Origin of the sequence: Micromonospora sp. NPDC049171, assembly GCF_040648275.1 — a bacterium.
In the GTDB taxonomy this organism is placed as follows: domain Bacteria; phylum Actinomycetota; class Actinomycetes; order Mycobacteriales; family Micromonosporaceae; genus Micromonospora.
The window spans coordinates 1-57,671 of the sequence record NZ_JBEZDJ010000010.1 but is presented as its reverse complement, the minus strand read 5'-3'; the positions used below and the strand labels follow the sequence as shown (position 1 = coordinate 57,671).

Below are 57,671 nucleotides of genomic sequence, written 5' to 3'. Positions count from 1 at the left end.
TCGTAGAGCTGGGCCGGAATGGTCTGCAGGCCGGCCAGGAACAGCAGCATGTAGTAGCCCATGTACCGCCAGGTGCCGACGATGATGACCGCCGGCATCGACCAGGTCGCCGACGCGGTCCAGCCCGGTGGATTGTCCACCCCGAGGGCGCCGAGGAGAGCGTTGATCGGGCCGTACTCCGGGCTGAACAGCTGGTTCCAGACGACCGCGATCGCCACGATCGAGGTGATGTAGGGGAAGAAGGCGATGGTGCGGAAGAACCGTACGCCGCGCAGTTTGCGGTTGAGCAGCAGCGCCAGCCCGAGCGCTGCCACGAGGGTCAGCGGGATGTGGAAGACCGCGTAGTAGACGGTGTTGCGCAGTGCGGTCCAGAAGCTGGAGTCGTCCCACATCCGCCGGAAGTTGGCGGTGCCGGTCCACTCGGCCACCCCGAAGACGTTCCAGTTGGTGAACGCCACGTAGAACAGCACGACGACGGGCAGCAGGGTGAGCAGGGCGAAGCCGAGGAAGTTGGGAAGGATGAACGACCAGCCGGCGACCGTGTTGCGCGACACCAGCCGCCGGTTCCTGGGTCTCGTGCGCGGCAATGTTGCCATAGGGAGTCTCCGGGAGCGTTCGGCCTGGGGGCGGGACCGGCGTGCGGCTCAGGCGCGCCGGGCCCGCCATCAGCTCACTGGTTGAGGACTTCGTTCTTGGCGCGGGTCTGCGCCTTGCTCAGCTCCGCGTCGACGCCCTTGCTGTCGGAGAGGATCGCCGAGTGCGTCTCGTTGAGGAGGTTCTGCAGGCCGGCGGTGTGCTTCGACACCGGGTTCTCCGGCTTGATGGTGTGCTTGGAGTAGGCGAACTTCGACAGCTCGTCCTGCGGTACGCCGTCCAGCCCGAACAGCGACGCGGTGACCGCGTCGGTGACCTGGGCCGGGGTGATGCCGATCCCGGCCAGCGCCTTGCCGGCCTCCGGGCCGGCCGCGTACTTGAGGAAGTCCTTGGCCGCGGCCGTCTTGGACTTGCTGATCTTCGGGTTGATCCCCAGGCCGGTCGGGTCACCGAAGGTGACAGGCGTGGCGGAGGTGCCGGTGGTGGACTTGTCGAACTGCGGCGCCGGCGCGATGCCCCACTGGAACTTGTCGGCGTCACCGCTCTTGCGCTGGTTGAGCAGCGTGGCCACGTACCAGGTGCCCATCAGCAGCATCGCCGACTGCTGCTTGCCGAACTGCGCCTGGTAGGTGAGCTTGTTGGTCTTCGCGGTGCCGAAGGTCGGCTGCGCGCCGGACGCCTGCAGGTCCAGTGACTTCTCGTAGTACGGCTTCAGGAAGCCGAAGTTGCCGGAGAGCAGGTCCGCGTTGGGGGTCTGGGCGAGCGCGAACCCCTGCACCGTCGACTGGAAGGTGTGCTGGTACGCGCCCGTCGCGTTCGAGCCGGCCCCCTTCAGCCCGGTGTGCAGTCGCTTCGCCGCGTCGGTGTAGTCGTCCCAGGTCCAACTGCCGTCCGGGGGCGTCACCTTCGCCTTCGCGAACAGGTCCTTGTTGTAGAACAGCACCCACGAGTCCTGCCGGTAGGGCACCGCGTACGCCTTGCCGTCCACCTGGTACGACGCGAGCCCCGGGGCCGAGCCGAGACCGGAGGCGGCGTCGGAGACGTCGAGCAGCTGGCCGCCGCTCTGGTACGTGTAGAAGTTCTTGAGGTTCTTCATGACGTAGACGTCCGGCGCGGTGCCGGCGGCCAGGTCCGTGATCATCTGAGTGTCGTAGTCGTTGCCCGGGGCGTACTCCTTGAGCTCCACCGTCACGTTCGGGTGGGTCGCCTTGAAGCCGTCGGCGAGCGTCTTGAACTCCGGCGTGGACGACAGGCTCCAGCCGGCCAGGGTGATCGTCACGGGGGCGTTGGGGTCGACTGGCTCGTCTCCGCCCCCGCAGCCGGCGAGAACAAGTGTCAGGGCCGTCGCGGCGCTGATGACGGCCGGTATCGCACGCTTCATCCTCTCTCCTTCAGGTCAAGGGCCCGGACGGGCCCGCACTGCTACCAGGCCGCTTGGGTGGGCCTGGGATGCTCCGTGTCCAGACGGGTCGACGTGCTGATCCCGTCGGGCCAGTCGACCGCCAGGTGCAGGCCGCTGCCGTCCTCGTCGACCACGGCCCGGCACGCCTGCCCGGCCGTGGCCACCGGCACCCCGGACAACTCGGTGAGGGCGGCGACCCATGCGCCCGGCCGGACGGGGTGCTCCAGCCAGGGCACGACCAGCCCGCCGGCCAGGGGTCCGCCGTGCGCAACGGCGGTGGCGCCGGCCGTTCCGTCGCCGTGCACGCTCTCGATCCTGCTGGTCAGGCCGGCGCCGGTCACGGTCGCCACCCCGCCGCGGAGGTCGGCCGTCGCGCCTCCGGGAACGGCCCAGCCGCCGATCCGCAGCCGCAGCGCAGCCGCGTCGACGCCGTCAGCGAGGCCGTCGACGCGGGTCAGACGCAGCTCCCAGGGGCCCCGGACCAGCGAGTACACCGTGAGGTGCCCGGCCGCTCGGGACCGACCCAGGAGGCCGCCGCCGTGATCGCGCTGCCCCGGGTCCGGCTCGACCCAGTGGGCGAGGGCACGTGACCCGGCCACACCCACGCCGTCGGTGTCGACGCGCACGGTCAGCAGGCGCATGCCGGCGCGGTGGGTGACCCGACCCGCGTCGTCGACGAGCGTGACGGACTGGTCGAGCGGGGTGGCCCAGCCGCTGTCGTCGAGGACGGGGGTGGTGGCGGTGGAGTAGCCCAGTCGGGCGTACAGCGGGGAATCCGAGACGGTGGCACCCTCCACGGCGTGGTCGGTGCCGTGGTTGACGACGCGGACGATGCCGTCGGCACGGGTGCCGGAGACCAGCCAGCCGGGCGCGTGTATCGCCCGCAGCGTGTCCCGCTCCTGCACCGGCAGCGGCTCCTCGGGGGTCGTCCACACCGGATGGTCGGCGGGTAGCGCGATGCCGAGCAGACCCTTGCTGGCCCAGTACGGCGAGCCCGGCCCGGAGTACGACTGCGCCAGCCGCGGCCACGGCCCGTGCCAGCCGAGGGTGAGCAGGCCGCGGTCGTCCGGGGCGCCGTTGGCGACGAAGTGGCGCACGATGCCGGTGGCCGCGCCGCGCAACCGGCCGAGGCTGACCGAGGGCACGCCGGCGATGGCGCCGACCCAGAACGGCGCCGCCGCGGCGAAGCGGTAGGTCAGGCTTCGCCCCTGGATCAGCGGTGCTCCGTCGGAGCCCACGAGCGCGACCGCGTCGCCCAGGAAGCGGTCCAGGCCGGCCAGGTCCCGTTCGCGGCGCGGCTCGGCCAGGTCGACGGCGCCGGCCATCCGGGCCCACAGCGTCGGGTAGAGGTGCAGGGCCCAGCCCACATAGTGGTCGTAGGCACGGTCCGGCCCGTCGGACATCCAGCCGTCGCCGCGGACGAAGCCGTCGTGCGTGGTCAGGTCCTCGTTCATCTCGTCGAGCGAGTGCGGCCCGCCCACCGAGCGCAGGAACGTCTGGACGACCAGCCGGAACCAGACCCAGTTGATCCGTGGGTACGTGTCGTCGCCGACGGCCGGGCGCAGATAGTCCACCACCCGCTCGCGTACCGCCGACGGCAGCCGATCCCAGATCCACGGGCGGGTCAGGTCCAGGACCAGCGCGATGGAGGCGGCCTCCACCTTGGCCTGGGGGTGCTCGTCCAGGCGCACCCAGCGGTCCGGAGATCTCGGGTCGGTGCCGGCGGCGATGCCTGCGGCGTAGGTGTCGGCGAGCTCGTCCGTGCCCACTCCCCGGGCACCCGCGATGCGGAAACCAGCGAGCAGGAAGGTGCGGGCGAAACCCTCCAGGCCGTCGACGGCCCGTCCGTAGCCGCCCTCCGGCCCAGGAAACGTGACGAGGGCGTGCCCGGGCGACGCGAACGGCCGGGCGGCGGCGAGCATCCGGTCGGCGAGGGCCAACCAGTCGTCCCGGCTCCAGGGCGCGGCGAGAGCGGCAGCCGGGTGCGTCCCCGGTGCCGGTTGGCCGGTCGTCCCGGACGTCATCCGAGGTCCTGTCGCATCGATCCGTCTCCGTGGCAGGGGCGAGCGGGGCGTGCCCCGTAATGTGACGCGCAGGCATCCGCAGCGTTTCCGAAGTAAAACGCTCACAACAGAGCAAGTCAATGCCTCTCTTCCACCGATGTGAACACACCTGATCAAAAGGGCGCACGATGCGGCCTCCCTGCGGCGTCACTGCGGGACCTCGACTGCCATAACTGCTCTGATACGATCAGAATCGTTCAGACTCGCTCTACCAGTCCGAGGGGCCATGACCGTCGCAGAGCGCTTCGCGGGCCCTCTGGCTGCGGCCTGGCCGGGCAACCGCAGGGACCTGCTGGCCCGGGCACTCGCGCCACCGGACGGATCGTTGCCGGTGCCACCGGCCGGCGAGCGTGCCGTGTGGGCCCACCCGCACGCCCCCACGATGCGACAGCTGCGCGGCCGGGCCGAGGACGACATCGCCGCCCCCTGGCCACTCCCCCTGGCCCACCAGTACGCCAGGTACTTCCGCGACGGCGAACGCGACACGTACGAGCAGGTGGTCTTCGCCCGGCAGCGACGCCTGACCCGGGCCGCCGTGCTCGCCGCGGTCACCCTCGACCCGGCCTGGCTGAACGAGGTGGTCGACGGCGTGACCCTGCTGTGCGAGCAGAGCAGTTGGTGCTGGCCAGCGCACGACGACACGCACGCCGTGCACGGGGCGGTGCTGCCGACCGTGACCGATCCCTATCTCGACCTCGGCGCGGGTGAGGTCGCCGCTCAGCTGGCCTGGGTCGACCACCTGCTCGGCGAGCCGCTCGACGCACACGCCCCCGGCCTGCGGGCCCGGATCCGGCACGAGGTCGACAGGCGCGTGCTCACACCGTTCGCCGAGCGCCGCGACTGGCATTGGCTCGGCCTCGACGGCGACGTGCACAACTGGAGCCCGTGGATCCACGGCAACGTGCTCGTCGCCGCGCTGCGCCTGGTGCAGGACCCAGCCCGGCGGGCCGGGCTTGTCGACCTGGTGGTCGAAGGGCTCGACAGGTACGTGGCGGCGCTGCCCGCCGACGGCGCCATCGACGAGGGCTACGGCTACTGGTGGAACGGCGCGTGTCGGGCCCACGAGGCACTCGACCTGCTCGCCCACGCCACCGGTGGCGCGCTCGACGGCGTGCCGGGCGACGCCCTGCGGCACACCGTCGCCTTCCCCCACCGGATGCACCTGGGCGGCGACTGGTATCTCAACCACGCCGACGGGTCGGCCCGGCCCTCCGGGGGCCAGCCCTGGCACGCGCTGCACCGGGCCGCCCGTCGGGTCGGGGACCGGGACGCGGTGGCGCACGCCGCGGCGCACCGCCGTCCCGACGCGCCCGTCGCGGACGAGGAACACGGCCTGGGCCGGCTGCTACTGGCGTTGACCGACCCGGCGTGGGTCTCCGCCACCCCGGCGCCACCGCCGCTGCCCCGCGACGTGTGGCTGCCCTCCGTGCAGGTGCTGCTCGCCCGCGCGGCGGCCGGCAGCCCCGGCGGGCTGACCCTGGCGGCCAAGGGCGGGCACAACGGCGAACACCACAACCACAACGACGTCGGCAGCATCGTGGTGGCCCTCAACGGGGTCCCGGTGATCGTCGACGCCGGGCGTCCCACCTACACGGCGCACACCTTCGGCCCCGGTCGGTACGACATCTGGACCATGCGCAGCGACTGGCACAACGTCCCGCACATCCGCGGCACCGAGCAGGCGCCCGGCCACACCCACGCCGCCCGACACGCCACCGCCACGACCGACGGCGCGGACGCCGAGCTGCGTCTGGACCTCGCCGGGGCCTACCCGCGCACGGATGTCCGGCACTGGTGGCGCAGCACCCGACTGGACCGCCACGCTGGACGGGTCGTCGTCGTCGACTCCTGGGAGCTCGACCCCGGGGACCCCGACCCGGGCCAGACCGCCCCGCCGACCCACGTCCACCTGCTCGTCGCCGGCCAGGTACGCCTCGGCGACGGCCGCGCCGAGGTCACCGCGCTGGACGGCGCCGGCCGACTCGGGCTCAGCTGGCAGCCGGCCTCCGCGCCCTGCGCCGCGACGATCCGGCAGATCACTGATCCCCTGCTCCTCGACGTGTGGGGAGAACACCTGACCCGGCTCGCGATCGACGTCACCGCGGTCGGCCCGGCCGGCGAGCTCGTCGTCGTCATGCAAGAGCTCTCGCCGCACGAAGCGTTCCTCGGAGGTCCACCATGACCAAGGACAATCCCGTCGTCACCACGACGGATTCCTCCCGCGGGCCGCTTCAGGTCGTCCGCCGCCAGCAGCTGTTGGCCGCCCTGCAACGCGACGGCTCGATGCGCATCTCCGACCTGTCCCACGCGCTCGGCGCCGCGCCGGTCACCATCCGACGCGACATCGCCGAGCTCGCCGCCGAAGGGTTGGTCCGCCGGGTCCACGGTGGGGTCGCCCTGATCCTGCCGGACGACGCCCCGACAGCCGACGAGTCACCCGCCGCGGGCCAGGACCCGCTGGTCGGGCGCACCCTCGGCATGCTCGTCCCCTCGTTGGACTACTACTGGCCCGACGTGGCTCGCGGCGTCGAGGCGGCCGCCCGCGAACTCGACATGCGTGTGGTTCTGCGCGGCTCCTCCTACGACAGCGAGGACGACCAGCCGCAACTGGCCCGCCTGGTCGGGCGGATGGGCGTCGACGCCCTGATCATCGCGCCGAGCATGGACGCACCGAGCGCCGAGCGCACCATCGAGTGGCTCGACCAGGTCGACGTCCCGGTCGTCCTGCTGGAACGGACCGCCACGGTGGGCAGCCACCACGCCGTCATGGAGTCGGTGGTCACCGACCACGCGCTCGGTGCGGCCATGGCGGTACGCCACCTCACCTCCCTCGGGCACCGCAAGGTCGGCCTGGTGCTCGACGCCAACAGCCCCACCAGCCAGCACGTACGGCGCGGCTGGCTCGACGCCACGAGCGAGTGCGGCCTCGACTCGGACGCGACGGTGGTGGCCGTGGTGCCCGACGCACGGTCACCGGAACGGGACACCGTCCTGGACGGCGTCCTCGACAGGTGCCGGGCGACCGGGACGACGGCGCTGCTGGTGCACGCCGACGCCGAGGCGATCGCACTGGTGCAGCACTGCGAGAAGCGACACCTGTCCGTTCCCGGTGACCTGTCCATCGTGGCGTACGACGACGAGGTCGCCGGGCTCTTCAGCCCGCCGCTGACCGCGGTCCGACCGCCGCGACGCTCGATCGGACGGGCCGCCGTACGTCTCGTCGCCGACCGGCTCGCCGACCCCGACCGCCCCACCCACCGGGTCGTCATCAGCCCCGCACTGCGGATCCGGGGGTCGAGCGCGCCGCCACCCGCGTAACAGTCTCAACCCATTGTCGAACGTCCTCGGTCACCGGCGGCGGACATGGCACGATGGCCGTGTCCTGCGCCGCCGGTGGCCGGGCACGACACTGATGGAGTCCGGATGTCAGAGCTGGCCGGCGCGCCGGTGCCAGGATTGGCGAAGCTGTGGACGCACGATCCGGTCACCGCCGGCCCGTACCGGTTGGTCGGCCGGCTGGGCGCGGGCGGGCAGGGCGTCGTCTATCTCGGTGAGGACGACGCCGGTGACCGGGTCGCGGTCAAGATGGTCAACGTGGATCTGAGTGATCCGCGGGCGCGGTCGCAGTTCCTGAAGGAGATCGCCGCCGCGCGCCGGGTCGCTCCGTTCTGCACCGCCCAGGTGCTCTTCGCCGAGGTGGACGGCGAGCGGCCCTACGTGGTCAGTGAGTTCATCGAGGGCCCGACCCTGCACCGGCACGTCCGCGAACGTGGCCTGGTGACCGGTAACGCCCTGCACCGGCTCGCGGTCGGCACCGTCACGGCGCTCGCCGCGATCCACAGCGCCGGCGTGGTGCACTGCGACCTGAAGCCGGACAACGTGGTGCTGGGCGAGGACGGTCCTCGGGTGATCGACTTCGGCATCGCCCGCGCGTTGGGCGTCACCGAGACGGCGTCCAGCCGGGTCATGGGGACCACCGCGTACATGGCGCCCGAGCGGTTTCGCAACGACGCGATCGGTCCGCCCTGCGACGTCTTCGCCTGGGCGGCCACGATCGCCTTCGCCGCCGGTGGACGGCCGCCGTTCGGCAACGACTCGCTCTTCGCCGTGATGCACCGGGTGCTGAACGATCCGCCCGAGCTGCCCGCGTTGCCTCCCGTTCTGGACGAGCTGATCCGGGAGTGCCTGGCCAAGGATCCGGCGGACCGGCCGAGCGCCGAGCGCGTGCTGGTGCGGCTGCTCCGGCAGGACGGCCGGGTCGCCGATCCGCTCCGTCGCGACCATCTGCTCGAAGCCGGCAACCTGACCGCTGGCGCGCCGACGCCGAACCACCCGCTGCCCCCGGTCACCCCCACGGCACCGCAGCCACAACCGACACGGCCGCAGATACCGACCCAGTCGACGGCGCCGACCCAGTCGGCCTACACGCCGATGCCGACCCAGCCGGCCTACACGCTGGCGCCGACCCAGCCGGCCTACACACCGGTGACCCAGCCGGCTCACGTTCCGGCAATGACGCAGCCGGCTTACCCGCCGGTGACCCAGCCGGCACACCCGCCGGTGACGCAGCCCGGCGTCGGTGCTGGTGACGGCGGCGCGTTGCGGCGACTGCGTCGTGAGGCCCCGGACGCCTGGGGCATCTCGACCGCGCTCTTCCTCGGTTCGGTTGGCGCGGCCGCCGGTTACGTCGCGTCGAGCGCGGTCGGCCCGGCCGCCGCGGTCGGGGCGGTCGCCTTCGTCGTGGTCTACCTGGTCCGGCTGCTGGTCGCGACGGCGCTCGGGGGGCGGTCCGACCGAAGATGACAGGTGCGCCGGGGTCGGGGTCACCGGCTGGCACCGGATCGATAGGTTGACTGCCACCGCCCCGCCCGTCGAGGAGGACGTCCCGATGCCCCCAACCGCCACGCGTCCGCGGCAGTGGTTGCCGTACACCGCCGCCGTCACCGCCGGCCTGGTGGTCATCGCCGGGGCGTTCGTCATCGTCCGGCAGCGCGACGCCGACTGCACCACCACGCTTGAAGTCAACTCCTCCACGGAGAAGGCGGCTCTGCTCGTCGACCTGGCCGAACGCTACAACCGCGGCGACCGGTCGATCGATGGCGGCGGCTGCGCCCAGGTGCACGTCAGCGCGTTGAACTCGGGCAAGGCCACCGAGGCGCTGGCCAACGGCTGGGCCAACACCGGCCTGCCGCAACCACAGGTCTGGTTGCCGACGTCGAGTCTCTGGACCGGCCAGCTCCGGCTGCTCGACCAGGGCGCCGGGCGGGAGCCGCAGACCCCGGACCGCTACCCGTCGATAGCCAACAGCCCGCTGGTGATCGCGATGCCGCAGCCCAAGGCCGAGCTGGTACGCCAGCGCGGGTCGCTGGGCTGGGGAGAGATCCTGGGCCTCTCCGGGCGGGACGGGTGGGCGAGCTTCGGCAAGCCGGAGTGGGGGCGTTTCACCTTCGGCAAGGACAACCCGAACCTGTCCACCTCCGGGTTGGCGGCGACCATCGCCACGTACTACGCGGCGGTGCAACGGTCCAACGACCTGACCCGGTCCGACCTGGCCAACCCCGCGGTCACCCAGTTCGTCCGCCGGATCGAGGCCAACGTGTCGCACTACAGCGACGACTCGGTCGACCTGCTGCGCAACCTCGCCGAGGCGGACCTGGCCGGCGGGGCGGGCCGCACCGACGACATGAGTGCCATCGTCCTGCAGGAGGAGCTGGTCGACCTCTACAACACGGGTGCGCTGAGCGCCCGGCAGGACGGGCAGGAGCAGGGCCGCCGGCCGAACGTGCCGCTGGTCGCCGTCCATCCCAGGGAGGGCACGTTCAATCTGGACCATCCGTTCGTCGTGCTGCCCTCCGCCGATGGGCGGCAGCGCGCGGCGGCGGCCGACTTCCAGAAGTTCCTGACCGAGGACGACCAGCAGAAGAGCTTCGCCCGCCTCGGCTTCCGGGATCACGAGCGCCGTGCCTCGGCGGAGTTGCTCGCCAGCGTCGGCGCCGAGCCCACCGGCGGGCTGACCTACTTCGAGCCCCCGGACCCGCAGGTGGTCGGCGCGATGCTGGACGGCTGGCGCACGCTCCGCAAGAAGGCCAACATCCTGATCGCCCTGGACACCTCGGGGTCGATGCAGGCCCCGGTCGACACCACCCGTACCCGTTTCCAGGTCGCCACGGCGGCGGCGGGCAAGGGCCTCGCGCTGCTCAACAGTGAAGACCGGGTGGGGCTCTGGTCGTTCTCCTCGGAGATTCCGAGCCGGCCGAAGACCCCCTACCGGCGGGAGGTCCCGCTCGGCGAGTTCGACCAGAGGCAGATCAAAAGCAGGATCGCCGGCCTGCACGTCGAGGGCGCCACCGCGCTCTACGCGACGGTCCGGGCCGCGCACCGAGAACTGCGCGACAGGTACGACCCGCAGCGGATCAACGCGATCGTCGTGCTGACCGACGGCAAGAACGAGTACAGCAAGGACAACGAGCTGGACCGGTTGCTCGCCGAGGTGACCCTGGACCCGGAACGTCCGGTGAAGGTGTTCTGCATCGCCTTCGATCGGGACTCGGACTTCGCCACCCTGGACCGGATCGCCAAGGCCTCGTCGGGCAAGGCGTTCGACGCCACCGATCCCGCCAAGGTCGACGAGGCGTTCGTGAAGCTGGTCAGCAGCTTCTGACGCAGCGCACCCTCCTCATCGGACGGAGCCGAACATGCTGGAGAACCTCGCCGTGGTCGGCGGTCCGAAGTCGCCCGTCGACACACCGGTGATGATCGGCTTCTTCGCCCTCGTCGCGGTCGCCATCGTGGTGATCCTGTTCCTCCGCGCGCGCAACAGGTAGCACGGGGTCGTCGACCTGTGCCGTCAGTCCGGCACACCCGCGGCTACCGCGACGCGGCTGACCATCGGGCGGTCGTCGGCGCGGCGGCCGACGATGGAGCCGAGGATCTCGCCGGCGCGTACCGCCGCGTTGGACAGCAGGGAGGCGCTGATGCCGTGGGAGTGTTCGGTGCCGCCCTGGAGGTAGACGTTGGCCCGCACCGACGCGTCCGCCCGGATGCGGTAGTCGCGCTGCACCACGGCCCGGCCGAACTCGTCCCGGTGGTAGTACCGGGCCGCGTCGTCGAGCAGCGGGAACGGGTCGACCGGCTGGTAGCCGGTGGCGCAGATCAGGACGTCGGCGTCGAGGACCGACACCTCGCCGGTGGTCAGCGTCTCGACGGTGACGGCGACGCGGCCATCGTGCTCGCGGGCCCCGGTCAGACGGGACATGTTGAGCAGGCGCAGCCGCTGGACGCCGTTGACCTTCTCCTGGTAGGAGCGCCGGTAGAGTTCCTCGATGAGGTCGGCGTCGACGACCGCGTAGTTCGTGTTGCGGTGGTAGTTCATCAGCATCGTCTTGACCTCTGACGGCGCGGTGAAGTAATCGTCCACGGCGGCCGGGTCGAAGATGCGGTTGGCGAACGAGCTGTCGTCGGCCGGGCTGTAGCCGTACCGGGAGAACACGCCGCACACCTCGGCGGTCGGGAACCGTTCGTGCAGGAACGCGGTGACCTCGGCGGCGCTCTGGCCGGCGCCCACCACGACGAACCGGGACGGGTCGGTGCCGTCGAGCCGGTCGATGTTGGTCAGGAGGTCGCGGCTGTGCCAGATCTGGTCGGAGACCTCCACGCCGGCCGGCGTCTGCGGGAGCAGCCCGGTCGCGATGACGAGATTGCGAGCGCGGTACGTGGTGACGCGGCCACCGTGGCGCACCAGCACGTCGAACGCCTCGACGACGCCGTCGCGGAGCACCGGGACGACCTTGGTGACCTCCTGGCCGTAGTGCACCAGGTCGCCGACCTTGGCCGCGGCCCACTCGAGGTAGTCGTGGAACTCGACGCGCAGCGGGAAGAAGCTCTTGTGGTTGACGAAGTCGACGAGCCGCCCCCGGTCCTTCAGATAGCACAGGAAGCTGAACTCACTGGTGGGGTTACGCAGCGTGACCAGGTCCTTGAGGAAGGACACCTGCATTGTCGCGTCCGACAGCAGCATCCCGCGGTGCCAGCCGAAACGGGGCTGGCGCTCCAGGAACACGGCGGTGACCGGGTCGGCGGCGGCGTCGCCGTTGTGCTCGTGCACGGCGACCGCCAAGGCCAGATTGGAGGGACCGAAGCCGATTCCGAGCAGGTCGTAGACCGGAATAGCGCCGTACGGAGCGGCCTGTGACATCGGCAGTCCTCATCGTCAGGTCGAGCGGGTCGACACCCTGCACGTGAAAGAGCCGCCCCCGGGGACGGCGCGAAGCTAGGTTAGACTAACCTAACTTTCGCTGAGTTGGATGGGCCAGGAGGAACCGTGCGGGTAGTCATGTTCGGGTACCAGACGTGGGGGCATCGGACCCTGCAAGCACTGCTGGACTCGGAGCACGAGGTCGCTCTGGTGGTCACGCATCCGCCGAGCGAGCACGCGTACGAGCGGATCTGGAGCGACTCGGTCGCCGACCTCGCGGCGGCGCACGGCATTCCGGTCGAGGTCCGCGACCGGCCCGACGACGATCTGCTGATCCCGCTGGAGAAGGCCGATCCGGACGTCATCGTGGCGACCAACTGGCGCACCTGGATCCCGCCGCAGATCTTCGAGCTGCCCCGGCGGGGCACGCTCAACGTGCACGACTCGCTACTCCCCGCGTACGCGGGCTTCTCGCCGTTGATCTGGGCTCTGCTCAACGGTGAGAAGGAGGTCGGGGTGACCGCGCACATGATGGATGCGGAGTTGGACGCCGGCAACATCGTGTTGCAACGGTCGGTGCCGGTCGGTCCCCGGGACACAACGACGGACCTGTTCCACAAGACGCTGGAGCTGTTCGGGTCGATCACCGTCGACGGTCTCGCGCTGATCGCCTCCGGCAAGACCGACTGGACGCCGCAGGACCGCTCGAAGGCCAGCTTCTTCCACAAGCGGTCCGATGAGGACAACCGCATCGACTGGACCTGGTCGGCGGAGGAGTTGGACCGGCTGGTCCGGGCGCAATCCGACCCGTACCCGAACGCGTACGCGTTCCACCGCGGACAGCGGCTGCGCATCACCGCCGCGTCCGTCTCGCGGGGCAACTACGGCGGTACGCCCGGTCGGATCTTCATCCGCGAGGGTGACGCCGTCGTCATCGTGGCCGGCGCCGAGGCCCGCCGCGGCAAGAGCCCCGGCCTCGCGGTCGAACGGGTTCGCCTGGAGGACGGCACCGAGCTGGCCGCGACCGAGTATTTCCGCACCATGGGCGGCTATCTCACCAGCCACCCGTGACGCGCGGGCGCTGATTCGTTCGAGCCTCCGGGGCTCGCGCCGACGGGCCGAGCCCCGGCTCCGCCGCGCCTCGAATCCGGACATTTAGGCCAGCCTTACCTTACCGACTTCGACCGCCCCGGCCCATCAGGAGCGACTGTATGCAGATCATCGGTGGCAGCACCGGCGGCACCGTGGCGGCCCGGGCGGCACTCTCCAGTGGCGGCCCGCTGACCGTCGCCCCCACCACCCTCCCGGACGCGTTCGCGCGGACGGCTCGCCGTGACCCCGACGCGGTGGCGGTGGTCTTCGAGGACGTCGAGGTCACCTACGCCGAGTTGGACGCCAGGGCCAACAGGTTGGCGCACCTGCTCGTCGCCCGGGGTCTGGGCCCGGATCGGGTGGCCGGGCTCGCCGTGCCGCGCTCGGTCGACATGATCGTGGCGGAGCTGGCCGTGCTGAAGGCCGGCGGCGCCTACCTTCCGCTGGACCCGGCCGACCCGGCCGAGCGGCTCGCCTACCTGGTCGGCGACGCGCGACCGGTCTGCCTGGTCACCACCTCCGAGGCGGCGGACCGGCTGCCGCGCGACGACGGTGTGCCCCGGCTGCTGCTCGATGCCCCCGAGGTCGTCGCCGAGCTGGCGGACGCGTCGACCGACGACCCCGAACGGCCCGGCCTGCGGGTCGAGCACGCCGCCTACGTCATCTACACCTCGGGCTCGACCGGCCGCCCCAAGGGGGTGCTGCTCACCCACACCGGCGTGGCCAAGCTGCTCTCCACCCAGTTCGAACGGTTCGGGTTAACCCCCGACGTCCGGGTCCTGCACTTCGCCTCGCCGAGCTTCGACGTGGCGTTCTGGGATCTCTGCCTGGCCCTGCTCTCCGGTGGGCGACTGGTCATCGTCCCCGCCGAGCGCCGCGTCGCCGGGCCGGCCCTCACCGAGTACGCCATCCGGCACCGGGCCAACTTCATGATCCTGCCGCCGGCGCTGCTGGCCGCGCTGCCCCCGGAGTGTGACCTGCCACCGGGCATCCTGCTGGCCGGCACCGAACGGGTGTCGCCGGAGTTGGTCGCCCGCTGGGCACGGGATCGCCGGATGTTCAACGCGTACGGCCCGACGGAGGCCACCGTCAACTCCACGCTCGGTGAGTGTGACCCGGAGCGGATCGACAGCTCCTCGGTCCCGATCGGACGCCCCGACCCGGGCACCGACGCCTACCTGCTCGACGACACGTTGCGGCCGGTGGAGCCCGGTGTGCCAGGCGAGCTCTACCTCGCCGGTCCGGGCCTGGCCCGCTGCTACGTCAACCGGCCGGACCTGACCGCCGAGCGGTTCCTCGCCGACCCGTACGGCCCACCCGGCCGACGGATGTACCGCACCGGTGACGTGGCGAGCTGGCGGGCGGACGGACGGCTGGACTTCCTCGGGCGGGTCGACGACCAGGTGAAGGTGCGCGGATACCGCATCGAGTTGGGCGAGATCGAGTCGGTGCTGGCCCGCCACCCGAACGTCGGCCAGGTCACCGTGCTGGCCCGCGAGGACCGCCCGGGTGACGTGCGGTTGGCGGCCTACGTCGTACCGAGCGAGGACGAGGCACCGCAGGACCGGGCCGACAGCCAGGTCGCCGAGTGGAAGGAACTGCACGAACTGCTCTACCAGGCCGGCCGGGTCGAGCGCTTCGACGAGAACTTCACCGGCTGGAACAGCAGCTTCGACGGCTCGCCCATTCCGTTGAAGCAGATGCGCGAGTGGCGGGACACCACTGTCGACCGGATCCGGTCGCTGCGACCCCGGCGCGTCCTGGAGATCGGTGTCGGCAGCGGGTTGCTGCTGTCGCGACTCGCCCCGGAGTGCGAGAGCTACTGGGGACTCGACCTCTCCGAGCAGGCCATCGACACGCTACGGGCCGCGGTGTCGACGATTCCCGGGCTCGCCGAACGGGTCACGCTGCGCGCCCAACCGGCGCACGACCTGACGGGGGTGCCGACCGGCTGGTTCGACACGGTCGTCATCAACTCGGTGGTGCAGTACTTCCCGAGCGCCGACTACCTGAGCGGCGTGCTGCGCGAGGCGGCCGAGCGACTCGCCCCCGGCGGTGTGATCTTCGTCGGAGACGTCCGCAACCTGCGCCTGCACCGGGCGCTGCACGAGGCGATCCAGACCAGCCGTGGCGTGGCCCCCGCCGCGGTGGACGCCGCCGTCGAGGCGGCGGTCCGCGCCGAACGGGAGCTGCTGCTCGACCCGGACTACTTCGCCACGCTGCCGACCGGATCGATCCGGGGCGCCGAGGTGTGGGTCAAGCGGGGCGGCTACGACAACGAGCTGAGCGGCTACCGCTACGACGTGGTGCTGACCACCGAGGCGGCGCCCGCGCCCACACCCGAGACGACGTACGCCTGGGCCGGGCACCTGGACGACGTCCGGAAGCAGTTGACCGCCGGCCCGCGGCGGCTGCGGGTCACCGCGGTGCCGAACGCGCGCCTGGGCGGGCACGACGCCCCGTCCGTCGAGGACTTCCACGCGCTGGCCGACGCAGCCGGCTACCACGCCGTGGTGACCTGGGACGGCTCCTCGACAAGCGGGGACCTGGACGTCGTCTTCGAACGCGGCACCGAGCCCCGCCGCGCCTACCGTCGGGGCGCGGCGGTCGCGCACGCCAACACCCTGACCGCGGTCGCCGATCCGGCGGCCCTGGTGAAGGCGCTGCGTCTGCACGCCGAGTCCTGGCTGCCCAGCTACATGGTGCCGACCGGCTTCGTGCTGCTGGACCGCCTGCCGGTGCTGACCAGCGGCAAACTCGACCGGGCCGCGCTGCCCGCACCTGACTACGCCGCCCAGGCCACCGGCACCGCGCCCCGCACGCCCCGCGAGCGGGTGCTCTGCGAGCTGTACGCGGACGTCCTGGGCGTCCCCGGGGTCGGCATCGAGGACGACTTCTTCAGCCTGGGCGGGGACAGCATCGTCTCCATCCAGTTCGTGCTGCGCGCCCGCGCGGTCGGGCTGGTCTGCACCTCACGTCAGGTGTTCGAGCTTCGGACGGTGGCCGCGTTGGCCGAGGCCGTCACCGAGCTCGACACCGGCGCCCGGGACCAGCCCGACGACGGGGTGGGCGACATCCCGTTCACGCCGATCCTGCGCTGGCTCGACGAGACCGGCGGCGGAATCGACGCGTTCAGCCAGTCGATAGTGCTCGCCACGCCGGCCGGAGCCACCGAGGCCGACCTGGCCGCTGTGTTGACCGCGCTCACCGACCGGCACGACCTGCTGCGCTCGCGGTTGGTCCGCGCCACCCCGACGACGCCGGGCCGGCTGCACGTCGCGCCGCGCGGCGCCGCCCGGCCGTGGCTGCGGCGGGCCGAACCCGGCGCGGTGTTCGAGGCCGAGGAGCAGGCCGCCGCCGGCCGGCTCGACCCCGAGTGGGGGGTGATGGCCCAGGCCGTCTGGTTCGACCGCGGGCCCTCCGCGCCGGGCCGGCTGCTGCTGGTCCTCCACCACAGCATCGTGGACGGCGTCTCGTGGCGGATCCTGCCGGCCGACCTCGCCGCCGCCTGGGAACAGCGGACGGCGGGGCGTACCCCGGTCCTGGAACGCACCGGCACGTCCTTCCGGCGGTGGGCCACCGCCCTCACCGAGGCGGCCCGGCGGCCGGAACGCACCGCGGAACTGGCGCTGTGGCAGCGCATCCTGACCGGCGCGGACCCGGCGTTGACGCGGCGTCCGCTGCGGCCGGTGGACGACCTCGCCACTGTCACCCGGCACACCGTGCGGCTGCCCGCCGCGACCACCGAGCCCCTGATCACCACTGTCGCCGCCGCCTTCCACGCCGGCATCAACGACGTGCTGCTCACCGCGCTGGCCCTGGCGATGATCGACTGGCGGACCCGGCACGGGAAGGGCGCCGAGCGCTCGGTGCTGATCGCCCTGGAGGGGCACGGCCGGGAGGAGCAGGTCGTCGCGAACGCCGACCTCACTCCGGCGCTCGGCTGGTTCACCACAGTCTTCCCCGTCCGCCTCGACCCCGGTGACGTCGACATCGCCGAGGCGCTGGCCGGTGGTCCGAGCGCCGGCACCGCGCTCAAGCGACTCAAGGAGCAGCTGCGGGCCATCCCGGACCACGGCATCGGGTACGGGATGCTGCGCTACCTCAACCCGGACACCGAGCCTGAGCTGGCCGCCCGTCCCGCCCCGCAGGTCAGCTTCAACTACCTCGGCCGGTTCACCGCCTCGTCCGGCGACGGTGGGAGCTGGACGCCGGTGGCCGGGCACGGCATCCTGGCCGGCGGGTTCGACCTGGGCATGCCCGTCGCGCCGTACGCCTTGGAGATCAACGCCTACGTGCAGGACACCACTGCCGGCCCGGAGCTGGGGGTGACCTGGGCGTACCCGCGTGAGCTGCTGGACGACGCGGCGGTGGCCGACCTGGCCGCGACCTGGTTCGCCGCGCTGGAGGCGCTCGTCGTGCACGCCCGCGGCCCGGCCGCCGGCGGGCTCACCCCGTCCGACCTGACGCTGACGCTCAGCCAGGACGAGATCGACGAGTTCGAGGCCGAATGGGAGCTCTCGTGACCGCGACCGCCACCCCCGGGCAGGCCTCCGGGATCGCCGACATCCTGTCGCTGACCCCGCTCCAGGAAGGGCTGCTGTTCCACGCGCATCTCGCCGCGGACGGCCCGGACGTCTACACCGGACAGTTGACAGTCGCCCTGGACGGGCCACTGGACGCCGAGCGGCTGCGGGCAGCCGGGCAGGCCCTGCTCGATCGTCGGCCCAACCTGCGGGTGGCGTTCCGCCGCCGCAAGAACGGGCAGTCGGTGGCCGTGGTGCCCCGGCACGTGCCGCTGCCCTGGGCCACCCTGACCCTGACCGAGGACGACCTCCCCGGCTTCCTCGACACGGACCTCTCGACCCGGCTCGACCCGGCGACCGCGCCGCTGCTGCGGATGACCCTGGTCCGCCTCGGTCCGCACCGGCACCGGCTCGTGCTCACCCACCACCATCTGCTGCTCGACGGTTGGTCGGTGCCGCTGCTGCTGGACGAGTTGATCGCCCTCTACCGGGGCGACCCGCTGCCGGAGCCCGCCGACTTCCGCGACTACCTCGCCTGGACCGCCGCCCAGGACCGCCCGGCGGCCGAGGCCGCGTGGCGCGCGGCACTGGCCGGGCTGGACGGGCCGACCCTCCTCGCTGGCCGTCCGCCGGCCCACGCGGTCGTTCCGCAGCGCCTCGTGCGTGACCTCCCGGTCGAGGCGACCACTCGGCTCACCGCCCTCGGCCGTGCCCGTGGGCTCACCCTGAACACCATCGTCCAGGGCGCCTGGGGCATCGTGGCCGGCGCGCTGACCGGCCGCGACGATGTCGTGGTCGGCGCGACGGTCGCCGGGCGTCCGCCGGACCTCCCCGGCGCCGACACCATGATCGGCCTGTTCATCAACACCATTCCGGTACGCATCACCCTGGACCCGGCCGCGCCGGTGGCGACAGTGCTGCGCCGCCTGCAGGACGGGCAGGTGCGGCTCATGGAGCACCAGCACCTCGGGTTGGCCGAGATCCAGCGGCTGGCCGGGCACGGCGAGTTGTTCGACACCCTGACGGTCTTCGAGAACTACCCGCTGGGCGAGTCGCTGCCGGCGCCGGCAGACGGCGTACGCGTCACCGGCGCGGACGTCCGCGACTGCGCGCACTACCCGCTGACGCTGACCGCGCGTCCCGGCCACCGGCTGCACCTCGATCTGGAGTACCGCGCCGACCTGATCGACCCCGACGCCGCCGCGACGCTCCTGGACCGGCTGACCCTGGTGCTGACCCGGATCTGTGCCGCCCCGGACGCGCCCCTCGCCGCCGTCGACGTGCTGACCCCGGTGGAACGGGACCGCGTCCTGCGGGGCTGGAACGACACCGCCAGGCCGGTGCCCGACACCACGGTCAGCGCCCTGTTCCACGAGCAGGCGGCCCGGACGCCCACCGCTGTCGCTCTCGTCGCGGACGAACGCGAGTGGACCTTCGCCGAGGTGGAGCGCTGGGCTGCCGGCCTGGCCGGGGCGTTGCACGAGCGCGGCGTCACGCGTACCGACCGGGTGGCGCTCGCGTTGCCACGGGCGCTCACCGTGCCGGCGGTGTTCGGCGTGCTCGACAGCGGCGCGGCGTACCTGCCGCTCGACCTGAACCAACCGACCGACCGGCTCACCGCGATGCTCGACGACGCGCAGCCGGCGATCCTGGTCATCACCGGGGACACCGACGTGCCCTGGTCGGGCCCTCGGCTGGTGGTGGGCTCGGCGGTGCCGCAGGCAGAGCCGTTCGTGGCGGGGCCGTCGGCGGACGACCCCGCGTACGTGATCTTCACGTCGGGGTCGACGGGCCGGCCGAAGGGTGTGGTGGTGCCGCACCGGGGCATCGTGAACCTGTTCGCGTCGCATCGGGAGCGGCTGATGGCCGGCCCCCGGCGTCGGGTGGCGCACGTGGCGTCGTTCACCTTCGACGGGTCGTGGGAACCGCTGCTCTGGCTGCTCGACGGGCACACCCTGCACGTCGTCGACTCGGACGTCTACCTCGATGCCGCCGCGCTTGTCGGCCACCTGCGTACGCAGCGGATCGACGTGTTGGACGTGACGCCCACCTACCTGCGGGAGCTGGTGCCGGCGGGGGTTTTGGACGCGGGCCTGAGCGTGCTGCTGGTCGGTGGCGAGGCGATCGACGAACGGTTGTGGCAGCAGGTCTGCGCGACGCCGGGGTTGAGCTGTCACGACCTGTACGGGCCGACCGAGGCGTCCGTGGACGCGTACGGGTGGCACGGCCCGGAGCGGTCGGCGTACCGACTGGCGAACGTCCGCACCTACGTCCTCGACGCCGCCCTGCGGCCGGTGCCGCCGGGGGTGCTCGGTGAGCTGTACGTGGCCGGGGCGGGGCTGGCCCACGGATACCTGAATCAGGCCGGGTTGACGGCACAGCGGTTCGTGGCCGACCCCTTCGGTGCGGCCGGCAGTCGGATGTACCGCACCGGGGATCTGGCCCGGTACAACCGCGACGGGGTGCTGGAGTTCGCCGGCCGCGCCGACGGACAGGTCAAGGTTCGCGGCTTCCGCATCGAGCTGGGCGAGATCGAGGCCGCCCTCGGCCAGGCCGCCGTGGTGCTCCGCGACGGCAGACTGGTCGCCTACGTCGTGGGTGGACCCGTCGACCTGGACCGGCTGCGCGCCACGGTACCGGACTACATGATCCCCTCGGCGTTCGTCGAGGTGGACGCGCTGCCCCGCACCATCGCAGGCAAGCTCGACGTGGCCGCGCTGCCCGCCCCGGACTTCGCCGCGTCGAGTGTGGGTCGGACCGCCCGCAACAGCCGCGAACAACACCTGTGTGACCTGTTCGCCGAGGTGCTGGGCCTGCCGTCGGTGGGCATCGACGACGACTTCTTCGCCCTCGGTGGCCACTCGCTGCTGGTCATGCGCCTCGCCGGCCGGGTGCGGGCCGTCCTCGGTGTCGAGCTGCCGGTCCGCGCGGTCTTCGACACACCGACCGTGGCAGGACTACTACCGAGACTTGTCGGATCGAGCCGAGCACCGCTGGTGGCCGGAGCACGCCCGGACCGGGTGCCACTGTCGTACGCCCAACAACGGCTGTGGTTCCTCTACCGGCTCGAAGGGCCGAACCCGACGTACAACATCCCGATCGCCTGGCGGCTGCGCGGCCGACTGGACCCGGACGCGTTGGTCGCGGCCATCGGCGACGTGGTCACCCGCCACGAAACCCTCCGCACCATCTTCGGCGAGCAGGACGGCGGCGAGCCGTACCAGCGGGTCCTGCCCGCCGCACCGGTCGCGGTGCCGGTGACGGACATCGCCGAGGCGGACCTCCCCGGGCGGCTGGCCGAGATCGGCGGGTACGGATTCCGCCTCGACCACGAGCCGCCGCTGCGCGCCCAGCTCTTCCGGATCGCACCGGACGAGCACGTGTTGCTGCTGCTGTTGCACCACATCGCCGGCGACGAGTGGTCGGATGTGCCACTGCGCCGCGACATCGTGGCCGCCTACACCGCCCGCTGCGCCGGGCTGGTGCCGGCGTTCCCGCCGCTGCCCGTGCACTACGCCGACTTCGCGCTGTGGCAGCGCGCCGAGTCGGGCGCGCTCACCGCGCAGGTCGACGGCTGGCGGGAGGCCCTGGCCGGGCTGCCCGACGAGGTGGACCTGCCGGCCGACCGGCCCCGCCCGGCGCAGGCCGGTAACCGTGGCGACGTGGTCGACTTCACGCTGCCCGCCGAGGTGACCGAACGGCTGCGTGCGCTGGCCCGGTCCACCGGGACCTCCATGTTCATGGTGGTGCAGGCGGCGGTGGCGGTGTTGCTGTCCCGGTTGGGCGCAGGCACCGATGTGCCGTTGGGCGCACCGGTGGCGGGTCGGCCGGACGCCGCGTTGGACGACCTCGTCGGGTTCTTCGTGAACACGCTGGTGCTGCGCACCGACACCTCGGGTGACCCGTCGTTCCGCGAATTGCTGGCCCGGGTGCGGGAGACCGACCTGGCCGCCTTCGACAGGCAGGACGTGCCGTTCGAACACCTCGTGGAGGCGCTGAACCCGGTCCGGTCGTTGGGCCGGCACCCGCTGTTCCAGACGATGGTCTCCTACCTCGGCGAGGCCGACGCCGCCTGGCACCTCGGGTCGCTGCGCGTCGAGACCGAGCGGGTACGCCAGCACGTCGCGATGTTCGACCTGTCCTTCGACTTCTTCGAGACCCGCGGCGGCGTCCGAGGCGAGTTGGAGTACGCCACTGACCGGTTCGACAGTTCGTCCGCCCAGACCCTCGTCGAGCGGTTGCAGCAGGTCCTCGCCACCGTCGCCACCGACCCGTCGACGGTGGTGAGCAGGATCGACGTGCTCGCCCCCGCCGAGCGTTCCCGGCTGCTGGCCGTGCCGGCCACCACACCGGTCCCGCCTGGCTCCATCGTGGACCTGTTCGTCGCGCAGGCGGCGGCCAGCCCCGAGGCGGTGGCCCTGGTCTCCGGCGGACGCTCCTGGACGTACGCCGAGTTGGACGACTGGTCGTCGCGGCTCGCCGGTGCGCTGGCCTCGTACGCCGGGGGCCTCGTCGCGCTGGCCACCTCCCGCCCGCTCACCGTCCCGGCGGTCCTGGGCGTGCTCAAGGCGGGTGTGGCGTACCTGCCGCTGGACGCGTACCAGCCGACCGACCGGATCGCGGCGATGCTCGACGACGCGCAGCCGGCGATCCTGGTCGCCACCGGGGACACCGACGTGCCCTGGTCGGGCCCTCGGCTGGTGGTGGGTTCGGCGGCGCCGGAGGCGGAGCCGTTCGTGGGTGCGCCGTCGGCACACGATCCCGCGTACGTGATTTTCACGTCGGGGTCGACGGGCCGGCCGAAGGGTGTGGTGGTCCCCCACCGGGGCATCGTGAACCTGTTCGCGTCGCATCGGGAGCGGCTGATGGGCGGCCCCCGGCGTCGGGTGGCGCACGTCGCGTCGTTCACGTTCGACGGGTCGTGGGAACCGTTGCTCTGGCTGCTCGACGGGCACGCGTTGCATGTGTTCGACGACGACGAGTACCGCGACGCGGGTGTTCTCGTGTCGCGGCTGCGTGACCAGCGGATCGACGTGCTCGACGTGACGCCCACCTACCTGCGGGAGTTGGTGCCGGCGGGGGTTTTGGACGCGGGCCTGAGCGTGCTGCTCGTCGGCGGCGAGGCGATCGACGAACGGTTGTGGCAGCAGGTCTGCGCGACGCCGGGGTTGACCTGTCACGACCTGTACGGGCCGACCGAGGCGTCCGTGGACGCCTACGGATGGGAGGGTCCGGAGCGGGCCGCGTACCGGTTGGCGAACGTGCGCACCTACCTACTCGACGCCGGACTGCGACCGGTGCCCCCGGGCGTCCTCGGTGAGCTGTACGTGGCCGGAGCGGGGCTGGCCCACGGGTACCTCAACCGGGCCGGGCTCACCGCGCAGCGGTTCGTGGCCGACCCGTACGGCCCGGCCGGTGCCCGGATGTACCGCACCGGGGACCTGGCCCGATGGAACCGCGACGGGGTGCTGGAGTTCGCCGGCCGCGCCGACGGACAGGTCAAGGTACGCGGCTTCCGCATCGAGCTGGGCGAGATCGAGGCCGCCCTCGGCCAGGCCGCCGTGGTGCTCCGCGACGGCCGGCTGGTCGCCTATGTCGTGGGTGGACCCGTCGACCTGGACCGGCTGCGCGCCACGTTGCCGGACTACATGATCCCCTCGGCGTTCGTCGAGGTGGACGCGCTGCCCCGCACCATCGCAGGCAAGCTCGACGTGGCCGCGCTGCCCGCCCCGGACTTCTCCACGCTGGTCGGCGGCACGGCCGCCCGCAACAGCCGCGAACAACACCTGTGCGACCTGTTCGCCGAGGTGCTGGGCCTGCCATCGGTGGGCATCGACGACGACTTCTTCGCCCTCGGTGGCCACTCGCTGCTGGTCATGCGCCTCGCCGGCCGGGTGCGGGCCGTCCTCGGTGTCGAGCTGCCGGTCCGCGCGGTCTTCGACACACCGACCGTGGCAGGACTACTACCGAGACTTGTCGGATCGAGCCGAGCACCGCTGGTGGCCGGAGCACGCCCGGACCGGGTGCCACTGTCGTACGCCCAACAACGGCTGTGGTTCCTCTACCGGCTCGAAGGGCCGAACCCGACGTACAACATCCCGATCGCCTGGCGGCTGCGCGGCCGACTGGACCCGGACGCGTTGGTCGCGGCCATCGGCGACGTGGTCACCCGCCACGAAACCCTCCGCACCGTCTTCCCGGACGTCGACGGGACCCCCTACCAACACATCCTCCCACCGGATGCCGTCCCGGTCGCGTTCCACGAGGGCGGCGACGTCGACGCCGCCGCCGAGCACGCGTTCGCGCTCGATCGGGAGCCGCCGCTGCGGGTCGACGTGTTCCGGGTGGCACCGGACGAGCACGTGTTGCTCCTGCTGGTGCACCACATCGCCGGTGACGAATGGTCCGACGAACCGTTGCGCGCCGACCTCACCGCCGCGTACGAGGCACGCCGCGCCGGACACGCCCCGGCGTTCCGACCGCTCCCCGTGCAGTACGCCGACTTCGCCCTCTGGCAACGCGAGCAGTCCGCCGACCTGACCGACCAGGTGCAGGCGTGGCGGGAGGCCCTGGCCGGGCTGCCCGACGAGGTGGACCTGCCGGCCGACCGGCCCCGCCCGGCGCAGGCCAGTCACCGGGGTGACCTCGTCGACTTCGTCCTGCCCGACGCGGTGGCCCGCGACCTCCGGCAGCTGGCCCGATCGACCGGGACCTCCCTGTTCATGGTGGTGCAGGCGGCGGTGGCGGTGTTGCTGTCCCGGTTGGGCGCAGGCACCGATGTGCCGTTGGGCGCACCGGTGGCGGGCCGACCGGACACCGCCCTGGACGACCTCGTCGGGTTCTTCGTGAACACGCTGGTGCTGCGCACCGACACCTCGGGTGACCCGTCGTTCCGCGAGTTGCTGGCCCGGGTGCGGGAGACCGACCTGGCCGCCTTCGACAGGCAGGACGTGCCGTTCGAACACCTCGTGGAGGCCTTGAACCCGGTCCGGTCCCTGGGCCGGCACCCGCTGTTCCAGACGATGGTCTCCTACCTGCCGGGCGGGGGCGACACCTGGACACTCGCCGAGCTGACCGGGACGCCCGAACCCGTCGGACACCGTACGGCGATGTTCGACCTCTCCTTCGACTTCGCCGACGCTCCGGACGGCGGCATCGAGGGAAGCCTCGAATTCGCCACCGACCGGTACGACCGCGCGTCCGCCCAGATCCTTGTCGAACGGTTGCAGCGGGTCCTCGCCACGGTCGCCACCGACCCGTCGGCGGTGGTCAGCCGAATCGACGTCCTGAGCCAGGACGAACGGGACCTGCTGCTCGCCGTCGACGCCGACGCGACCACACCGCCGGGGTCCATCGTGGACCTGTTCGAGACGCAGGCATCGACCACACCGGCGGCCGTGGCGCTGGTCTCCGGTGGCCGGTCGTGGACGTTCGCCGAGTTGGACAGGTGGTCGTCCCGGCTGGCCGGCGTGCTGGCCGGACGCGGCGTCGGCCGGGGTGCCCTGGTCGCGCTGGCGGTATCGCGCCCGCTCACCGTCCCGGCGATCCTGGGCGTACTCCGGGCGGGTGCGGCGTACCTGCCGCTCGACGCGTACCAGCCGACCGACCGGATCGCCGCGATGCTCGACGACGCCGCGCCGACGCTGGTGCTCACCACCGGCGACACTCCCCTGCCGCCGGACCACGCCCACCTGCTGCTCGACGAGGCCACCCTCTTCGAGGGCCCGATCGGCAACCCCGACCGCCCCCGGGCCGACGTCCCCGCGTACGTGATCTTCACGTCGGGGTCGACGGGCCGGCCGAAGGGTGTGGTGGTCCCCCACCGGGGCATCGTGAACCTGTTCGCGTCGCATCGCGAGCGGCTGATGGCCGGCCCCCGGCGTCGGGTGGCGCACGTCGCGTCGTTCACCTTCGACGGGTCCTGGGAGCCGCTGCTCTGGCTGCTCGACGGGCACACCCTGCACGTCCTCGACGAGGACGAGTACCGCGACGACGCCGCGCTGGTCGCCTACGTCCGTCGCCACCACCTCGACGTGCTGGACGTGACGCCCACCTATCTGCGGGAGCTGGTCGCGGCCGGGCTGTTGGACGCGGGCCTGAGCGTGCTGCTGGTCGGTGGCGAGGCGATCGACGAACGACTGTGGCAACAGGTCTGCGCCACGCCCGGGTTGACCTGTCACGACCTGTACGGGCCCACCGAGGCGTCCGTGGACGCCTACGGATGGCACGGCCCGGACCGGGCCGCGTACCGGTTGGCCAACATGCGCACCTATCTGCTCGACGCCGGACTGCGACCGGTGCCCCCGGGCGTCCTCGGTGAGCTGTACGTCGCCGGAGCCGGGCTGGCGCACGGGTACCTCAACCGGGCCGGGCTCACCGCGCAGCGGTTCGTGGCCGACCCGTACGGTCCGGCCGGTGCGCGGATGTACCGCACCGGGGACCTGGCCCGGGTCAACCGCGACGGGGTGCTGGAGTTCGCCGGCCGCGCCGACGGACAGGTCAAGGTACGCGGCTTCCGCATCGAGCTGGGCGAGATCGAGGCCGCCCTCGGCCAGGCCGCCGTGGTGCTCCGCGACGGCAGGCTGGTCGCCTATGTCGTGGGTGGACCCGTCGACCTGGACCGGCTGCGCGCCACGTTGCCGGACTACATGATCCCCTCGGCGTTCGTCGAGGTGGACGCGCTGCCCCGCACCATCGCAGGCAAGCTCGACGTGGCGGCACTTCCCGCCCCGGACTTCTCCGAGCTGGTCGGCGGCACGGCCGCCCGCAACAGCCGCGAACAACACCTGTGCGACCTGTTCGCCGAGGTGCTGGGCCTGCCGTCGGTGGGCATCGACGACGACTTCTTCGCCCTGGGTGGCGACAGCATCGTCTCGATCCAACTGGTCAGCCGGGCCCGCGCGGCCGGCCTCGGCATCAGCCCCCGGGACGTGTTCCGGCACAAGACCCCGGCCGGGCTGGCCCAGACCGCCACCGTCGACACCACGGTGGCCGAGGACCCGCGCGAGGCGTACGGGAGCGCACCGCTCACCCCGGTGATGCGTTGGCTCGCCGAGGTGCGGGGCCCGACCACCGGATACAGCCAGTCGATGCTGCTGCACGCCCCGGCCGGGCTCACCGCGGCCGGGCTGGCCGAGGTGGTGCAGGCGCTCGTCGATCGCCACGACCTGCTGCGCGCCCGGGTGACCGAGGACGGTGTGCGGATCCCCGAGCCCGGTGCGCCGGTCGACGTCGTGCGGGTGACCTCGTACGACGAGAAGAACCTGCCCGCGATCGCCGCCGCGGCCCGCGACCGGCTCGACCCCGCCCGGGGTGTCATGCTCCAGGCGGTGCTGCTCGAACCCGGGCACGTGCTGCTCGTCGTGCACCACTACGCCGTGGACGGGGTGTCCTGGCGGATCCTGCTGCCCGACCTCGCCGCCGCCTGGGCGGCCCGGCAGGCGGGCACCCCGATCGCCCTCCCGCCCACCGGCACCTCGTTCCGCCGCTGGGCCCGGGAACTCGACGGCCTCTCCCGCGACCCACGGACGGTGGCGCAACTGCCGTACTGGACCGAGGTTCTGGCCGGGCCGCGCGCCGCGCTGGGCAGCCGACCCCTCGACCCGGCCCGCGACCGCACCGGCACCTGCGACGAGATCACCATCGAGCTGCCACCGGAGGAGACCCAGCCGCTGCTCACCACGGTGCCCGCCGGCTTCCACGCCGGCGTCGGCGACGTGCTGCTGACCGGGCTCGCGTTGGCGCTGCGCGACTGGGCCGGCGGTGCCGGCTGGCTGGTCATGCTCGAAGGGCACGGCCGCGAGGAGCACCTGGTGGCCGGCGCCGACCTGTCCCGCACGGTCGGCTGGTTCACCAGCGAGTACCCGGTCCGACTCGACCTCGGTGCGGAGCACCCCGGTGACGCCCTGAAGACGATCAAGGAGCGGTTGCGGGCGGCGCCGGACAACGGCGTCGGCTACGGCCTGCTGCGCCACCTCAACCCCGAGACGGCAGGCGTGCTCGCCGGGTACGGCCCGCCTCTGATCGGCTTCAACTACCTCGGCCGGTTCGCCGCCGGGAACGCCGACGAGGGCCCGTGGGAACCGGCCGGCGAGGGCTGGGGCGGCGGCGCCGACGACGGCATGCCCGCCGACTACCCGCTGGAGATCAACGCGACCGCCGAGGACCACGCCGACGGGCCCCGGCTCGCCGCGACCTTCACCTGGCCGCGGGACCTGCTCACCGGTGAGCAGGTCCGTGAGCTGGCCCGCCGCTGGCAGGAGGCGCTGCGAGCGCTCGCCGCCGACCCGGGATCCGGGGGTTACACCCCGTCCGACCTGAGCCTGGTCGAGGTGAGCCAGGCCGACATCGACAGCCTTGAGGCCGAGTTCGCCGACCTCGAGTCCGAGTGGGAGACGCAGTGACCAAGAAGACCGGGCTCGAGGACGTCCTGCCACTGACGCCGTTGCAGGAGGGGCTGCTCTTCCACGCGCTCTACGACACCGACGCCCCCGACGTCTACACCGTGTCGACCGCGCTGGACCTGACCGGGCCGCTGGACACCGTCCGGCTCCGCGACGCCGGGCAGGCGCTGCTCGACCGGCACGCCAACCTGCGGGCCGGGTTCCGGCGTACGGCCAGGGGCAGCACCGTCGCCGCGATTCCCACCCGGGCCCGGCTGCCCTGGGCCGAGCACGACCTGAGCGGCCTGCCCGAGGCCGAACGCGCCGCCGAACTCGACCGGCTCGCCGCCGCCGACAGGCACCAACGCTTCGACATGGCCCGGCCGCCGCTGCTGCGGATGACGCTGACCCGACTCGGGAACGCGCTACACCGCCTCACCATCACGCACCACCACATCCTGCTCGACGGCTGGTCCGCGCCGCTGCTCGTGCGGGAACTGCTCGACCTGTACGCCAAGCCGGGCTCGTTGCCGCCGGTCACCCCGTACAAGGCGTACCTGGCGTGGCTGGCCCGCTGGGACCGGGACGCGGCCACCGCCGCCTGGCGGGACGCGCTCGCCGGGCTGAACGAACCGACCCGGATGGCACCCGCCGGCACCACGCCCGAGCCGGTCGTCCCCGGCTCGGTGGAGACCGCGCTGCCCGCCGAGCTGAGCGGCCGACTCACCGACCTCGCGCGTACCCTCGGCGTCACGGTCAACACGGTGGTGCAGGCGGCCTGGGGTCTGCTGCTGGCCCGGCTCACCGGCCGCGACGACGTGGTCTTCGGCGCCACCGTCTCCGGGCGGCCACCGCAGTTGCCCGGCGTCGAGTCGATGATCGGCCTGTTCATCAACACCGTGCCGGTGCGGGTCCGCATCGACCCGGCCGAGCCGGCCCGCGACCTGCTCGTGCGCGTACAGGACGAGCAGGCCGCGCTGATGGAGCACCAGTACCTCGGGCTGGCCGACATCCAACGGCTGGCCGGGCACGGCGAGCTGTTCGACACCCTCACCGTCTTCGAGAGCTACCCGGACAGTCCGGACGCCGCCGAGCCGGTGCCCGGGCTGCGGGTCACCGAGGCGCAGGACGAGGACGCCACCCACTATCCGCTGGTGCTTGTCGCCGAGCCGGGCTCGCGGATCAACCTGGAGATCCGGCACCGCGCCGACGTGTTCGACGCCGACGCCGCCCGCACCATTCTCGACCGGCTGGTCCGCGTCGTCACCGGGCTGGCCGCCGACCCGGCGGCCCCGGTCGGCCGGATCGACATCCTCGACCCGGCCGAGCGTGCGGCCGTCCGCACCGAGTGGAACGGCAGCACGGACGGCATCGTCGCCACCACCTTCCCCCGGCAGTTCGCCGAGATGGTCGCGGCGTACCCGGAGAACATCGCCGTGATCTGCGAGGACGAGCAGGTCAGCTACGCCGAGTTGGCCGTGCGTTCGGACCGGCTGGCCCGGGCGCTGGCCGCCCGTGGGGTCGGCCCCGGCCAGGTCGTCGCGGTGGCACTCCCCCGCTCCGTCGACCTGGTCACCGCGCTTGTCGGCGTGCTGCGCTCCGGTGCCGCCTACCTCGCGCTCGACCTGGACTACCCGGCCGACCGGCTGCGCTACATGCTGGAGGACGCCGCGCCGGCCTGCGTCGTCACCCGCGCCGAGCTGGCCGACGCGCTGCCCGGCGACCGTCCGGTGGTGGACGTGGCCGCGTCCGGCCCGGACGTGACGCCTGTCGCGCCCGCCGTCGCGGACGCCGCGTACGTCATCTACACGTCCGGTTCGACCGGGCGACCCAAGGGCGTCGTCGTCACCCACGAGGGCGTCGCGAAGCTGCTCGCCACCCAGCGGCGCCGGCTCGGTGTCACGCAGGCCAGTCGGGTGCTGCTCTTCGCGTCGCCCAGCTTCGACCTCGCCTACTGGGAGCTGTGCCAGGCGCTGCTGTCCGGTGGTGCGCTCGTGGTGGTCCCGGCCGAACTGCGCGTTCCCGGCGCGCCGCTCGTCGACTACCTCACCAAGCACGAGGTCACCCAACTGGCCCTGCCGCCGTCGGTGCTCAGCGCGCTGCCGGCCGACTGCCGGCTGCCGCTCGGGGTGTCCATGCTCGTCGGCACCGAGGAGGTGCCCGCCCGGCTGGCCGAGCGGTTCGCCGCCGGCCGGCGCATGTTCAACGCGTACGGGCCCACCGAGACGAGCGTGAACGCGACCCTGTGGGAGTGCGCGCCGGTCGCCACCGGCACCGTGCCGATCGGCTACCCGGATCCGGGGCAGTTGGCGTACGTGCTGGACAGCGGCCTGAACCCGGTCCCGCCCGGGATCGTCGGCGAGCTGTACCTGGGCGGTCTCGGCCTGGCCCGCGGCTACCACAACCGGCCCGGCCTGACCGCCGAGCGCTTCCTGCCCGACCCGTTCGCCGCGCCCGGCGGCCGGATGTACCGCACCGGCGACCTGGTGCGCTGGTCCCCGGACGGGGCGTTGGAGTTCGTCGGCCGCGTCGACCACCAGGTCAAGATCCGCGGGTTCCGGGTGGAACTCGGCGAGATCGAGGCTGTCGTGGCCCGCCAGGAGGGCGTCCGGCAGGCCGCCGTGGTGCTGCGGACCGACGGTGGCGTCAAGCGGATCGTCGCGTACGTCGTCGGCGGCACCGATCTCGGCCGGTTGCGGGCGGAAGTGGCCGCCACGCTGCCCGACTACATGGTGCCCGGCGCGTTCGTCGCCCTGGACGCGCTGCCGGTGTCGGTGAACGGCAAGCTGGACCGGGCCGCCCTGCCCGCCCCGGAGTTCACCGCCGACAGCGGGCGCACACCCCGGACTCCCCGCGAGAAGCTGCTCTGCGACGTCTTCGCCGAGGTGCTGGGGGTGCCCGCGGTCGGCATCGACGACGACTTCTTCGCCCTCGGCGGGGACAGCATCATGTCGATGCAGTTGGTCGGCCGGGTCCGGGTCGCCGGCCTGCTGATCTCCCCGCGTCAGGTGTTCCTCCAGCGCACCCCGGCCCGGCTGGTGGCCGTCGCCGGCACCGTGACCGGTGCCGACGCGGTGCCGTCGAGCCTGTCCCTGGTCACCCTCACCGAGGCCGACCGGCGCGAACTGGCCGGCCTCGGCGTCGACGTCCGCGAGGTGCTGCCGCTCTCGCCGTTGCAGACCGGCCTGCTGTTCCACAGCCTGCTCGACGACGCCGGCCCGGACGTCTACACCGTCCGCATGGTGGTCGACCTGACCGGGCCGATCGACGCCACCCGCCTGCGCGCCGCCGGTCAGGCGCTGCTCGACCGGCAGCCCAGCCTGCGCGCCTCGTTCCACCACCTCGGGTCCGGCACGGCGGTCAGCGTCGTCCCGGCCACCGTTGCCGTGCCGTGGACCGACGTCGACCTGTCCGAGGTGGACACCGACGCGAGGGAGGTGGCCTGGCAGCGGCTCCTCGCCGAGCAGGGCCGCCGTTTCGATCCGGCCGTCGCGCCGTTGCTGCGCCTGGCCCTGGTGCGTACCGGCCCGGACGCGCACCGGCTCGTGCTCACCCACCACCACCTGCTGCTGGACGGCTGGTCCCGGGGACCACTGCTGGCCGAGCTGTCCGCCCTGTACCGCGACGGCGACACCGCGCCGGTGACCGGCCGGTCGTTCCGGGACTATCTCGCCTGGCTGGCCGGGCAGGACCGGCGGACCGCCGAGAACGCCTGGGCCGCCGCGCTCGGCGGCCTGGCCGAACCCACCCGTGTCGCGTCCGCCGACGGCCGCCGTGCCGCGCTGGCTCCCGAGGTGGCCGAGGTGGAGTTGCCCGCGGACCGGACGGCGGCGTTGACCGCGAACGCCCGCGCCCGTGGTCTGACCGTGAACACCATCGTGCAGGCCGCCTGGGCGCTGCTGCTGGCCCGGCTCACCGGCCGCGACGACGTGGTCTTCGGTGCCACCGTCTCCGGGCGGCCACCGCAGTTGCCAGGTGTCGAGTCGATGATCGGGCTGTTCATCAACACCGTGCCGGTGCGGGTGCGCATCGACCCGGCCGAGCCCGCCCACGCGCTGCTGGACCGGATCCAGGACGAGCAGTCCGCGCTGATGGAACACCAGTACCTCAGCCTCACCGACATCCAGCGCGTCGCCGGGCACGGCGAGTTGTTCGACACCCTGCTGGTCTTCGAGAACTATCCGGACGGCGACGCCGACGACGACGGGTTGCCGGTCACCGGCACCGACGGGCACGACGCCACCCACTACCCGCTCACGCTCATCGCCGAGCCCGGCCCGACCCTGCACCTCGCCGTCGAGTACCGGCCCGACCTGTTCGACGCCGCGTACGCCGCCCGGCTCGCCACGGCACTTGTCACGGTCGTGGACGAACTGGTCACCGGGTTGGACGCCCCGGTCGGTCGGGTCGGCCTGCTCGACCGGGCCGGGAGCGCGGCGATCCGGACCGCCGGGACCGGTGCGGTCCGCGAACTGCCCGCGGCGACCCTGCCGGAGTTGGTGGCCGCACAGGTCGCGGCGACCCCCGACGCGGTGGCGCTCGTCGACCCGGACGGTGTCGAGATGACCTACCGCGAACTGGACGCGCGCACCGAGCGGCTGGCCCGGGTGCTCGCCTCCGTCGGCGCCGGACCGGAGACAGTCGTCGCGCTGGCCCTTCCGCGTTCGGTCGAGCTGGTCGTGGCGATCCTCGCGGCCGGGCGGGCCGGCACCGCGTACCTGCCGCTGGACCTGGACCACCCGGACGCGCGCCTGGCGGCGATGCTCGCCGACGCGCGGCCCGTCGCGGTGCTCGCCGTCGGCGGCACCGCGTCGCGCGTCGCCGGGCTGCCCCACGCGGACGCACCGATCGTGCTGGACGGACCGCTGGACGACCCGGACGTGCGGCTGCGCCCGCCCGGCCCCCGGCACCCGGCGTACGTCATCTACACCTCCGGCTCCACCGGGGTGCCCAAGGGCGTCGAGATCGAACACGCCGGCATCGTCAACCGGCTGCGCTGGATGCAACACGAGTACGGCCTCAGCGTGGGCGACCGGGTGTTGCAGAAGACCCCGGCCGGCTTCGACGTCTCGGTCTGGGAGTTCTTCTGGCCGTTGGGCACCGGGGCCACCCTGGTCATCGCCCGGCCGGACGGCCACCGCGACCCGGTCTACCTCGCCGAGGTGATCCAACGGGAACGGGTCAGCACCGTGCACTTCGTCCCGTCGATGCTCGCCGCGTTCCTCGCCGAGCCGGACGCGGCCGGCTGCACCACTCTGCGCCGCGTCCTGTGCAGCGGCGAGGCGCTGCCCAGCGTCCTCGCCGACAGGTGCCGGGACGTGCTGCCCGGCGCCGCCCTGCACAACCTGTACGGCCCGACCGAGGCCTCGGTCGACGTGACGGCGTGGCCCGCCGAGCGCGGCACCGGCACCGGCACGGTCCCGATCGGTGCGCCGGTGTGGAACACCCGGGTCAGCGTGCTCGACGCCGGGCTGCGCCCCGTGCCGGTGGGGGTGCCGGGTGAGCTCTACCTCTCCGGCATGCAGTTGGCCCGTGGTTACCGGGGCCGACCCGACCTGACCGCCGACCGCTTCGTCGCCGACCCGTACGGCCCTCCCGGCACCCGCATGTACCGCACCGGCGACCAGGTGCGCTGGAGCGCGCCCGGGGTGCTCGAGTTCCTCGGCCGGGGCGACGGCCAGGTGAAGATCCGTGGGCTGCGCGTCGAGCTGGGCGAGATCGAGGCCGCGCTGACCGCACAGCCCGAGGTGGGTTCGGCGGTGGTGCTGCTGCGCGAGGACCGGCCGGGTGTCGCACACCTGGTCGCGTACCTCACCGTGGCCGGCACCCTGGACGAGGCGGCGTTGCGCGCCCGGCTCGCGACGCTGCTGCCCGCGCACCTGGTGCCGTCGGCATTCGTCGTCCTGGACGCGTTGCCGGTCTCGGTGAACGGCAAACTGGACCGGGCCGCCCTGCCCGCCCCCGACCTCGCCGCGGCGGGCACCGGCACGGCCGCGCGCAACCCGCGCGAACAGGTGCTCGTCGACCTGTTCGCGCAGGTGCTGGCGGTGCCCACGGTGGGCGTCGAGGACGACTTCTTCAGCCTCGGCGGCGACAGCATCATCTCGATCCAGTTGGTCGGCCGGGCCCGCGCCGCCGGTCTGTCGCTCACCCTGCGGCAGGTGTTCCACCTGCGGACGCCTGCCGCGCTGGCCGCCGCCGCCGGGTCGGCGTTCACCGCCACCAGCGGCAGCGGTGCGCTCGTCACGCTCACCGACGCCGAGACCGCCGAGATCGCCGGGCGGGGCCTGGACGTGGCGGAGGTGCTGCCGCTCTCACCGTTGCAGACCGGGTTGCTCTTCCACGCCGCGTTCGACGCCGACGGCCTCGACCTCTACACCGTGCAGATGGTCTTCGACCTGCCCGGCCCCGTCGACCCGACCCGGCTGCGCGCCGCCGCGCAGGCACTTGTGCAGCGGCACGCCAACCTGCGGACGTCGTTCCACCAGCTCGACTCCGGCCGACCGGTCGCCGTGGTGCACCGGGGCGTCACGCTGCCGTGGGCCGAGGCGGATCTGTCCGATCTGGAGGCCGCGCGGCAGGAGGAGGCGTGGCAGCGTTGCCTCGCCGAGGAGGGCCGCCGGTTCGATCCGGCGGTCGCCCCGCTGCTGCGGATGATGCTGGTGCGCACTCCTGACGCGTACCGGCTGATCCTCACCCACCAGCACATGCTGCTCGACGGCTGGTCCCGAGGGCCGCTGCTGGACCAGCTCGCCGAGTTGTACGCGGGCGTCGAGAGTGGCACCGCCCCGCCGCCGTACCGCGACTTCCTCGCCTGGCTGGCCGGGCAGGACCGGTCCGCCGCCGAAGAGGCGTGGCGGACGGCGCTGGCCGGGGTCACCGACGCCACCCGGCTCGCCCCGGCCGACCCGCACCGCGAGCCGGCGGTGCCCGAGCTGGTCGAGCGGGAGCTGACCGAGGCCGTGACCGCGCGCCTGACCGGCCTGGCCCGCTCCCGGGGGTTGACGCTGAACACGCTGGTCCAGGCCGCCTGGAGCATCGTGCTGGGTCGGCTCACCGGCCGCGACGACGTGGTCTTCGGCGCCACCGTCTCCGGGCGGCCGGCGCAGTTGCCCGGCGTCGAGTCGATGATCGGGCTGTTCATCAACACCGTGCCGGTGCGGGTGCGCCTCGACCCGGCCGAGCCGGTGGCCGGGCTGCTGGCCCGGCTCCAGGACGAGCAGTCCACACTGCTCGACCACCAGTACCTCGGGCTGGCCGACGTCCAGCGCCTGGCCGGGGTCGGTGAGCTGTTCGACACGCTGCTGATCGTCGAGAACTACCCGGAGCGTGCCGACGACGGGTCGGAGAGCCTGCTCGCCGCCGTCGACGCGGGCGGACGCGACGCCACCCACTACCCGCTCACCTGGGTCGTCGACCCCGGCCAGCGGCTGCGGGTGGGCCTGGAGTTCCGTCCCGATCTCTTCGCCCCGCCGGTCGCCCGGCGACTCGTCGGCGCGCTCACCGCCGTCCTGACCGCGTTCACCACCGACCCGGACCGCGCGGTGGGCCGCCTGGACCTGGTGGCGGACGAGGACCGCACCGGCTGGAACCCGCCGCCGCCCGCCGGGAGCGACGACCCGACGGTGGCGGACCTGTTCGAGCGGCAGGTGGCCGAGTCACCGGACGCGCCCGCCGTCGTCTGCGGCCCGGTTCGCCTGACGTTCGCCGACCTCAACGACCGCGCCAACCGGCTGGCCCGGCTGCTGGCCACCCGGGAGGTCGGCGCCGAGGACGTGGTGGCCCTCGCCCTGCCACGCACCGCCGACGCGATCACCGCGATCCTCGCGGTGCTCAAGTGCGGTGCCGCCTACCTGCCGCTGGACCCGACCTACCCGCCGGCGCGGGTCGCCGCGATGCTCGCCGACGCGCGGCCCGCCGTGCTGCTCACCGCCACCGGGGTCGGTGTCAGCGCGGACGGGCTCGACCGCGTCCTGGTCGACGACCCGGCGTTGGCCACGCTCGCCGGGCACGACCTGACCGACGACGACCGGGTACGCCCGGCCCGCCCGCAACACCCGGCGTACGTCATCTACACCTCCGGCTCCACCGGACGCCCGAAGGGTGTGGTGGTGACCCACCGCAACCTGGTCAACCTGTTCCGGAGCCACCGCGCGCAGTTGCACCTGCCCGCCCGCGCCGCCACCGGCCGCCGTCACCTGCGGGTCGGGCACGCCTGGTCGTTCGCGTTCGACGCCTCCTGGCAGCCGCAGTTGTGGCTGCTCGACGGGCACGCCCTGCACATCGTCACCGAGGAACTGCAACGCGACCCGGAGCAGCTCGCCGAGCTGATCCGGGCCGAGGGGATCGACTTCATCGAGCTGACCCCCTCGCACTTCGCGCAACTCGCCGACGCCGGCCTGATCCGCGACGGGCGCTGTCCCCTCGCCGTGGTCGGTGTCGGCGGCGAGGCGGTGCCGCCCGCGCTCTGGCAGCGTCTCGGCGCGTTGCCCGGCACCGAGGCGTTCAACCTGTACGGCCCGACCGAGGCGACGGTGGACGCTCTCGCCGCCCGGATCGGCGACACCGCGTCCCCGGTGATCGGCCGAGCCGTCGCGGGTGCCCGCGCGTACGTGCTGGACCGGGCCCTGCGGCACACCCCGACCGGCGTGCCCGGCGAGCTGTACGTCGCCGGGGCCGGCCTGGCGCGTGGCTACCTGGGCCGGCCCGACCAGACCGCCGAGCGTTTCCTCGCCGACCCGTACGGTGCGCCGGGTGAGCGGATGTACCGCACCGGTGACCTGGTGCGGTGGACCGAGGACGGTCGGGTGGAGTATCTCGGCCGGGTCGACGAACAGGTGAAGATCCGCGGCTTCCGGGTGGAGTTGGGTGAGATCGAGTCGGTGCTCGCCGCGCAGCCCGGCGTCACCGAGGCCGTGGTGGTCGCCCGGGAGGACCGCCCCGGCGTACGCCTCCTCGCCGGCTACGTGGTCGGCGGCGACGGCCTCGACCTGGCCGCGTTGCGCGCCGCGGTCGCCGTCGAACTACCCGACTACATGGTGCCGTCCGCCCTGGTCCGCCTCGACCGGCTGCCGACCCTGGCCAACGGCAAGCTGGACCGGGCCGTGCTGCCCGCGCCCGACCTCGGCACGAGCGGCGCCGGCCGGGCCCCCCGGACCGACCGGGAACGTGTCCTGGCCGAGGTGGTCACGGCCGTGTTGGGTCTGCCCTCGGTGGATGTCGAGGCCGACTTCTTCGCGTTGGGTGGTGACAGCATCGTCGCGATGCAGCTCGTCGGTCGGGCCCGTGCCGCCGGCCTGCGGCTCACCCCGCGGCAGGTTTTCGCGGAGCGTACGGTGGCCGGGTTGGCCCTGGTCGCGACCGTGCTCGACCGGGCCGACGGCCGGATCGGCGACGGGGTCGGGTCGTTCCCGCTGACCCCGGTGATGCGCTGGCTGCGCGAGGTGGACGGCCCGATCGACGGGTTCAACCAGTCCGCGGTCGTGCAGGTCCCGGCGGGGCTGGGTTGGGCGCCGCTGCTGGCCGCGTTGCAGGCCGTCGCCGACCGGCACGACCTGCTGCGGGCCCGGCTGGACCGCACCGGCGACTGGTCGGTGACCGTGCCGCCGCCGGGCTCGTCGCGGGCCGCCGACTGGACGGTACGCGTCGACGTGACAGGCCTCGACGACCGTGGCCTGTGGGACGCGGTCGTCGAGCAGGCGACAGTCGCGCAGGCCGGGCTCGACCCGGACCACGGGGGGATGATCCGGGCCGCCTGGTTGGACGCCGGCCCGCACCGGCCGGGCCGCCTGCTGCTGCTGGTCCACCACCTGGTCGTGGACGGTGTCTCGTGGCGGGTGCTGCTGCCCGAGATCGGCGCGGCCTGGCGGGACGCGGTCGCCGGTCGCACACCGCTCACCGCCGCCACCGGCACGTCGTTCCGCCGCTGGGCGACAGGCCTCGCCGAGCGGGCGTTGGACCCGGCCCGGGTGGCGGAGCTGCCGAGGTGGGAGCGGATCGTGCGGCGGGGCGACCCGTTGCCGGTACGCCGCCCGCTCGACGCCGCGATCGACGTGGCCGGCACCCTGCGCGACATCACCCTGACCCTGCCCACCGACGTCACCGAGGCCCTGCTGACCCGCGTGCCGGCCGGGCTCGGCGCCGGTGTCAACGACGTCCTGCTTGGCGCGTTGGGGGTGGCCGTCACCCGGTGGCGGGCCGCGCAGGGCGGCGCGGGCGACGCGGTGCTCGTCGCGTTGGAGGGCCACGGGCGGGAGGAGCACCTGGTGGACGGGGCGGACCTGTCCGGCACGGTCGGCTGGTTCACCAACGTCTTCCCGGTCTGCCTGGACACCGCCGGGATCGACGTGTCGGTGGGCGGTGCGGCGGTGGCCGAGGCGGTGGTGCGGGTCCGCGAGCACCTGGCCGAGTTGCCGGACAACGGCATGGGCTACGGCCTGCTGCGCTACCTCAACCCGGTGACCGCGCCCACCCTGGCCGCGCTGCCGCATCCGCCGATCCAGTTCAACTACATGGGACGGTTCGACTTCCCGGAGGCCGCCGACTGGGAGTTCGCCCCCGAGGCGGAGGCCGCCGAGAACGGCGCCGACGACGCCATGCCCGAGACGTACGAACTGGTGCTGAACGCCCAGACCGAGGACCGCGCGACCGGCCCGCAGCTGGTCGCCACCTGGAGCTGGCCGGACGGCGTGTTTCCCGAAGGCTCGGTGGACGATCTCGCCCACCTCTGGTTCGAGGCCCTGCACACCCTGGTAACGCACACCCGCACGAGGAGTATCCGATGAGTACGAACCCGTTCGACAACGCCGATGGCACGTTCCTGGTGCTGGTCAACGACGAGAACCAGCACAGCCTCTGGCCGGTCTTCGCCGAGGTGCCGGCCGGCTGGCGGACCGTGCACGGCCCGGCCGGTCGGCAGGACTGCGTCGACTACGTCAACGCGAACTGGACCGACATGCGCCCGCAGAGTCTGATCGACGCCGACCGCTGACCGGCGGCCCGGACCAGCGCGCTCAGTGCCGAGCGCGCTGGTCCGACCAGGCCCGCCACAGCGTGGCGTACGGGCCGTCCCGCTCGATGAGCTCGCGGTGGGTGCCCGCCTCGACGATGCGCCCGGCCTCCATCACCACGACCCGGTCCGCGGTCACCGCCTGGGTGAGTCGGTGCGCCACGATCAGCGCGGTACGCCCCGCCAGAGCGGCGGTGGCCACCCGTTCGAGCAGCCGTGCCCCGGCACTCCCGGCCTCCGCGGTGGCCTCGTCCAGGATCGCCACCGGCGGATCGGCCAGGATCAGCCGGGCGAACGCCAACTGCTGGGCCTGCGCCGCGGTGAGGACGTGCCCGCCCGCACCGACCTCGGTGTGCAGGCCGTCGGGCAGTTGCCGCACCCAGCCCAACGCCTGCACCCGGTCCAGGGCGGCGCTCACCTCGTCGTCGGTGGCGTCCGGGCGGGCCAGCCGCAGGTCGTCGACGAGGGGCCCGGCGAAGACGTGCACCTCCTGGGTGATCAGTGCGACCTCGCCGGCCGGCACCGCGACGCTCCCGCCGCCGGGTGGGTGCACCCCGGCGATCACCTTGGCGAGAGTGGTCTTGCCGGCGCCGCTGCTGCCCACCAGGGCGACTCGCTCACCACGGGCGATGGTCAGGTCGACGTCGTGCAACACCTGCCGGTCCGGCCGGTACGCGAAGTCCAGCCCGCGGACCACCACCGCGTCCGGGCCGTCGCCGGCGCGGGCCCGCTGCCGTACCGGCGGGGTCAGGTCGGCGACCCCGACCAGCCGATCCAGCCCCGAGGCGGCGGCCTGGGCGTCGTCGACCAGGGCGAGCGCCACGTTGATCGGGCCGAACAGGCCGTGAAAATACAGCGCCGCCGCGGTCGCCGTGCCGATGCTCACCGCGTCCCCGCGGACGAGGAAGAAGCCGGTGCCGAGGACGGCGGCGAGCCCGAGGAACTCGGCGACGTGCAGCCGGGCGTAGAACCGGGTCTGCAACGCGACGCCCCGCAGCAGCAGGTCCACCGCCTGCTGGGACTTGGTGGCGACCCGCTCCCGGTGCTCGTCGGCGATCCGGAACGCGCGGATGGTGGACGCGCCGTCGATCGTCGCGAGCAGGTGGTGCTGCTGCGCGGCGACGGCGACCCGCTGCCGGGCGTAGAGCGGGACGGCGCGGCGGGCGTACCAGCGCACCGTGTGTGCCTGCACCGGCACCGCGATCAGCGCCGCGACCAGGAAACGCCAGTCGAGCACGGCCATCCCGGCCAGGGTGAGCACGATGGTCAGCAGGGCGCGGGTGAACTCGGGGACCGCGCTGCGGGCCGCCTCCGCGATCACGGCGACGTCGTTGGTGACTCGGGAGGTGAGGTCACCGGTCCCGGCGCGCTCGACCTGCTCCAGGGGAAGGTGCAGCGCCGAGGAGACGAACCGCTCCCGCAGTCGGGCCAGTACGCCCTCGCCGACCTGCGCGAGCAGGGCGATACCGAACCCGGCCAACGCCGCCTCGACGACCGCACCGGCCACCAGCCCGGCGCCGGTGAGGACGACGTCAGCGGTGCTGCCTCCGCCGGTGGCCAGGTCGACGATGCGCCCCAGCAGCGGCGGGCCCACCAGCCCGGCCGCGGTGCCGGCGACCAGCAGGGCGAGTGCCCCGGCCAGCCGGGACCGTTGCGGACGCACCAGCTCCCGCAACTGGGCCAGGGTGCGACGTCCGGTCGCGATCGGCAGCAACGTCGTCGAGTCGGTGGTCATGCGAGCACGGTCTCTCGGTAGGTGTCGTCCTCGGCGACCAGGTCGCCGTGCGCGCCGGCGGTGCGGACGGCGCCGTCGTGGACGACGATCACCCGGTCGGTCACCGCGAGCAGCGCCGGGCTGGCGGTGATCAGGATCGTGGTACGTCCGTCCCGCATCGCCCGCAGTCGCCCGGCGATGCGGGACTCGGTCGCCGCGTCGACGGCGGTGGTCGGGTCGTGCACGACGAGCACCGGCGGTTCGCCGGCCAGGGCCCGGGCGAGCGCGATGCGCTGCCGTTGCCCGCCGGAGAGCGAACGGGCCCGGTCGTCGAGCACCGTGTCCAGTCCGTCGGGCAGGCCGCGGGCCACCTCGTCGGCGTCCGCCGCGGTCACCGCGGCGTCGACGCTTGCCGGGACGGCCCGCCCGGCGAGCGAGACGGCGGCGCGGACGGTGTCGTCGAACAGGTCGGTCTGATGGTCCACGGCCAGCACCACGGCCCGCAGGTGGTCCGGCGCGAGGTCGGCGAGCGGTACGCCGTCCAGTGCGATCACCCCGGCGGCCGGATCACGGACCCGCCCGAGCAGCCGCACCAGCTCGGCCGCCTCGGCCGGGTCGGTGGCCACGATCCCGACCACCTCGCCGGGGGCGATCTCCAGGTCGAGTCCGCGCAGCGGTGGGCTGTGCACCCCGCGCAGCGCGAGCCCGCCCCGGGCCGGCGTGACCGGGTTCGCCGTGCCGTCGGGCACCGCGACTGGCGCGTCCAGGACGGCGGCGACGCGGCGGGCGGACGCGCGGCCCTGCGCGAGGTCGGCACCCACCCAGCCGAACGTGGACATCGGACCGACCAGGAACTGCGCCAGGCCGAGCGAGGAGATGAGCTGACCGACGCTGATCTGCCCGTGCAGTGCGAGGATTCCGCCGATGACCGCGATGACCGCCAGGAACGTCCCGCTGAGCGTGAGCACCAGCCCCTGGTACGCGGCCTCGGCGCGCGCCGCTCGTACGGTCGCCGCCAACGCACTGCGGCTGCGCTGCGCGTACCTGTCGACCGCCGCCGTCTCGGCCCGCAGGCCCTTGACCACGCGCAGGCCGCTGACCAGGTCGGCGGCGATGCCGGAGGCGTGCGCGCTGTGCTCCTGCTCCGTTTCGCTGCGCTCCTCCAGCGGCTTGCCGAACAGGCGGGTGAGCAGCAGCAGCGGCGGGGTGCCCAGCAGCACCACCAGCCCGAGTGGCAGCGAGATGGACAGCAGCAGGACCGCCGCGAGGACCAGGCCGACGACCGCGGCCACGCCGGAGACGACGGCGATGGCGACCGCGCCGACCCGGGCCGCGTCGCTTGTCGCGATGGACACCAGGGCACCGGGCAGCCGGTCGGCCTCCGCGCCGCCGCGCTCGTGCAACACCCGCCGGGTCACCCGTAGCCGCAGGTCGTGCGCCGCCTGTTCGGCGGCCCGTTCGCCGGTACGCTCGCCGTACCGGTAGCTGTAGCTCAGGCCGACGTAGACGGCGGCCAGCACACCCAGCCAGAGGGCCAGGCTGCCGACGCCGCCGTCCACCGCCCGGTCGATGATCACACCGATCAGGAACGGCACCGCGGCTTCCCCGGCCTGGTGGCCGGTGATCAGAAGCGTGCTCAGCGAGATGAGCCGCCGCTGCCTGCCGAGCGTGTCGGTGAGCAGGCTGCGCCCGCCGGTCACGCGGGAACCCGGTCGACCGCCGCGACGACGCCGGCGCGGGCCAGTCGACGCCGCTGCCGCCCGGCCGGGACCACCATCGGGGTGTCCGTCTCCGGGTCGGTCATCACCCGGCAGGGCATCCCGAAGACCATCTCCACCAGCTCGGCCGTCATCACCTCGGCGGGCGGGCCCTGGGCGAGAACCCGGCCCTCCCGCATCACGACCAGCTCGGTGGCGTACCGGCAGGCGTGGTTGAGGTCGTGCAGGACGGCGACCACCGTCCGGCCCTGCTCGTGCAGGTCGGCGCAGAGGTCCAGCACCTCGAACTGGTGCGACAGGTCGAGGAACGTGGTCGGTTCGTCGAGCAGCAGGATCGGCGTCTGCTGGGCCAGCGCCATCGCCAGCCAGACCCGCTGCCGCTGACCACCGGAGAGTTCGTCGACGAACCGGTCGGCCAGCTCGGTCACCTCGGTCTGGCGCATCGCGTCGGCGACCGCCGCCTCGTCCTGCGGCGACCACTGCCGCAGCAGGCGCTGGTGGGCGAAGCGACCCCGGGCGACCAACTCCTCCACCACGATCCCGCCGGGCGCGACCGACGACTGCGGCAGCATGCCGAGCTGCCGGGCCACCTGCTTGGACGGCTGCGACGCGATGGTCTGACCATCCAGGTAGACGGCACCGGACTGGGGCTTGAGCACCCGGGCCAGGGACCGCAGCAACGTCGACTTGCCGCAGGCGTTGGGGCCGACGATGACGGTGAACGACCCGTCGGTGATCTGGACGTCGAGGTCCCGGACGACCACCCTCTTGTCGTACGCCAGGGTCAGGGCGTCGGCCCGCAGCCGCGACTCGGTCATCGCTGTGCTCCTTGTCCGCCGTTACGTCGCTCGTGGAAGAGCAACCAGGTCAGGTAGATGCCGCCCAGGGCGGCGGTGACGAGACCGACCGGGACGTCGTCATCGGCCAGGAGACGCTGGGCCACCCAGTCGCTCGCCGTCAACAGGGCGGAGCCCATCAGCGCGGCCGGCAGAATCCCGGCGTTCGGCGAGCGGGTCAGCCGCGCCGCCAACGGTGGCGCGGCGAGGGCGACGAACGCGATCGGCCCGGCCGCGGCGGTGGCACCGGCCGCGAGCCCGACGCCGGCCAGCGCGAGCACCACCCTGCTGCGTTCGACGGGTACGCCGTGCAGCATCGCGGACTCGTCGCCCAGAGCCAGCATGTCGAGCTGCCGGCCGTGGTAGAGCGCGACCGGCAGCAGCACCGCGACGGCCACGGCGACGAGCGTCACCTCGGTCCAGCCGGGGCCGTTGACGCTGCCGATCAACCAGACCTGGGCGGCGATCGCCTCGTCCAGTCGGCTGCGGTAGATCAGGAACGAGTTGAACGAGTCGAGCAGCGCGGCCACTCCGACGCCCATCAGCACCAGCCGGAACGGCTGCACCCCACGGCGGAACGCGAGCAGGTAGATGGCGACCGAGGTGGCCAGGCAGCCGACGATCGCACCGGCGGCGACCTGGAAGCCGCTGCCGTTGAACAGCAGCAGGACGATCAGCGCGCCGGTCGCCGCGCCCACCGTCAGGCCGACGAAGTCGGGGCTGCCCAGGGGATTGCGGGTCAGCCCCTGGAAGATCGTGCCGCTCGCGCCCAGGGCCGTGCCGACCAGCAGCGTGATCAGCACGCGGGGCAGCCGCAGCTCCTGCACGATGAAGTCGGTGCCCGGGTCACCCTGACCGACGAGGCTGCGCAGCACGTCGGACACGGGGATCGGGAAGTCGCCGCTGGAGAGGTTGACGAGCGCGACGCCAAGCGCCGCGAGCAGCAGCGCGGTGCCGGCGATCAGCGCGCGCAGGTGCACCCGCAGCGAGAGCGCGCCGCCCCGGCTGCGGATCACCAGGCGGGTGGTCCGTCCGGACGGGCGGAGCTGGAGCACCGGCCCGCTCACAGCGTGCTCAGCCGGCGTCGGCGGCACAGCGCGATGAACAGTGGTGCGCCCAGGAACGCGGTGACCACCCCGACCGGCAGCTCGGCCGGGGCCACCAGGACCCGCCCGAGCACGTCCGAGACGAGCAGCAGGGTGGGGCCGAGGACCAGCGAGTAGGCCAGGATCCAGCGGTGGTCCGAGCCGGTGAACATCCGGGCCGCGTAGGGGACGGCCAGGCCGACGAACCAGATCGGCCCGCAGGCGGCGGTGGCCGCACCGCACAACAGGGTGATCGTGATCATGCCGAGCACCCGGATCCGTCCCGGGTGGGCGCCGACCGAGGTGGCCGCGTCGTCGCCCATGCTCAGCGCGTTGAGTTGGCGGCCCAGCAGCAGCGCGAGCAGGACGCCGACCACCAGGAACGGCGCCAACTGCGTGATCGTGCTGGTCTCCCGGTCGGCGAGCGAGCCGACGTCCCAGTGCCGGTACCTGTCGAACGCCTCCCGGTGGGTCACCAGGATCGCCCAGATGCCGGCGCCGAGCACGGAGGTGAGCGAGACCCCGGCGAGGACCTGCCGTTCCGGGGTGGGTGCCCGGCCGGCGCCGCCGAGCGCGAAGACGGCCGCCGAGGTGAGCCCGGCGCCGGCGATGGCGAACCAGACGTACCCGTTCGCACTTGTCACCCCGAGCAGCGCGATGGCCAGCACGACGCCGGTGGACGCGCCCAGGCTGACCCCGAGCAGGCCGGGTTCGGCGAGCGGGTTGCGGGTGAGCGCCTGCATCACCGTGCCGGCCAGGCCCAGCGCCGCGCCCACGGCGAATCCGAGGATCGTGCGGGGCACCCGGAGCCGGTGCACGATCTCCGCGGCGGCGGAGCCGTCGTCGTGCCAGAGCACCTGCCAGACCGTGCCGAGGCCGAGTGAACGGCTGCCGACCGCGATGCTCAACGCCACGGCGGCGGCGAGGGCGACGACGCCGACGACGAGGCCGGCCCAGCGCCGACCGGAACGCGACAACGACTCGCGCGGCACCTTCTGGGGTGAAACGGTCCCGGGCTCCGGGCGGGTGCCGGTGCCTGGGGTCAACACGTGCTCCATCCGTCCACCCGTTCGCATTACTCAATTAGGTGAGGCTAACCTACACTCCCGTTCGAGGTCACCACCCTGGGGCCTCGCTGGCAGAAAGGAACAGCCGTGCGGCTTCCCTCAATCCGCCGGGGCGCGACTGTCGCTTCGACCGCGCTCCTGCTTCTCCTCGCGGCCTGCGGCGGTGGATCGGAGCCGTCGGCACCCTCCTCCGGCGCCGCCACCTCCAACGCCTTCCCGGTCTCGATCGAGCACAAGTTCGGCACCGCCACCATCCCGGCCGAGCCCAAGCGGATCGCCGTGGTCGGCCTGGTCGAGCAGGACGCCCTGCTGTCGCTGGGCGTCGTGCCGGTGGCGACCACCGAGTGGTTCGGCGAGAAGCCGGGCGCCATCTGGCCCTGGGCCGAGGCCGCACTGGGCACGGGGGCGAAGCCGCAGGTGCTCACCAACACCGACGGCATCCAGTTCGAGAAGGTGGCCGCCCTGCGGCCCGACCTCATCCTCGGCGTCTACTCGGGGCTGACCAGCGACGACTACGCGAAGCTGGCGAAGATCGCGCCGACCGTGGCGCAGCCGAAGGACTCCGTCGACTACGGGGTGTCCTGGCAGGACGTGACCCGTACCGTCGGCACCGCCGTCGGGCGCAAGGCCCAGGCGGACAAGGTCGTCACCGACGTCGAGGCCAAGTTCGCCGCGGTCCGCACGGCGAACCCGGCCTTCGCCGGCGCGACCGGCCTGATGGCCACCACCTACGAGGGCTACTACGTGTACGGCCCGCAGGACTCGCGCGGCCGGCTCCTCACCGACCTGGGCTTCACCCTGCCGTCCGGGCTGGCCGAGGTGACCGGCAAGGAGTTCGGCGCCAACCTCAGCCGGGAGCGCACCGACATGCTCGACACCGGCGTGCTGATCTGGCTCGTCGACAGCTACGACACCGACAAGGCGAAGGTGCAGGCCGACCCGCTCTACAGCAAGCTCAAGGTCAAGACCGAGGGTCGCGACATCTACCTGGAGAACGAGGAGCTGGTCGGTGCCGCGACCTCGTTCATCACCCCGTTGAGCCTGCCGTTCCTGCTGGAAAAGCTCGTTCCGCAACTCACCGCGGCGGTGGACGGCAACCCCGCCACGGCGGTGCAGCGGCCCGCTGCCTGACGATCGGGGCGGGGAACTGGACCTGACGGAACGGTTCCCCGCCCGACGGATCGCGCTTGACATGTATCCGTGACGGATATAGTTTCGACTCATGGCAAGCACCAGAGGCGGCGGACCCCTCACCCCTGCGGTGCTGCACATCCTGCTCGTGCTCTCGACCGAGGAACGCCACGGTTACGGGATCATGAAACAGGTCGAGTCCGACTCCCGGGGAAAAGTCAGGATGGGGCCGGGGACGCTCTACGGCTCGATCCGCCGGATGACCGAGGCGGGCTTGATCCGCGAGAGCGACAAGAAGATCGACCCGACCCTGGACGATGAGCGCCGCGTCTACTACGGCATCACCGCGCTCGGCCGACAGACCCTCGCGGCGGAATTGCAGCGATACCACCACGTCGTCGCGGTCGCTCACGAACGCTCCCTCCTGCCCAGGGCGACGGGTGCCTGACCATGGACGGTCAGGCACGATATCGACGCTGGTACCGCAGGCTGCTCGGTCTCTATCCGCGGCCGTACCGGGACCGTTTCGCCGCCAGCATGGAGCAGACGTTCGTCGACCTCTGCCGGGACCGGGCCGCGACCGAGGGCCGTGGACGTGGCACCTTCATCCTCTGGCTCTTCACCGAGACGTTCACCGGCATCATCCGGGAACGCGCGACGGACCTTGCGAGGTTGACCATGGCCAGGAACGCGACAACCGTCTTCAGGATCGTCAAGTACCTCGCGCTGGCCACCGGCGGCCTGATGGTGGCGGGGGTCGCCACGGTCATGGTGCTGGCGCGCGGCACCGGCGAGGACATCACCGGCGTCGTGGCGCCGGCACTGCTGCTCGTTCTTCTCTCGGTGGTGGCCGCCGTCGTCGCGGCCATCCTGCAGGGCGCGAGCGATCGTCGCCGGCACCGGGCGGGCGACAACCTGGCCGGCTGACGCCGCATCGCCCAAGTTGGACGGCCGCGACGCACGTCGGCGGTGATCGAAGCTCCGGCCTGGGCGCGCACCCGGGCCGGAGCTTCGATCTTCACGACGATCGTGCAGCGTGTCAGCAGGTGGCGTTCAGGCCGGCCCAGTCGGCGCGGTCGTTGTAACCGCCGTCGCCGCCGTCGCCAACCAGCAGGTCGAGCACCCGGACACCGGTCAGGTCGACGTCGACCTGACGGACGTCGTCACGGGTCAGCACGCCGCTGTCGAACAGGACCCGCCCGTCGCCGACCACCTGGAAGGTCGAGGTGGCTCCCTCGGGGCCGACGTTGCGGACCGCGTCGTCCAGGCCGACGGTCGCGGTCAACCTGTCGCACCTGTCGCCCAGGTAGTAACGGACCGTGGAGGGTGCGGCGACGCCGAGGCCGGTCGGGTACACCTGGCCGACCATGCTGATCGGTGACCCGCCGCCGACGCTCTGGTCGACGGTCGGGGTCATCCAACCGCTGGTGGCGCTGACCCAGGTGTGGTGGGACAGCACGACGGCACCGGTCGGCGGCGCCGGTGCGACCACCACCGTCGACACCGACGTCTGGCGCGTCGTGCCGCGCCCCACCACGTCGTACGACGTGGTGGCGGTCAATGTGGCGTCCCCGGCAGCGGCGGTGGCCGGCAGGGTCACCGTGAAGGCGAAGGTGGTGGACCGACCCGGGGCGAGCACGAGCGGCGCCGGGCTGAGCGACCGAACCGTCCAGCCGGTCGGCGCGGCGAGACCAACCTGCGGCATGAGCACGGGCAGCAGGCCGTCGTTGCGGACGACAACCTCGACCCGCGTCTGGTCACCGCCGCCGACCACTGGTGCGGTCCCCTCCGGCGTGGCGGAGTCACCGACCTTCGTGACCTGCGGAAGGCCGGCGGTCACGTGCGGAACACCCGGCAGACCGCGCGCCGGGGCGACCCGGAGCAGTGCGGCACCGTGCGGCGGCACCGCGGCACTGAGCGTGCCCGCGCTCTCGGTGACCTGGTTGGTCCACGCGTTGCGCACGGTGAAGCGGGCGCCGGACAGGCCGACGGACGACGCGTTCGCGGTAATGATCTTCGAGCTCTCACCGCGGTTGAGCAGCACCACGGCCCGGTCACCGTTGGCCAGGCGCTTGACCCAGGTCTCGGTCGTGCCGGCGGCACCGACGCGGACGGCCTGGACACCGGCCGGGTCCTGGTTGATCGCCAGGACCTCGGGGTCGGTGAGCGCGTCGATCGACGCCTGGTTGAGCTTGCGGATGTCACTGCCGATCACCAGCGGCGCGGCGGCCGCGGACCAGAGCGTCATCTGCGTACGGAACTCCTCGTCGGACAGTCCGAGGTTGGGGCCGAGGTAGTCCGGGTCGTTGAAGTGACCGGGTCCGGCGACCTCGGGATGCCGCGCGTTCGCGTCGTAGTTGCGCAGCACGTCCTTGAACTTGATCTCGCCGACGAAACCCACGTCGGTGTAGGTCCGCCAGGACTGCGCGATCTGGGGGGCATAGCTCCAGGAGTACGTCGACTGCTGCTCCTGTGGGTAGTCGCCCCAGTCCGGAGAGGTCACCGGGTTGCACAGGTTGAAGATGATCTGTCGCTTGCTGGCGTTGTTCCGCAGCGCCTGGGCGAACTCGGTGTAGGCGGTCTTCGGGTCCAGGTCGGCGGCGATCCCGCAGAGGAAGTCGACCTTCACCGCGTCGAACTCCAGGGCGGCGAACTGGTTCGCGTCGCGCTGGTAATAGCCGCCGCCGCTGCCGAGCCCACACTTGCCGGGGATGTACGGACCGGCGTCGGTGTAGATGCCCGCCTTCAGGCCCCTGGAGTGGATGTAGTCGACAAGCGGCTTGAGCCCGTTCGGGAAACGAGCCCGGTCGGCCCGCAGGTCACCGGCCGCCGTACGCGGCTCCGGGTCCTGCCAGCCGCCGTCCAGCCAGACGATGTCGTAGCCGGCCCGGGCCAGGCCACGGCTGACGATCGAGTCGGCGACCTCCCGGACGGACTGCTCGGAGAAGTCGCCGCCGAGGCCGAAGTAGGTGTTCCAGCCCTGGTAGGGCGTGGGGCTGAGCACCTGCTGGGGTGCGGGTTTGGTGGCGACCACGGCGTCGTTCGTGGCGGCGGCGTGGGCCGGGGCGGGCACGATCAGCAGGCTGGCCGTGACGGCGGTCAGAGTGGTGAACAGTTGTCGTCTCACACGGGTTCCTTCACAGCAGTGGGACACGCCCGTACTCCTGGGTTGTTTCGACCGATCTTGCAAGCCGTTACGCGCGGATGTCAATATTATTTAATAAATTATGTTCTTCGGCGTCCACGAGCTGGCCCTGCGCGGGTGCCGGGCCACGACGCCGGTGCCCGGCATCGGCGCCGCCCCTCGGTTGCGGGCCGGTGATTAGATGTGCTGATGGTTCCGTGGGAAGCGACACTGCTCGTCATCGCCGCGATCGGGTCGATCGGGATTGCGATCGGGGCCTGGTCCCAGGAGAAGCGCCGCTCGGTGACCCAGCTCGCGGCCGTCCAGCGGAAGCTCGACCTGATCATGGATCACCTCGGCATCGCCGATCCGGTGGAACCAGAGGTGGTCCGGCACCTGGAAGGCGGCCGGACGATCGAGGCCGTTCGCGCGTACCGCAAGCAGACCGGCACGAGCCTGATCGAGGCGAAGCAGGCGGTGGACCGCATCGCCGACAACCTCCGTCGCGGGCGGTAACGCGGCGATCGTTCGCCGGAACTGGGCTGTCGAACCTTCCGACCCATCAGTTGATCTTGCTCCACCGGCCGGACCCGGGCGTGACCTCCCACTCCGCAACAGGTCCGAAACTACCGGTTGATAATCCTGGAACCTTCTGCCAGCCTGAAGGCCATCGATAAGTGTGAACGTTAACATGATCATTTCAGCGCCGGACGCGGCATGCTGGCCACCGCTCACCGAGCGGGGCCTCCGCCTCGACCAGTGAACAGGATTGTCCTATCTCGCCACCGGAGGATCCGCGTGGTGTCCCGGACCCGTCCCACCGGGCGCACCCGACCACCAACGCTCGTTCTTTCCGGAACGGTCCCGAAAATTCTGCCCCCACCCACCACCAGGAGGTACCGACAGTGCGAGGACATGCACACCACCCACCACCCTCCGGAAACACCCGTGCCGACCGGCGGCCCTCCCGTCTTCGCGGGCGGCTGTTCACGATCGCCGCGGCCGGGATCGCGGCAGTGGTCGGGTTGTTCACCCTGACGGTGACGACCGGGTCGGCCTCGGCCGCCGACAACCCGTACCAGCGGGGCCCGGATCCCACCCGGACCAGCGTCACCGCCGTGAACGGCCCCTTCGCCAACACGTCGGTAAGCGTCCCGACCGGGTTCGGCTTCAACGGCGGCAGGATCTACTACCCCACCGACACCAGCCAGGGCACCTTCGGGGCCATCGCGATCTCGCCGGGTTACACCGCGTTGTTCTCCGCCGAACTGGCCTGGATGGGGCCGTGGCTGGCCTCCCACGGCTTCGTCGTGATCGGCATCGAGACCAACAGCCGCAACGACTTCGACACGGCCCGAGGCACCCAGTTGCTCGCCGCGCTGGACTACCTGACACAGCAGAGCCCGGTACGCGACCGGGTCGACCCCAACCGGTTGGCGGTCGCCGGCCACTCGATGGGCGGCGGTGGCGCGCTGAGCGCGGCCATCCGGCGCCCGTCGTTGAAGGCAGTGGTCGGCATCGCGCCATACTCGCCCTCGTCGAACCTGGCCAACGACCGGGTGCCCACGATGATCTTCGCTGGGCAGGCGGACACGGTGGTCACCCCGTCCTACGCCACCGGCCTGTACAACAGCCTCCCGACCACGACGGAGAGCGTCTACCTGGAGGTCGCCGGCGCGGATCACGGGTTTATGGTCGGGCGGTCGAACCCGGTGATGGTCCGGACCATGCTGCCGTTCGTCAAGATGTTCGTCGACAACGACACCCGGTACAGCCAGTTCCTCTGCCCGCTGCTGGACAACAGCGGCGTGGTCACCTACCGCAGCACCTGCCCGTTGCTGCCCTCGACGCCGACCAGCCCGACGGCGACCCCCACCAACACACCCACCCCCACCAACACGCCGACCCCCACCACCTCGCCCAGCGTCCCGCCCACCTCCGCCAGCGAGATCGTCGGCACGCAGTCCGGCCGCTGCGTGGACGTGCCCAACGCCTCCCACAACAACGGCACCCGGGTCCAGCTCTGGGGCTGCAACAAACAGTCCAACCAGGCGTGGACCTACACCTCGGGCAAACAACTACAGGTGTACGGCAACATGTGCCTGGACGCGGCGGGCACCGGCAACGGCGCGGCGGTCCAGATCTACGGCTGCCACAGCCAGACCAACCAACAGTGGAACGTCAACTCCAACGGCACCATCAGTAACGTGCAGTCCGGCCGCTGCCTGGACGTCTGGAGCACCGCCAACGGCGCCCAGATCCAGCTGTACGACTGCCACGGACAGACCAACCAGCAGTTCAGGCTCGCGCCCCTGGCCTGATGATCGTGTCCGGGCGGGCTCGGCGGTGTGCCGAGCCCGCCCGGATCGCAGGGGCCGCCCTGCCGAATTTCAATCGACAGCCGTCAATGACAGTCGAGTACAATTTTCGCGGGGTAGGTGGCACGGGTCGTTGGTGGGTGAGCGGAATACCGTCTGGCGTCGCACCGTTTGGGTCGGCGCTCACTCGCCACCCAAGGAGGACTCGTGACCGAGGCAGCCCCCCTCGACGACACCGTTGACGATCTTTTGGTGCTGGACGCCGACCAACTGGCGCAGCCACACGAGTTCTACAAGGTGCTCCGCGAGCAACGACCGGTCGTGCGCATCGTCGTCCCGTCCGGGATCCGGGCCTGGTTGGTCACCCGTCACCAGGATGCCCGGGCCGTGCTCGCCGATCCGCGACTGGCGAAGAACAGCGCGTCGGTCGTCCGCCTGATGGAACGCCACACCGACCCGGACAAGTTCCACAATGTGGTCAAGTCGGCCGCTCACCACATGCTCAACAGCGACCCGCCGGACCACACCAGGCTGCGGCGCCTGGTCAGCAGGGCGTTCACCACGCGCGGCATCGCGCACTACCGCCCGCGGATCGAGCAGATCGCCGACGAGTTGCTGGACGCCGTGGCGGCCGAGGCGGCCGGCAACGGCGGCGAGATCGACCTGCTGGACAGCTTCGCGTTTCCCCTTCCGATAGCCGTGATCACCGAACTGCTGGGTGTGCCACTCGAACAGCGAGACGCGTTTCGGGAGTGGTCGAACGGGATCCTGTCCGGCCGACCCTCACCAACGCGCAGGTACGAGGACCTGGCCGCCTATCTCGGCAGGCTCATCGACGACAAGCGACGCCGTCCCGGTCCGGATGTGCTCTCGATGTTCGTCGCCACCGACGGCACCGACGCGCTGTCCGACCAGGAGGCGCTCGACATGGTGCTCCTGCTCCTGATCGCCGGGCACGAGACCACCGTCAACCTGATCGGCAACGGCGTCCTGGCGCTGCTGCGCCACCCCGAGCAGATGGCCGCCCTGCGGGCCGACCCCACCCGCACCCCGCAGGCGGTGGAGGAGTTGCTGCGCTACGACGGACCGTTCAACATGGCCACCCTCCGCTACACCACCGAGCCGATCGTGCTCAGCGGAACGACGATCCCCGCCGACGAGTTCGTCCTCGTCGCGCTGACCTCGGCCAACCGTGACGCCGATCAGTACCCGGACCCGGACCGACTCGACATTCGTCGGGAGGGGGGCAACCTCGCCTTCGGGCACGGCATCCACTACTGCCTCGGCGCCCCGCTGGCCCGTCTCGAAGGTGAGATCGCCCTCAACGCGCTGCTGGCCCGATTCCCGCAGCTGACGCTGGCCCGGGAGCCCGAAGAGCTCGGCTGGCGTTCCGGCACCCTCGTCCGGGGCCTGCTCACGCTCCCCCTCCGCATCGGCGTCTGACCTCCGCGCCCGCACGTCGTACCCGCCCTGGCGCCTGCCCGGCGGCGGCCGCCGCCGGGTCGGTTCGGCGGCGAAACCGTGGGCTGAAAACGGGCGCTACGCCCCCCGCCAGCCCGGGGACGGAATTAACCGAAACTTTTCATAAATCGCGTCGCATCGTCTCCGGTAAATGCATTGCCATGCCCCAGAACTAAAAGATCCCCTAGCCCTCCGCACCGCACACTGTTACTCGGCGGTGCCGGGAATTCCCCCACGCGCCGCCGAGTGCAGCGCTTCCGGAAGCACGAGTGCGAACGCACCGAGGACACGGGGGGCACAGTCGTGACGGCACGCCCGCAGACGATCAACGAGCTGCTCCGCCAGCGCGCCGAGCGCCAACCCGACCGCCTCGCCTTCCGGTTCCTCGACCACGTGGGGTCCGCGCCGCCCGTCGTGCACGAGTTGACCTACGGCGGGCTCGAAGCCCGCGTCCGGGATGTCGCGGCCGTGCTCAGCCAGGCGGCGAAGCCCGGTGACCGGGTTCTCCTGCTGTGCCCACCGGGCCTCGACTACGTCACCTCCTTCCTCGCCTGCCTCTACGCGGGGCTCGTGGCGGTTCCCGCGTACCCACCGGTCGCCTCGGGGCGCCACGACCGGATCGAGGCGATCGCGCGAGACTGCGGGCCCACCATCGTGCTGTCCGACGAGCCGCCACCGGACGCGACGCAGCCGAATCGCCTGCCGGCCGACCTGGCCGGGCAGGTCGGCTCGTCGTTGCGGCAGGCGCGTTGGCTGTCCGTCCGACACGATGTCGCCGAGGGCTCCGGGCGGGACTGGCAGCCCCCCGGCTCGACGGGTGCCGCACTGGCGTTCCTCCAGTACACCTCGGGCTCGACCGGCATGCCCAAGGGTGTGCGGGTCTCCCACGGCAATCTGCTGGCCAACGCCCGATCGACCGAGAGTCGCCTCGCCTTCAACCCCGACATGCACGGTGTCAGCTGGATTCCGCTCTACCACGACATGGGGCTGCTCTCGGGCCTGGTCTTCCCGTTGTTCTCCGGGTTTCCGTCGACACACCTGGCGTCGATGGCCTTCGTCCGGTCGCCGCTGCGCTGGTTGGAGGCCATCACGCGGTACGGCGGGGTCGTGAGTTTCGCACCGAACTTCGCGTACCAGATGTGTGTCGATCGCATCGACGAACAGGCCAGGCAGCATCTCGACCTGTCGACCTGGACGCGAGCGGTCAACGGGGCCGAACCCGTTCGGATGACCACACTCGACGCCTTCGCACGCACCTTCGCCGGCTGCGGTTTCCGCAGGTCCAGTCTCATTCCCGGTTACGGCCTGGCGGAGAGCACTCTCGTCGTGTCGACGAACGCGGTCGGTGCCGATCCGGTCGTGCGCTACGTCGCCAAGGACGAGCTCGAAGCGGGCCGGGTGTTGCCGCCGACAGACCCGGCGCGGGCGCGGGCGCTGGTCAGCTCGGGGCGTCCGCTGTCCGGCACCACTGTGGAGATCGTCGATCCGGCGACCGGCCGCCGTGCCGGTGCGGGCCGGGTGGGAGAGATCTGGCTTCGCAGCAAGAGCGTGACCGGCGGATACCTCGACAACCCGGAGGCCACCGCACGGGCGTTCCACAACACCATCGGCACCGGGAAGCAGCGGTACCTGCGTACCGGGGACCTCGGCGCGCTGCTCGACGGCGAGCTGTACGTCACGGGTCGCGTGGACGACATGATGATCTTCTGGGGACGCAACGTCCATCCCCACGACATCGAGGCCACCAGCATCGACAGCGATCCCGCGCTCGCCTCGACGCGGTGCGCCGCGTTCGCGGTCGAGGCCGCTGGCGAACCCTCGCTCGTGGTGGTCCAGGAGTTGCCTCGACGTCGGCTCGACCCCGCCGAGCACGGCCGGATCGCCGCGACCATCCGACGCCGGATCTCCGACGAGCACCAGTTGGCCGCCGACGCGATCGTGCTCGTCCGCCCGGGTGCTCTCCCGACGACGTCGAGCGGCAAGATCCAGCGCCGCGCCGCTCGGGCCAGGTACCTCGACGGCGACTACCCGCCTCCGGTGCCCATTGCCAGCGACCACGACGAGGCGACCCGGCCGGGGGCGCCGCTCGACGTCACCACCGCCGGCGACGAGGTCACGCCGCCCGCCACGTCGCCGGACCAGGTCACCGTCGCCGGCTCGCGGACCTGGACGCCGGCCGACATCGAGAGCCAGCTACGACTGCTGATAGCGGAGTCCGCACACTGCGCCGTGCGGGACGTCTCGCCGAACGAGTCGTTCACGTACTTCGGTCTGGCCTCGGTGCAGGCGGTAGGAATCGCGGAGAAGCTGTCCAGGCGGCTCGGCCGTGACGTACCCGCCACCCTCGCCTGGGACCATCCGACCATCGCCGCCGCCGCTCGCGCGCTGGCGACGGCACCGACAGCGGCGCAGCGCGACGACTCCGCGCCCCCGGCGTCCGAGCCGATCGCGGTGGTGGGTATCGGGTGCCGCTTCCCCGGCGCCGACGGCCCCGAGGAATTCTGGCGACTACTCACCGAGGCACGCACCGCCATCACCCCCATCCCCACCGACCGCTGGGACAACGACCGCTACTACCACCCCGACCCCGACACCCCCGGCCACACCTACGCCCGCCACGGCGGCTTCCTCACCAACGTCCGCGGCTTCGACCCCACCATCTTCGGCATCACCCCCCGCGAAGCCGCCGCCATCGACCCCCAACACCGACTCATCCTCGAAACCACCTGGCACGCCCTCGAACACGCCCACCTACCCCCCCACCGCCTGCGCGGCACCAACACCGCCGTCTACATCGGAATGCGGTCTGGTGAATACGAGCGGATGAGCACCGAGAGCCCCGACTCGATCGACGAATACACGGCGATCGGGGTGTCGGCCAATTTCGCGGCGAACCGGGTGTCCTACGCGCTCGGCCTGGAAGGGCCCAGCCTGGTCGTGGACACCGCCTGCTCCTCCAGCCTGGTCGCCGTGCACCTCGCCTGCCAGGCACTACGCACCGGAGAAACCGACACCGCCATCGCCGGCGGCGCCAACCTCATCCTCTCCCCCGACGCCATGATCGCCCTCAGCAAAGGCCGCATGCTCTCCCCCACCGGCCGCTGCCACACCTTCGACCAACACGCCGACGGCTACGTCCGCGGCGAAGGCTGCGGAATCATCGTCCTACGCCGCCTGAGCACGGCGCTCGCGCTGCAGGACCGTGTCCTCGCCGTCATCCGGGGCAGCGCGGTCAACCAGGACGGTCGAAGCAACGGCCTGACCGCACCGAGCGGTGCGGCGCAGGAGCGTGTCGTGCTGAGCGCCCTGGCCGACGCGGGGGTCGAAGGACACCACATCGACTACGTCGAAACCCACGGCACCGGCACCACCCTCGGCGACCCCATCGAAATACGCGCCCTCACCCACACCCTCACCCCCCACCGACAACACCCACTCCACCTCGGCACCGTCAAAACCAACATCGGCCACCTCGAAGCCGCCGCCGGCATCGCCGGCCTCATCAAAACCATCCTCACCCTCCACCACCGCACCATCCCACCCCACCCCACCACCATCACCCCCAACCCCCACATCCCCTGGAACCCCCACCTCACCATCCCCACCACCCCCACACCCCTCACCACACCCACCCCCACCGCCGCCACCAGCAGCTTCGGATTCGGCGGCACCAACGCCCACATCATCACCCAACACCACACCCCACCCCACCCACCACCAACCACCCCACCCACCACCACCACCCACCACACCATCACCCTCTCCGCCACCACCCCCACCGCCCTCACCACCACCGCCACCCACCTCCTCCACCACCTCCACCACACCCCCACCCCCCTCACCCACCTCGCCTACACCACCACCCACACCCGCACCCACCACCCCCACCGCGCCGCCATCACCACCACCAACCCCACCCACCTCACCCACGCCCTCACCGCCCTCACCACCAACAC

The 57,671-nt window shown here is 72.2% G+C and carries 27 protein-coding genes (1 of these 27 running past the window's edge); 17 read left to right on the top strand and 10 right to left on the bottom strand.

All coding sequences use genetic code 11. The annotated features are described in order from the left end of the window. The 3 genes from AB0B14_RS14805 to AB0B14_RS14795 form a co-directional block, all read right to left on the bottom strand. Positions 1 to 554, bottom strand: partial view of a sugar ABC transporter permease gene (locus tag AB0B14_RS14805; RefSeq protein WP_357073375.1) — the 5' portion only. Its footprint begins 310 nt before the window's first position; the window shows 554 of its 864 coding nt (coding positions 1-554); its start codon is at positions 552 to 554; its stop codon lies off the left edge, out of view. A 116-nt stretch (positions 555 to 670) separates the two neighbouring features. Next, positions 671 to 1,975 carry an extracellular solute-binding protein gene (locus tag AB0B14_RS14800; protein ID WP_357522720.1) on the bottom strand — a complete coding sequence of 435 codons (1,305 nt, stop codon included), beginning with the start codon at positions 1,973 to 1,975 and terminating at the stop codon, positions 671 to 673. Between the two features lie 41 nt (positions 1,976 to 2,016). After that, complete coding sequence (locus AB0B14_RS14795) at positions 2,017 to 4,020, bottom strand: DUF2264 domain-containing protein (protein ID WP_357522719.1); 2,004 nt, start codon at positions 4,018 to 4,020, stop codon at positions 2,017 to 2,019. A gap of 265 nt (positions 4,021 to 4,285) precedes the next feature. Between AB0B14_RS14795 and AB0B14_RS14790 the strand changes: the two genes are divergently transcribed. The 5 genes from AB0B14_RS14790 to AB0B14_RS14770 all read left to right on the top strand — a co-directional run bounded on the left by AB0B14_RS14790 (position 4,286) and on the right by AB0B14_RS14770 (position 10,883). Then, positions 4,286 to 6,241, top strand: coding sequence for a heparinase II/III family protein (locus AB0B14_RS14790; protein WP_357522718.1), 1,956 nt, complete (start codon positions 4,286 to 4,288; stop codon positions 6,239 to 6,241). Further along, positions 6,238 to 7,377 carry a substrate-binding domain-containing protein gene (locus AB0B14_RS14785; RefSeq protein WP_357522717.1) on the top strand — a complete coding sequence of 380 codons (1,140 nt, stop codon included), beginning with the start codon at positions 6,238 to 6,240 and terminating at the stop codon, positions 7,375 to 7,377. The genes AB0B14_RS14790 and AB0B14_RS14785 overlap by 4 nt, the downstream gene beginning before the upstream one ends. Before the next feature lie 105 nt (positions 7,378 to 7,482). Beyond that, on the top strand, positions 7,483 to 8,862 hold the full coding sequence (locus AB0B14_RS14780) for a protein kinase (RefSeq protein ID WP_357522716.1): 1,380 nt from the start codon (positions 7,483 to 7,485) through the stop codon (positions 8,860 to 8,862). Between the two features lie 85 nt (positions 8,863 to 8,947). After that, positions 8,948 to 10,720, top strand: coding sequence for a substrate-binding and VWA domain-containing protein (locus tag AB0B14_RS14775; RefSeq protein WP_357522715.1), 1,773 nt, complete (start codon positions 8,948 to 8,950; stop codon positions 10,718 to 10,720). A 34-nt stretch (positions 10,721 to 10,754) separates the two neighbouring features. After that, on the top strand, positions 10,755 to 10,883 hold the full coding sequence (locus AB0B14_RS14770; protein ID WP_357522714.1) for a hypothetical protein: 129 nt from the start codon (positions 10,755 to 10,757) through the stop codon (positions 10,881 to 10,883). Positions 10,884 to 10,906: 23 nt separating this feature from the next. On the opposite strand, the gene AB0B14_RS14765 is transcribed toward AB0B14_RS14770, so the two are convergent. After that, positions 10,907 to 12,253, bottom strand: a complete 1,347-nt coding sequence (locus AB0B14_RS14765; protein WP_357073351.1) for a lysine N(6)-hydroxylase/L-ornithine N(5)-oxygenase family protein — start codon at positions 12,251 to 12,253, stop codon at positions 10,907 to 10,909. 126 nt (positions 12,254 to 12,379) lie between these two features. Between AB0B14_RS14765 and AB0B14_RS14760 the strand changes: the two genes are divergently transcribed. The 5 genes from AB0B14_RS14760 (at position 12,380) to AB0B14_RS14740 (ending at position 39,243) form a co-directional block, all read left to right on the top strand. After that, positions 12,380 to 13,324 (top strand): methionyl-tRNA formyltransferase, encoded by a 945-nt coding sequence (locus AB0B14_RS14760; RefSeq protein WP_357522713.1) that lies wholly within the window; start codon positions 12,380 to 12,382, stop codon positions 13,322 to 13,324. Between the two features lie 140 nt (positions 13,325 to 13,464). Further along, a complete protein-coding gene (locus AB0B14_RS14755; protein ID WP_357522712.1) occupies positions 13,465 to 17,871 on the top strand; it encodes an amino acid adenylation domain-containing protein in 4,407 nt (1,468 codons plus the stop codon). Beyond that, positions 17,868 to 28,274 (top strand): amino acid adenylation domain-containing protein, encoded by a 10,407-nt coding sequence (locus AB0B14_RS14750; protein ID WP_357522711.1) that lies wholly within the window; start codon positions 17,868 to 17,870, stop codon positions 28,272 to 28,274. Before AB0B14_RS14755 ends, AB0B14_RS14750 begins: the two co-directional genes overlap by 4 nt. Beyond that, entirely contained in the window at positions 28,271 to 39,037 is a 10,767-nt protein-coding gene (locus AB0B14_RS14745) for an amino acid adenylation domain-containing protein (RefSeq protein WP_357522710.1), read from the top strand. Before AB0B14_RS14750 ends, AB0B14_RS14745 begins: the two co-directional genes overlap by 4 nt. Next, positions 39,034 to 39,243: an MbtH family protein gene (locus AB0B14_RS14740; protein ID WP_357073336.1), complete on the top strand. Its 210-nt coding sequence runs from the start codon at positions 39,034 to 39,036 to the stop codon at positions 39,241 to 39,243. Before AB0B14_RS14745 ends, AB0B14_RS14740 begins: the two co-directional genes overlap by 4 nt. Positions 39,244 to 39,265: 22 nt before the next feature. On the opposite strand, the gene AB0B14_RS14735 is transcribed toward AB0B14_RS14740, so the two are convergent. Genes AB0B14_RS14735 through AB0B14_RS14715 form a run of 5 tightly spaced genes read right to left on the bottom strand, consistent with a single transcriptional unit; the run spans position 39,266 to position 45,672 of the window. Next, positions 39,266 to 40,996, bottom strand: coding sequence for an ABC transporter ATP-binding protein (locus AB0B14_RS14735; protein ID WP_357522709.1), 1,731 nt, complete (start codon positions 40,994 to 40,996; stop codon positions 39,266 to 39,268). Then, positions 40,993 to 42,675 carry an ABC transporter ATP-binding protein gene (locus tag AB0B14_RS14730; protein WP_357522708.1) on the bottom strand — a complete coding sequence of 561 codons (1,683 nt, stop codon included), beginning with the start codon at positions 42,673 to 42,675 and terminating at the stop codon, positions 40,993 to 40,995. The genes AB0B14_RS14735 and AB0B14_RS14730 overlap by 4 nt, the downstream gene beginning before the upstream one ends. Beyond that, on the bottom strand, positions 42,672 to 43,511 hold the full coding sequence (locus AB0B14_RS14725; RefSeq protein ID WP_357522707.1) for an ABC transporter ATP-binding protein: 840 nt from the start codon (positions 43,509 to 43,511) through the stop codon (positions 42,672 to 42,674). The genes AB0B14_RS14730 and AB0B14_RS14725 overlap by 4 nt, the downstream gene beginning before the upstream one ends. Continuing rightward, complete coding sequence (locus AB0B14_RS14720; RefSeq protein WP_357522706.1) at positions 43,508 to 44,596, bottom strand: iron chelate uptake ABC transporter family permease subunit; 1,089 nt, start codon at positions 44,594 to 44,596, stop codon at positions 43,508 to 43,510. The genes AB0B14_RS14725 and AB0B14_RS14720 overlap by 4 nt, the downstream gene beginning before the upstream one ends. After that, entirely contained in the window at positions 44,593 to 45,672 is a 1,080-nt protein-coding gene (locus AB0B14_RS14715; RefSeq protein WP_357073320.1) for an iron ABC transporter permease, read from the bottom strand. Before AB0B14_RS14715 ends, AB0B14_RS14720 begins: the two co-directional genes overlap by 4 nt. Before the next feature lie 96 nt (positions 45,673 to 45,768). On the opposite strand from AB0B14_RS14715, the gene AB0B14_RS14710 reads away from it, so the two are divergent. From AB0B14_RS14710 to AB0B14_RS14700, 3 genes are all read left to right on the top strand, one after another. Beyond that, positions 45,769 to 46,812: an iron-siderophore ABC transporter substrate-binding protein gene (locus tag AB0B14_RS14710; protein WP_357522705.1), complete on the top strand. Its 1,044-nt coding sequence runs from the start codon at positions 45,769 to 45,771 to the stop codon at positions 46,810 to 46,812. Positions 46,813 to 46,903: 91 nt separating this feature from the next. Continuing rightward, positions 46,904 to 47,260 carry a PadR family transcriptional regulator gene (locus AB0B14_RS14705; RefSeq protein WP_357522704.1) on the top strand — a complete coding sequence of 119 codons (357 nt, stop codon included), beginning with the start codon at positions 46,904 to 46,906 and terminating at the stop codon, positions 47,258 to 47,260. 2 nt (positions 47,261 to 47,262) lie between these two features. Continuing rightward, the gene (locus AB0B14_RS14700) at positions 47,263 to 47,739 is read left to right on the top strand and encodes a hypothetical protein (protein WP_357073311.1); all 477 of its coding nucleotides are present in this window, start codon (positions 47,263 to 47,265) and stop codon (positions 47,737 to 47,739) included. A 112-nt stretch (positions 47,740 to 47,851) separates the two neighbouring features. Here AB0B14_RS14700 and AB0B14_RS14695 read toward each other — a convergent pair whose 3' ends face one another. After that, positions 47,852 to 49,939 (bottom strand): NPCBM/NEW2 domain-containing protein, encoded by a 2,088-nt coding sequence (locus AB0B14_RS14695; RefSeq protein WP_357522703.1) that lies wholly within the window; start codon positions 49,937 to 49,939, stop codon positions 47,852 to 47,854. A gap of 207 nt (positions 49,940 to 50,146) precedes the next feature. Between AB0B14_RS14695 and AB0B14_RS14690 the strand changes: the two genes are divergently transcribed. The 4 genes from AB0B14_RS14690 to AB0B14_RS14675 form a co-directional block, all read left to right on the top strand. Further along, the gene (locus AB0B14_RS14690) at positions 50,147 to 50,452 is read left to right on the top strand and encodes a hypothetical protein (RefSeq protein ID WP_357073305.1); all 306 of its coding nucleotides are present in this window, start codon (positions 50,147 to 50,149) and stop codon (positions 50,450 to 50,452) included. A gap of 389 nt (positions 50,453 to 50,841) precedes the next feature. Continuing rightward, the gene (locus tag AB0B14_RS14685; RefSeq protein ID WP_357522702.1) at positions 50,842 to 52,257 is read left to right on the top strand and encodes a ricin-type beta-trefoil lectin domain protein; all 1,416 of its coding nucleotides are present in this window, start codon (positions 50,842 to 50,844) and stop codon (positions 52,255 to 52,257) included. A 204-nt stretch (positions 52,258 to 52,461) separates the two neighbouring features. Continuing rightward, a complete protein-coding gene (locus tag AB0B14_RS14680) occupies positions 52,462 to 53,697 on the top strand; it encodes a cytochrome P450 (RefSeq protein ID WP_357073300.1) in 1,236 nt (411 codons plus the stop codon). A 321-nt stretch (positions 53,698 to 54,018) separates the two neighbouring features. Beyond that, the coding region (locus tag AB0B14_RS14675) for a beta-ketoacyl synthase N-terminal-like domain-containing protein (RefSeq protein ID WP_357522701.1) at positions 54,019 to 57,671 on the top strand (3,653 nt) is incomplete at its 3' end.

Coding starts and splice junctions, on each gene's coding strand:
- AB0B14_RS14725 (WP_357522707.1), bottom strand. CDS start 43,511: ATGACCGAGTCGCGGCTGCGGGCCGACGCCCTGACCCTGGCGTACGAC.
- AB0B14_RS14765 (WP_357073351.1), bottom strand. CDS start 12,253: ATGTCACAGGCCGCTCCGTACGGCGCTATTCCGGTCTACGACCTGCTC.
- AB0B14_RS14715 (WP_357073320.1), bottom strand. CDS start 45,672: ATGGAGCACGTGTTGACCCCAGGCACCGGCACCCGCCCGGAGCCCGGG.
- AB0B14_RS14795 (WP_357522719.1), bottom strand. CDS start 4,020: ATGACGTCCGGGACGACCGGCCAACCGGCACCGGGGACGCACCCGGCT.
- AB0B14_RS14785 (WP_357522717.1), top strand. CDS start 6,238: ATGACCAAGGACAATCCCGTCGTCACCACGACGGATTCCTCCCGCGGG.
- AB0B14_RS14790 (WP_357522718.1), top strand. CDS start 4,286: ATGACCGTCGCAGAGCGCTTCGCGGGCCCTCTGGCTGCGGCCTGGCCG.
- AB0B14_RS14780 (WP_357522716.1), top strand. CDS start 7,483: ATGTCAGAGCTGGCCGGCGCGCCGGTGCCAGGATTGGCGAAGCTGTGG.
- AB0B14_RS14700 (WP_357073311.1), top strand. CDS start 47,263: ATGGACGGTCAGGCACGATATCGACGCTGGTACCGCAGGCTGCTCGGT.
- AB0B14_RS14775 (WP_357522715.1), top strand. CDS start 8,948: ATGCCCCCAACCGCCACGCGTCCGCGGCAGTGGTTGCCGTACACCGCC.
- AB0B14_RS14800 (WP_357522720.1), bottom strand. CDS start 1,975: ATGAAGCGTGCGATACCGGCCGTCATCAGCGCCGCGACGGCCCTGACA.
- AB0B14_RS14755 (WP_357522712.1), top strand. CDS start 13,465: ATGCAGATCATCGGTGGCAGCACCGGCGGCACCGTGGCGGCCCGGGCG.
- AB0B14_RS14690 (WP_357073305.1), top strand. CDS start 50,147: ATGGTTCCGTGGGAAGCGACACTGCTCGTCATCGCCGCGATCGGGTCG.
- AB0B14_RS14740 (WP_357073336.1), top strand. CDS start 39,034: ATGAGTACGAACCCGTTCGACAACGCCGATGGCACGTTCCTGGTGCTG.
- AB0B14_RS14705 (WP_357522704.1), top strand. CDS start 46,904: ATGGCAAGCACCAGAGGCGGCGGACCCCTCACCCCTGCGGTGCTGCAC.
- AB0B14_RS14735 (WP_357522709.1), bottom strand. CDS start 40,996: ATGACCACCGACTCGACGACGTTGCTGCCGATCGCGACCGGACGTCGC.
- AB0B14_RS14770 (WP_357522714.1), top strand. CDS start 10,755: ATGCTGGAGAACCTCGCCGTGGTCGGCGGTCCGAAGTCGCCCGTCGAC.